Origin of the sequence: Caulobacter sp. UNC358MFTsu5.1, assembly GCF_000712075.1 — a bacterium.
Taxonomy (GTDB): domain Bacteria; phylum Pseudomonadota; class Alphaproteobacteria; order Caulobacterales; family Caulobacteraceae; genus Caulobacter.
The window spans coordinates 163,140-220,810 of sequence record NZ_JONW01000012.1 but is presented as its reverse complement, the minus strand read 5'-3'; the positions used below and the strand labels follow the sequence as shown (position 1 = coordinate 220,810).

General features: G+C 70.1%; 49 protein-coding genes and 1 tRNA gene (2 of these 50 cut by a window edge). 28 read left to right on the top strand and 22 right to left on the bottom strand.

Annotation, left to right across the window (positions count from 1 at the left end; all coding sequences use genetic code 11):
- Positions 1-588, top strand: partial view of a pentapeptide repeat-containing protein gene (locus tag BR39_RS0123665; protein WP_029916834.1) — the end only. It extends 672 nt beyond the left edge of the window; 588 of the gene's 1,260 nt are visible here — the last part of the coding sequence; its start codon lies off the left edge, out of view; the stop codon is at positions 586-588.
- A 141-nt stretch (positions 589-729) separates the two neighbouring features.
- Entirely contained in the window at positions 730-1,992 is a 1,263-nt protein-coding gene (locus BR39_RS0123660; protein ID WP_029916832.1) for a pentapeptide repeat-containing protein, read from the top strand.
- 90 nt (positions 1,993-2,082) lie between these two features.
- On the opposite strand, the gene BR39_RS0123655 is transcribed toward BR39_RS0123660, so the two are convergent.
- Entirely contained in the window at positions 2,083-2,547 is a 465-nt protein-coding gene (locus tag BR39_RS0123655) for an Hsp20 family protein (RefSeq protein ID WP_029916830.1), read from the bottom strand.
- Between the two features lie 242 nt (positions 2,548-2,789).
- On the opposite strand from BR39_RS0123655, the gene BR39_RS0123650 reads away from it, so the two are divergent.
- The 5 genes from BR39_RS0123650 to BR39_RS0123630 all read left to right on the top strand — a co-directional run bounded on the left by BR39_RS0123650 (position 2,790) and on the right by BR39_RS0123630 (position 6,671).
- Positions 2,790-3,632, top strand: a complete 843-nt coding sequence (locus BR39_RS0123650; protein WP_029916828.1) for a class I SAM-dependent methyltransferase — start codon at positions 2,790-2,792, stop codon at positions 3,630-3,632.
- 91 nt (positions 3,633-3,723) lie between these two features.
- Complete coding sequence (locus BR39_RS0123645) at positions 3,724-4,614, top strand: class I SAM-dependent methyltransferase (protein ID WP_029916826.1); 891 nt, start codon at positions 3,724-3,726, stop codon at positions 4,612-4,614.
- The gene (locus BR39_RS0123640) at positions 4,611-5,285 is read left to right on the top strand and encodes a hypothetical protein (RefSeq protein ID WP_029916825.1); all 675 of its coding nucleotides are present in this window, start codon (positions 4,611-4,613) and stop codon (positions 5,283-5,285) included. The genes BR39_RS0123645 and BR39_RS0123640 overlap by 4 nt, the downstream gene beginning before the upstream one ends.
- Positions 5,286-5,375: 90 nt before the next feature.
- Positions 5,376-5,684 (top strand): SCP2 sterol-binding domain-containing protein, encoded by a 309-nt coding sequence (locus BR39_RS0123635; protein WP_029916823.1) that lies wholly within the window; start codon positions 5,376-5,378, stop codon positions 5,682-5,684.
- 3 nt (positions 5,685-5,687) lie between these two features.
- Positions 5,688-6,671 carry an alpha/beta fold hydrolase gene (locus BR39_RS0123630; protein ID WP_029916821.1) on the top strand — a complete coding sequence of 328 codons (984 nt, stop codon included), beginning with the start codon at positions 5,688-5,690 and terminating at the stop codon, positions 6,669-6,671.
- Here BR39_RS0123630 and hisN read toward each other — a convergent pair.
- Both hisN and BR39_RS0123620 read right to left on the bottom strand, forming a co-directional pair.
- Positions 6,646-7,482, bottom strand: a complete 837-nt coding sequence (gene hisN / locus BR39_RS0123625; protein WP_029916820.1) for a histidinol-phosphatase — start codon at positions 7,480-7,482, stop codon at positions 6,646-6,648. The genes BR39_RS0123630 and hisN overlap by 26 nt on opposite strands.
- A gap of 54 nt (positions 7,483-7,536) precedes the next feature.
- Positions 7,537-7,920: a helix-turn-helix domain-containing protein gene (locus BR39_RS0123620; RefSeq protein ID WP_029916818.1), complete on the bottom strand. Its 384-nt coding sequence runs from the start codon at positions 7,918-7,920 to the stop codon at positions 7,537-7,539.
- Between the two features lie 139 nt (positions 7,921-8,059).
- Here BR39_RS0123620 and BR39_RS0123615 point away from each other — a divergent pair, with 139 nt between their 5' ends.
- Entirely contained in the window at positions 8,060-8,986 is a 927-nt protein-coding gene (locus BR39_RS0123615; protein ID WP_029916816.1) for a lysophospholipid acyltransferase family protein, read from the top strand.
- Between the two features lie 44 nt (positions 8,987-9,030).
- On the opposite strand, the gene BR39_RS0123610 is transcribed toward BR39_RS0123615, so the two are convergent.
- The 6 genes from BR39_RS0123610 to BR39_RS0123585 all read right to left on the bottom strand — a co-directional run bounded on the left by BR39_RS0123610 (position 9,031) and on the right by BR39_RS0123585 (position 14,391).
- A complete protein-coding gene (locus BR39_RS0123610) occupies positions 9,031-9,534 on the bottom strand; it encodes a response regulator (RefSeq protein ID WP_029916814.1) in 504 nt (167 codons plus the stop codon).
- A gap of 104 nt (positions 9,535-9,638) precedes the next feature.
- Positions 9,639-10,373 carry a M23 family metallopeptidase gene (locus BR39_RS0123605; RefSeq protein WP_369795678.1) on the bottom strand — a complete coding sequence of 245 codons (735 nt, stop codon included), beginning with the start codon at positions 10,371-10,373 and terminating at the stop codon, positions 9,639-9,641.
- Between the two features lie 134 nt (positions 10,374-10,507).
- Positions 10,508-10,729 (bottom strand): DUF2093 domain-containing protein, encoded by a 222-nt coding sequence (locus tag BR39_RS0123600; RefSeq protein WP_029916810.1) that lies wholly within the window; start codon positions 10,727-10,729, stop codon positions 10,508-10,510.
- A 56-nt stretch (positions 10,730-10,785) separates the two neighbouring features.
- Positions 10,786-12,381, bottom strand: coding sequence for an exodeoxyribonuclease VII large subunit (xseA, locus tag BR39_RS0123595; protein ID WP_029916809.1), 1,596 nt, complete (start codon positions 12,379-12,381; stop codon positions 10,786-10,788).
- Between the two features lie 741 nt (positions 12,382-13,122).
- On the bottom strand, positions 13,123-13,587 hold the full coding sequence (locus BR39_RS0123590; protein ID WP_029916807.1) for a hypothetical protein: 465 nt from the start codon (positions 13,585-13,587) through the stop codon (positions 13,123-13,125).
- Between the two features lie 285 nt (positions 13,588-13,872).
- Positions 13,873-14,391, bottom strand: a complete 519-nt coding sequence (locus tag BR39_RS0123585) for a GcrA family cell cycle regulator (protein WP_029916805.1) — start codon at positions 14,389-14,391, stop codon at positions 13,873-13,875.
- A gap of 272 nt (positions 14,392-14,663) precedes the next feature.
- Here BR39_RS0123585 and BR39_RS0123580 point away from each other — a divergent pair, with 272 nt between their 5' ends.
- Complete coding sequence (locus BR39_RS0123580; RefSeq protein WP_029916804.1) at positions 14,664-15,485, top strand: ABC transporter permease; 822 nt, start codon at positions 14,664-14,666, stop codon at positions 15,483-15,485.
- A gap of 197 nt (positions 15,486-15,682) precedes the next feature.
- Here the strand turns inward: BR39_RS0123580 and BR39_RS0123575 are convergent, their stop codons facing one another.
- Positions 15,683-16,096 carry a YbaY family lipoprotein gene (locus BR39_RS0123575; protein WP_029916802.1) on the bottom strand — a complete coding sequence of 138 codons (414 nt, stop codon included), beginning with the start codon at positions 16,094-16,096 and terminating at the stop codon, positions 15,683-15,685.
- A 243-nt stretch (positions 16,097-16,339) separates the two neighbouring features.
- Between BR39_RS0123575 and BR39_RS0123570 the strand changes: the two genes are divergently transcribed.
- From BR39_RS0123570 to BR39_RS0123550, 5 genes are all read left to right on the top strand, one after another.
- Positions 16,340-17,554 (top strand): aspartate aminotransferase family protein, encoded by a 1,215-nt coding sequence (locus tag BR39_RS0123570; RefSeq protein ID WP_029916800.1) that lies wholly within the window; start codon positions 16,340-16,342, stop codon positions 17,552-17,554.
- Positions 17,555-17,618: 64 nt separating this feature from the next.
- Entirely contained in the window at positions 17,619-18,554 is a 936-nt protein-coding gene (gene argF / locus BR39_RS0123565; RefSeq protein WP_029916798.1) for an ornithine carbamoyltransferase, read from the top strand.
- Between the two features lie 22 nt (positions 18,555-18,576).
- On the top strand, positions 18,577-18,816 hold the full coding sequence (locus BR39_RS0123560; RefSeq protein WP_029916796.1) for a DUF2164 domain-containing protein: 240 nt from the start codon (positions 18,577-18,579) through the stop codon (positions 18,814-18,816).
- A 180-nt stretch (positions 18,817-18,996) separates the two neighbouring features.
- Positions 18,997-21,234 (top strand): SUMF1/EgtB/PvdO family nonheme iron enzyme, encoded by a 2,238-nt coding sequence (locus BR39_RS27185; RefSeq protein WP_231499544.1) that lies wholly within the window; start codon positions 18,997-18,999, stop codon positions 21,232-21,234.
- 70 nt (positions 21,235-21,304) lie between these two features.
- Positions 21,305-22,225, top strand: coding sequence for an Hsp33 family molecular chaperone (locus tag BR39_RS0123550; protein WP_029916791.1), 921 nt, complete (start codon positions 21,305-21,307; stop codon positions 22,223-22,225).
- Positions 22,226-22,238: 13 nt separating this feature from the next.
- Here BR39_RS0123550 and BR39_RS0123545 read toward each other — a convergent pair whose 3' ends face one another.
- From BR39_RS0123545 to metZ, 5 genes are all read right to left on the bottom strand, one after another.
- Positions 22,239-23,084, bottom strand: coding sequence for a hypothetical protein (locus tag BR39_RS0123545; protein WP_156035877.1), 846 nt, complete (start codon positions 23,082-23,084; stop codon positions 22,239-22,241).
- A 31-nt stretch (positions 23,085-23,115) separates the two neighbouring features.
- Positions 23,116-24,726: a hypothetical protein gene (locus tag BR39_RS27180; RefSeq protein WP_029916787.1), complete on the bottom strand. Its 1,611-nt coding sequence runs from the start codon at positions 24,724-24,726 to the stop codon at positions 23,116-23,118.
- Between the two features lie 152 nt (positions 24,727-24,878).
- Entirely contained in the window at positions 24,879-28,439 is a 3,561-nt protein-coding gene (locus BR39_RS0123535; protein ID WP_051696063.1) for a hypothetical protein, read from the bottom strand.
- Positions 28,440-28,788: 349 nt separating this feature from the next.
- Positions 28,789-29,253, bottom strand: coding sequence for a Co2+/Mg2+ efflux protein ApaG (gene apaG / locus BR39_RS0123530; RefSeq protein WP_029916784.1), 465 nt, complete (start codon positions 29,251-29,253; stop codon positions 28,789-28,791).
- Entirely contained in the window at positions 29,234-30,418 is a 1,185-nt protein-coding gene (gene metZ, locus BR39_RS0123525) for an O-succinylhomoserine sulfhydrylase (RefSeq protein WP_029916782.1), read from the bottom strand. Before metZ ends, apaG begins: the two co-directional genes overlap by 20 nt.
- 177 nt (positions 30,419-30,595) lie before the next feature.
- Between metZ and BR39_RS0123520 the strand changes: the two genes are divergently transcribed.
- The 8 genes from BR39_RS0123520 to BR39_RS0123485 all read left to right on the top strand — a co-directional run bounded on the left by BR39_RS0123520 (position 30,596) and on the right by BR39_RS0123485 (position 36,856).
- Positions 30,596-31,624, top strand: a complete 1,029-nt coding sequence (locus tag BR39_RS0123520; RefSeq protein ID WP_029916780.1) for a 2'-deoxycytidine 5'-triphosphate deaminase — start codon at positions 30,596-30,598, stop codon at positions 31,622-31,624.
- Between the two features lie 138 nt (positions 31,625-31,762).
- Positions 31,763-32,590: a TraB/GumN family protein gene (locus tag BR39_RS0123515; RefSeq protein ID WP_051696061.1), complete on the top strand. Its 828-nt coding sequence runs from the start codon at positions 31,763-31,765 to the stop codon at positions 32,588-32,590.
- A gap of 170 nt (positions 32,591-32,760) precedes the next feature.
- The gene (locus BR39_RS0123510) at positions 32,761-33,633 is read left to right on the top strand and encodes a kinase (RefSeq protein WP_029916777.1); all 873 of its coding nucleotides are present in this window, start codon (positions 32,761-32,763) and stop codon (positions 33,631-33,633) included.
- Positions 33,634-33,765: 132 nt separating this feature from the next.
- Complete coding sequence (locus BR39_RS0123505) at positions 33,766-34,032, top strand: hypothetical protein (protein ID WP_029916776.1); 267 nt, start codon at positions 33,766-33,768, stop codon at positions 34,030-34,032.
- 104 nt (positions 34,033-34,136) lie between these two features.
- Positions 34,137-34,718, top strand: a complete 582-nt coding sequence (locus BR39_RS0123500; RefSeq protein ID WP_029916775.1) for a hypothetical protein — start codon at positions 34,137-34,139, stop codon at positions 34,716-34,718.
- Entirely contained in the window at positions 34,715-34,909 is a 195-nt protein-coding gene (locus BR39_RS0123495) for a helix-turn-helix transcriptional regulator (protein WP_029916774.1), read from the top strand. Before BR39_RS0123500 ends, BR39_RS0123495 begins: the two co-directional genes overlap by 4 nt.
- Positions 34,910-35,009: 100 nt before the next feature.
- Positions 35,010-35,918, top strand: coding sequence for an alpha/beta fold hydrolase (locus BR39_RS0123490; protein ID WP_029916773.1), 909 nt, complete (start codon positions 35,010-35,012; stop codon positions 35,916-35,918).
- Between the two features lie 41 nt (positions 35,919-35,959).
- Positions 35,960-36,856, top strand: coding sequence for a TraB/GumN family protein (locus BR39_RS0123485; RefSeq protein ID WP_029916771.1), 897 nt, complete (start codon positions 35,960-35,962; stop codon positions 36,854-36,856).
- Positions 36,857-37,246: 390 nt separating this feature from the next.
- Here the strand turns inward: BR39_RS0123485 and BR39_RS0123480 are convergent, their stop codons facing one another.
- Positions 37,247-37,870 carry an HD domain-containing protein gene (locus tag BR39_RS0123480; RefSeq protein WP_029916769.1) on the bottom strand — a complete coding sequence of 208 codons (624 nt, stop codon included), beginning with the start codon at positions 37,868-37,870 and terminating at the stop codon, positions 37,247-37,249.
- 177 nt (positions 37,871-38,047) lie between these two features.
- Between BR39_RS0123480 and BR39_RS0123475 the strand changes: the two genes are divergently transcribed.
- From BR39_RS0123475 to BR39_RS0123455, 5 genes are all read left to right on the top strand, one after another.
- A tRNA-Gly gene (locus BR39_RS0123475) sits at positions 38,048-38,122 on the top strand.
- 197 nt (positions 38,123-38,319) lie between these two features.
- Positions 38,320-47,448, top strand: coding sequence for an autotransporter outer membrane beta-barrel domain-containing protein (locus tag BR39_RS25535; protein ID WP_035018970.1), 9,129 nt, complete (start codon positions 38,320-38,322; stop codon positions 47,446-47,448).
- A gap of 170 nt (positions 47,449-47,618) precedes the next feature.
- A complete protein-coding gene (locus BR39_RS0123465) occupies positions 47,619-48,368 on the top strand; it encodes a sugar phosphate nucleotidyltransferase (RefSeq protein WP_029916767.1) in 750 nt (249 codons plus the stop codon).
- Positions 48,369-48,640: 272 nt separating this feature from the next.
- Positions 48,641-50,932, top strand: a complete 2,292-nt coding sequence (locus BR39_RS0123460) for a TonB-dependent receptor (protein ID WP_029916765.1) — start codon at positions 48,641-48,643, stop codon at positions 50,930-50,932.
- Positions 50,933-51,195: 263 nt separating this feature from the next.
- A complete protein-coding gene (locus tag BR39_RS0123455) occupies positions 51,196-51,651 on the top strand; it encodes a hypothetical protein (protein ID WP_029916763.1) in 456 nt (151 codons plus the stop codon).
- A gap of 22 nt (positions 51,652-51,673) precedes the next feature.
- Here the strand turns inward: BR39_RS0123455 and BR39_RS0123450 are convergent, their stop codons facing one another.
- From BR39_RS0123450 to BR39_RS0123425, 6 genes are all read right to left on the bottom strand, one after another.
- Positions 51,674-52,438, bottom strand: coding sequence for a nucleotidyltransferase family protein (locus BR39_RS0123450; protein ID WP_029916761.1), 765 nt, complete (start codon positions 52,436-52,438; stop codon positions 51,674-51,676).
- Positions 52,435-53,592, bottom strand: coding sequence for a hypothetical protein (locus BR39_RS0123445; protein ID WP_029916759.1), 1,158 nt, complete (start codon positions 53,590-53,592; stop codon positions 52,435-52,437). Before BR39_RS0123445 ends, BR39_RS0123450 begins: the two co-directional genes overlap by 4 nt.
- Positions 53,593-54,657, bottom strand: a complete 1,065-nt coding sequence (locus BR39_RS0123440; RefSeq protein WP_029916757.1) for an LptF/LptG family permease — start codon at positions 54,655-54,657, stop codon at positions 53,593-53,595. It abuts the gene before it with no gap.
- Positions 54,654-55,883, bottom strand: a complete 1,230-nt coding sequence (locus tag BR39_RS0123435) for an LptF/LptG family permease (protein ID WP_029916755.1) — start codon at positions 55,881-55,883, stop codon at positions 54,654-54,656. The genes BR39_RS0123440 and BR39_RS0123435 overlap by 4 nt, the downstream gene beginning before the upstream one ends.
- The gene (locus BR39_RS0123430; protein ID WP_029916753.1) at positions 55,880-56,317 is read right to left on the bottom strand and encodes an HIT family protein; all 438 of its coding nucleotides are present in this window, start codon (positions 56,315-56,317) and stop codon (positions 55,880-55,882) included. The genes BR39_RS0123435 and BR39_RS0123430 overlap by 4 nt, the downstream gene beginning before the upstream one ends.
- Positions 56,318-56,423: 106 nt before the next feature.
- A complete protein-coding gene (locus BR39_RS0123425) occupies positions 56,424-57,362 on the bottom strand; it encodes a metallophosphoesterase (RefSeq protein WP_029916751.1) in 939 nt (312 codons plus the stop codon).
- A gap of 157 nt (positions 57,363-57,519) precedes the next feature.
- On the opposite strand from BR39_RS0123425, the gene BR39_RS0123420 reads away from it, so the two are divergent.
- Positions 57,520-57,671, top strand: the beginning of a protein-coding gene (locus BR39_RS0123420) for a CDP-alcohol phosphatidyltransferase family protein (RefSeq protein WP_231499543.1). Its footprint extends 907 nt past the window's final position; 152 of the gene's 1,059 nt are visible here — the first part of the coding sequence; its start codon is at positions 57,520-57,522; its stop codon lies off the right edge, out of view.

Below are 57,671 nucleotides of genomic sequence, written 5' to 3'. Positions count from 1 at the left end.
TGGAACATCAACGACACCAACATGGACGGCGCCCTGACCGACAAGGCGTCGGGCAAGGACGTGTCCGAGATGCCCTACGAGCAGATGATCGCCGACCACGCCAAGTGGTGCGAGACCGGCGGCGCCGAGGGCAAGCCCTCGGTGTTCGACAAGGCCGACCTGCGCAATCTGAAGTCCGTGCGCGGCTTCAACCTGACGGCCCTGTCGGCCAAGGGGGCGGTGTTCTACGGCCTGGACATGGAAAGCGTGCAGATGCAGGGCGCGCAGCTGGAGGGCGCCGACCTGCGCTCGTGCAACCTGCGTCGGGCCGATCTGCGCGGGGCGCGGCTGAAGGGCGCCAAGCTGGCCGGCTCGGACCTGCGCGAGGCCCAGCTGGGTCCGCTGCTGATCGGCCGCGACCGCCTGCTGCCCAGCGACCTGACCGGGGCCCTGCTGACCAACGCCGACCTGGCCCGGGCCGACCTGCGCCAGGCCTGCCTGAGCGGCGCCGACCTGTCGCGCGCCAACTTCACGAACGCCCTGCTCAAGGACATCGACGTCACCGGCGCCATCCGCCTCGGGGCGCGCGGCCTGGACGACGTGATCTAGCGCCAAGGTAGCGCTAACGGCGAATTTTCCGAGATTCTTCCGCGAAAGTTGCGGCAAAACGGCGCGGCCTTAACGCTTCGCTCGTCGATCGCCGTTATTCCTCAACAGGATCAAGGGGTTTTCGGGGGACGTGCGTAAGACATGAGCGCGGCGCAGAGCATTGCGGGACGGCGGCGACTGAGCCAGGCCGAGCTCGACATGATCGTGGCGGCGCACGAGAAATTCGTCACGGGCAAGCAGGGCGGCAAGCGGGCTTCGCTGCGCTTCATGAACCTGTCGGGCCTGGACCTGTCTTTCCGCAACCTCGCCGACGCCGACTTCTCGGCCTCCATCCTCGACGGCTGCCGCATGGTCCGCACGCGGCTGGAGCGGGCCAACCTGTTCGGCGCCGACCTGCGCAAGGCCGACCTGCGCCAGGCGGTGCTGGTCCGCGCCGACCTGCGCGGCGCCTGTCTGCGCGGTGCGAACCTGTCGCAGGCCGACCTGACCCAGGCCGATTTCCGGGAAGGGCAGGTGGCCATCCCGCATCCCCGCAAGGGACTTGAGACGGTCCGTCACGAAAGCCGCAATGGCGAGGTCGACGAGGTCAACTTCTCGGGGGCGACCCTGGACGGCTCGCAGTTCACCGGGGTCTCGGCCTTCAAGGCCGACTTCAGCGACTGCTCGCTGCGCGGCGCCAAGCTGTCGGGGGCCAATCTCAAGGAAGCCAATCTGAGCGGGGCCATCCTGGACGGCGCCGACGTCAAGGGCGCGAACCTGGAAGGCGCCAACCTGACCGGCGCGGTGATGGCGGGGGTCGACACCTCCACCGCCCGCACCAGCGGCGCGGCGATGCAGGGCTGCCTGGCGGCCTCCACCGAGCGGGCCCTGTCCCGCGTCGAGGAGATCCACCGCCGCTGCCTGGCCAACCAGGCCTGGTGCAAGACCGGCGGCAAGGAAGGCGAGCCCGCGCGGCTGGACGGCGAGGACCTGCGTCCGCTCGGCGACCGGCTCAAGGGGCTGCGGCTGACGGCGATGAGCGCGGCCGGCGCCTGCATGGTCGGGATCGACCTGTCCGGAACCCAGCTGCAGGGCGCGGACCTGCGCAACGCCGACCTGCGCATGGCCAATCTGCGCGGCGCCGACCTGCGCGGCGCCAAGCTGGCCGGAGCCAACCTGACCAAGGCCGACCTGCGCCAGGCCTTCCTGTCGCCCCTGCCGCTGGGGCCCGAGCGCAAGACCCTGGTCAACCTGAAGGCCGCCCGGCTGCGCTACGCCCTGGTGCAGGCCGCCGACCTCAGCGAGGCGGTGCTCGACGGCGCCGACCTGCGCGGCGCGGATTTCACCGGCGCGCGGCTGAGCAAGACCAGCCTGCGGGACTGCGACCTGGGCCAGGTCCAGGGCCTGGACTTCGCGCCGGCCTGAGCCGGTCCTCGACGGCCAGAAAAAAGGGCGGCGCCGGAGCGCCGCCCTGCAAAGTCTAGAGGGGAGATACGGTAACGCGCGAAGGTGGTGTTAGGCTGCCTTCTCGCCTTCGATCTTGTCGCCCTCGATCAGGGGCGCGCCGGCCTTGATCTCGATCGTGCGGGGCTTGAGCGCCTCGGGCAGCTCGCGCTTCAGCGAGATCGACAGCAGGCCGTCGGAAAGGGCCGCGTCGGTCACGACCACGTAGTCGGCCAGCTGGAAGCGGCGCTCGAAGTTGCGCTCGGCCAGGCCGCGATGGAGATAGCGCTTGGTCTCGTCATTGGCCGGCTTGCGACCGGTGACGGTGAGAAGGTTCTCCTTCACCTCGATGCCGAGCTCTTCCGGCTTGAAGCCAGCGACGGCGATCTCGATGCGGTACGCGTTCTCGGCGGTGCGCTCGATATTGTAGGGGGGATAGCCCGAGGCGGCTTCGTTCGAGGCGGCGTCCAGCAGGGCGGCCAGGCGGTCGAAACCGACGACGGAGCGGTACAGGGGCGACAGGTCGATCGTACGCATGATGACATCCTTCTTTCAAAGCAAGGTTGTTCAATAGGTTCAGACCCTTGGCGACCCGAATTGGCGTCGCCGGCGATCTGGAAGGCCCGGGTTCCCAGCGCCTTCGAAACCAAGGTGGTGAGCCGTTTTTCGACTTCAAGGGGTTGAATGGGCAGCTTGACGGTGAATCGCTTGATCGCCGTTCGCTCACCGTTAAGGTCGGCTCGCCCCGGCCCCTTGGCCCGCCTTGGAGAGCTCCGACGATGACCTGCCGCCGCCATCTCCTCCTGTTCGCCGCCGCGACGCTTTGCCTCTCCGCCACGCCGGTCTTCGCCGCCGACGCGGCGCTGCAGGCGGCCATCGCCTCGCCCGACCGTACGCCGGCCAACGTGGCCCGCGACGGCGCCCGCCATCCCTATGACAGCCTGACCTTCTGGGGGCTGAAGCCCAAGCAGACGGTGATCGAGGTCTCGCCGGGCGGCGGCTACTGGACCGAGATCCTGGCGCCCTACGCCAAGGCCACCGGCGGCGTGTACGTCGCCGGCGTCGCCGACCTGGCCAATCCGAAGATCTCGGACGGGGCCCGCAAGGGCAGGGCGAACTTCGAGATGCGCTTCATGGATCCGGCCAAGTACGGGACCGTGCGGTTCGTGAACTTCGGGCCGGTGGCCGGCCCCCTGGGCGCGGCGGGTTCGGCCGACCTGGTGCTGACGGCGCGCAACGTCCACAACTGGACGGTCCAGCCCGGCGTGGCCGACAAGATCTTCGCCGACTTCTTCGCGGTGCTGAAGCCGGGCGGTATCCTGGCCATCGAGGACCATCGCGCCGATCCCAAGTCGGAGAGCGACAAGGGCGCGGACGGCTACCTGGCGACGGCCACGGTGGTGGCCCTGGCCGAGAAGGCCGGGTTCAAGCTGGACGCCAGCTCCGAGATCAACGCCAACCCCAAGGACACCAAGGACCACCCGTTCGGGGTCTGGACCTTGCCGCCGACCCGGCAGACCGCGCCCAGCGGCCAGCCGGCCGATCCGGCCTTCGATCGGACCAAGTACGACGCCATCGGCGAAAGCGACCGGATGACGCTGCGCTTCCGCAAACCGGGCTGACGGCGGACGAGCGGGACTTTGACCGGCCAGGGCGCCGTTTCGCCAAGGTCGGGTGCATGATCGGGGGCGTGAAGTGATGGCGGGTGGCGGCATGGGTCCGAGAGTTCGATGGTCGCGACGAGGCTTGCTGACGGGCGCGGCGGCGCTGAGCCTGGCGGGATGCGGCCGTAAGGCCGCCAAGCCCGAGGACGCCAAGCCGGCGGCCAAGACCGGGGTCATGACCCTGAAGGACGCGACCCAGGGCGACTGGCGCTCGCCCGCCGACAAGGCCCGGGACGCCTGGCGTCATCCCGTCGAGAGCCTGGAGTTCTGGGGGCTCAAGCCGGGCCAGACCGTGGTCGAGTTCTGGCCGGGCACGGGCTGGTACACCGACATCCTGGCGCCCTATCTGGCCGCGACCGGCGGCAAGCTCTACGCCGCCTCGCTGCAGACCGACCTGCCGGACGACCCCGCCGCCAAGGCGGCGGTCGAGGCCTATCAGCGCAAGCTGGCAGACAAGAAGAAGGTCTATGGCGACGTGACGATCACGGCGTTCGGGCCGACCAGCGGTCCCGTCGCGCCGGCCGGCTCGGCCGACCTGGTGCTGTTCCTGCGCAACCTGCACAACTGGATGGCCGCGGGCTTGGCCGAGAAGGCGTTCCGCGAGGCCCTGACCGCCTTGAAGCCCGGCGGCGTGCTGGGGATCGAGGAGCATCGCGGCGAACCAGGGCGGGTGCAGGACGTGCTGGCCGCCGACGGCTACGTGCAGCAGGCCTATGTGATCGAGATGGCCAAGGAGGCCGGCTTCGTCCTGGCGGGCGAAAGCGAGATCAACGCCAATCCCAAGGACACCAAGGACCATCCGTTCGGCGTCTGGACCCTGCCGCCGACCCGGCTGTCGGCGCCGCGCGGCGAGCCGGCCGAGCCCGGTTTCGACCACGCCAAGTACGACGCCATCGGCGAGAGCGACCGCATGACCCTCAAGTTCGTGAAGCCCAAATGAGCCTGAGCAAGCGCGCCGTCGCCTCGGTTCTCGTCTTCCTGGCCCTGGCGGCCGCGATCCCGTCCGCGGCGTCGGCCCAAGCGGGCAAGGTCGCGCCCGCCGGCAAGGTCTTCTCGTTCCTGGAGGCCTTCCTGAAGGTGCCGGCCGCCGAGCGGTCCAGGATCAGGGTGTCCTACGCCCTGCTGCGCGACGGCAAGCGGGCGAACGGCGTCAAGGCGACCCTGATCGAATCCAACGGCGCGCGCACTCCGCTGCCGATCGACGGGGAAGGGCGCTTCGAGCGCACGCCCACCCTGGCCCAACTGCAGGCCAAGGCCCAGGTCGGCTTCGATGTGCCGGCCGACACCAAGCTGGGCTCCAGCATGCTGCTCGACCCGGTGCTGAAGCCGGCCGCCGAATACGACGCGCGGGAGCTGGTCGCCACGGTTGAGGAGTCCAACAGGACCATCCGCAAGGCCGCCGGCCCCATGGCCCTGATGGCCCCGCAGATGGACGGGCTGACGTTCAAGGCGGTCGATTCCGGGGTGGCGATCTTCCCCAACGGAAGCTCCAAGCCGTTGCCCGCCGGCGCGGGCGGCGTCGTTTTCCAGCCCGACCAGTTCAAGGGCGCGTCCCGCGTCCGTTTGGCCAAAACCCCGGCGGCGGTGGACTATTTTGTCACAAAGAAATAGCCGGCCGCGCGTCTGAACAGTGTTTACTCGCCGCGATCCAGCGGCCAGTGTGCCGCCCAGAATCCACGCGCCACAGAGGGAGACGCGCACATGGCTACGTTGCAGGAAATCACCGATCGTATCAAAGGCGCCGTCGGCGACGACAGCGGCCTGGGCAAGAGCCTGAAGTTCGACCTGAAGGACGCCGGCGTCATCCACATCGATGGCGGTTCGGTGACCAACGAAGACAAGCCCGCCGACCTGACCATGACCCTGTCGATGGACGACCTGCTGGCCATCGGCGCCGGCTCGCTGGACCCGACCATGGCGGTCATGACCGGCAAGCTGAAGCTGTCGGACATGGGCACGGCCATGGCCCTGCAGTCGAAGATGGCGGCTCTCTTCGCGAAGATGCGCTGATCCATGGGGGACGCCGCGTCGCTGGTCTCGATTCCCGAGGCGCCGGTCCCCGATCATGGAAAGGCAGAGTGGTTCAGCGGCGCGGACGGGGCGACCCTCCGCGCCGCCTTGTTTCAGCCCGAGGGTCATCCCCGGGGATCGGTGGTGCTCAGCCCGGGCCGCAGCGAGCCGATCGAGAAGTATTTCGAGGTCGTCGAGGACCTGCTGGCGCGCGGCTTCGTGGTGCTGGTCCATGACTGGCGCGGCCAGGGGCTTTCGGCCCGGGGCTTGCCCGACCGCCTGAAGGGCCACGCCCGGGGCTTCAAGACCTTCCTCGCCGACCACACGGCCCTGCTCGACGTCTTCGAGGCGCGACTGCCCAAGCCCTGGATCGCTCTGGCCCATTCGATGGGCGGCTGCCTGGCCATGCTGGACCTGGCCCACGGCGAGACGCGTTTCTCGGCAGCGGTCCTGTCCGCGCCGATGCTGGGGCTGAACACGGCCGGCGTGCCGCCTTGGGTGGCCGCGCCCCTGTCCTGGACCCTGTCGCGCGTCGGCCTGTCCGGCGCCTATGTGCAGGGCGGGCGCTACGATCCGCTGGCCCAGACCTTCGTCGGCGACGCCCTGACCCACGACGAGGCGCGGTACGACCGTTACGTGGCCCAGCTGCGCGCCGATCCACGCATCGCCCTGGGCGGCATGACCTGGGGCTGGGCGGACTTCGCCATCTCGGCCTGCGCCTGGCTGCGGGGGGCGGGAAGGGTGGAGACCGTCACGATCCCCGTGACGATCGTCGGCGCCGAACTGGACAACCGCGTGCTCAATGTCGACGAGCAACGGATCGCCGCCCGTCTTCCGAACGGGCGCTATGTGGAGGTGCCGGGAGCCTTCCACGAAATCCTGATCGAGACCGATCCGCGCCGGGAGGTCTTCTGGCGGGCCTTCGACGAGACCGTCGACCGGGTCGCGCCGCGCGAGCCGCTTATTTCGCCGAACGTCTCAGACTGACCAGGGCCTCGTCCAGGCAGCGGCGGTCGCCGGAGATCACCATCTGGCCGCCGTCGGGGCCGATGGGCTCGCCGCGCCAGTTGGTGACGACCCCGCCCGCGCCCTCGATCAGCGGAATGGCCGCCTCGACGTCCCACGATTTCAGGCCGGCCTCGATGACCATGTCCATCTTGCCCATGGCGACCATGGCGTAGGCGTAGGCGTCGCAGCCCAGGCGGGCCAGCTTGGCGGCGGCGCGCACCTGCCGCCAGGCGCCCAGCTCGGCGCCGTCGAAACAGGCTTCGGGATCGGTGGTGGCGATGACGGCGTCGGTCAGGTCGGCGCACTCGCGCACCTGGATCGCCCGCTCGCCGCCCCGCGACAGCAGGCGCGAACCGGCGGCCGAGCCGATGAAGATCTCGCCCGTATAGGGCTGGCCGATCGAACCCAGCACGGAGCGGCCCTGATGGCGAAGGCCGATCAGGGTGGTCCAGAGCGGCAGGCCCGAGATGAAGGCGCGCGTGCCGTCGATCGGGTCCAGCACCCAGACGAACTCGGCGTCCGGGCGGTCCTCGCCGTATTCCTCGCCGATCACGCCGTGATCGGGATAGCGCTCGGCGATCAGCTTGCGGATCGCCGCCTCGGCGCCGCGGTCGGCCTCGGTCACCGGGTCGAAGGCGGCGTGGCTGTCGCGCGGCAGGTTCTTGCCCGCGCCCTTGTCCTCCAACCCGTGGTCGGCCCGGAACAGCGGCAGGATCGCCGCGGCCGAAGCGCGATTGAGGTCGACGACGAAGGCGTCGAGTTGAGCGAGGTGATCGGCGGCGAGGGTCATAGGGCGGGATTTAGCCCGCCCTTCGACTCGACGCCACCGTTCACGATCTCGATCCTAGGCTTCGATGGGCTCGCCGCCGTTCAGCGACTTGGCCAGGTCCAGCAGGCGCCGACGCGGACGCTCGCCCAGCAGGTAGTAGGCGCGGACCAGGTCCAGCGTCTCCTTGCGGGCGAACATCTCGCCGCCTTCGGCCTCGGCGGCGGTTTCCTTCATCGCACGGTCCGACAGGCCGTCGTAGAAGTAGCCGACCGGAACCTCCAGCGCCTCGGACAGCTGCCACAGGCGAGCGGCCGAGATGCGGTTGGCGCCGCATTCGTACTTCTGGATCTGCTGGAAGCGCACCCCGACGGTGCCGGCCAGCTGTTGTTGAGTCAGGCCCAGCAGACGGCGCCGACGCCGCAATCGCTTGCCCAGATAAACATCAATGTCGTTGCCCATGATGACGCCCCGATTTCATGTTTCCGTCCCAGAACGGAACGGCCTGGGTTGGCATCCGCAAGTCGCGTGCCGGGCGAACCCCGCGCGCCGACACACGCCGCGAGTCCCACTCGTCCACGAAGCAGGCTACTAAGGGTTCATGTCGGATAAGCGTCGGCCGCTGGGCCAGGATATTCTGTGGCGCGCTGAGGCGCTGGGTTTCGACCTCTTCATCGGCCTGGTGCGCCTGCTCGGCGTTGACGCCGCTTCGGCGTTCGGCGGCTGGCTGGGCCGGACGGTCGGGCCCTTGAGCGGCGCCCACAAGGTGGCGACGCGCAATCTGAAGCTGGCCTTTCCCGACAAGGACGACGCCTGGCGCGCGGCCATGCTCAAGGCGCAATGGGACGGCCTAGGCCGGACGTTCGCCGAGTTCCCGCTGATGGACAAGATCCTCCCGTCCACGGGCCGGGTCGAGGTGGTCAACCAGGAACGCCTGTTCCAGATCGCCGCCGAGAAGGTCCCGGTCGTCTTCGTTTCGGGACACCTGTCGAACTGGGAGGTGATGCCCGCGGCCATCGTGGATTCCGGGGTCGTCTGCGAGATGACCTATCGCGCCGCCAACAATCCGTATGTCGACGAACGCATCAAGGCCAGCCGCTTCCGCTACGGCGTGCGGCTGTTCGCGCCCAAGGGCGGCGACGGCGCGCGCGAGCTGCTCGAGGGCATGAAGCAGGGCAAGTCGGTCGCGCTGATGAACGACCAGAAGTTCAACACCGGGGTCGAGGGCCTGTTCTTCGGCCATCCGGTGCGCACCGCGCCCGGGCCTTCGCGCCTGGCGCTTCGTTTCGGCACGGTGCTGCAGCCGATGTCGGTGCAGCGCACCAAGGGCGCGCGCTTCCGGGCGGTGGTCCACGACCCGATCCACCTGCCCAACACCGGCGACCGCACCGCCGACATCGAGGCGGGGGTCAGGCTGGTCAACGCCTTCATGGAAGAGCGCATCCGCGAACGGCCCGAGGAATGGTTCTGGGTCCACCGCCGCTGGCCGAACGAGGTCTACGCCGAACTGGCGGCGCGGGGCGACTGAGCCCCCCTCCGTCGGCTTTGCCGACACCTCCCCAAGGGGGAGGATCAGAGCTCCAGCATCCGCTCGTTGCCCCGGCGGCGCGGGCCGTCATAGGTGGGGTCATCGCGGCGGCGGCGGCAGGGGCCGAAATAGTCCTCGATGCGGATGAACGGCCGGGGCTTGAAGATCACCGTGTTGATGCGGTCCAGCAGCGAGCGGGCCGTGACCGGCTTGACGACGATCTCGGTCACCCCGGCGTCGCGGGCCTCGAACACGCGGTGCCGCTCGGCGAAGCCGGTCAGCATGATGATCGGCAGGAACGGGTCGGAGCTGTCGGGCGACTGGCGGACCAGCTGGGTGAACTGTACGCCGTCCAGGGGCGACATGCGGAAGTCGACGATGGCGATGTCGATCTGGTGGTCGCGGACCACCTGCAGGGCCTCGGCGCCGTCCATGGCCTCGAAGACGTGCCGCACGCCGACGCCCTTGAGGATCGTCGAGACGATGGTCCGCATGTGATGGTTGTCGTCCACCAGCAGGAAGCGCAGCTGCTCAAGCGTCGCCGACATGCGAGTGAAGCCTCCATCGCGGAAAAAGGGGATGGCGGGGGGATACTGTACAGTTAACGGCCTGTCGATCCCCTGACAGGCGAATTTTGCAATCGGAAGTCTCGTTAAGCGTGTGGTTGCGGCTTGCCAGCCATCAGGCCCACCAGCAGGGACGGGTCCAGGTTCTGGTCGCGCCATTTCATCCGCCAGCAGAGGTGCGGGCCGGTGGCGCGGCCCTCCTGGCCCACGGCGCCGATCCGCTGGCCCTGGGCCACGGCCTGGCCGGCGGCCACGTCGATGCGCGACAGGTGCAGATAGGCGGTGATCAGGCCCTGGCCGTGGTCGATCAGGATCAGCCCGCCCTCGAAGTGCAGGCCCGTCTCGGCGAAGCTGACGACCCCGGCGGCTGGGGCCACGACCGGCGTTCCGACCGGGGCGGCCAGGTCGACGCCGTAGTGCGGACGCTTGGGCTCGCCGTTCAGGATGCGCTGGCCGCCGAAGCTGGACGAGCGCCGCGTGGCCTGGACCGGCCAGATGAAGCCGGTGCGGAAATAGTCGGCGTCGATCCGGCTGGCGAAGCCGACCGCCTTGCGCTGCCCCTCGGCGGCGATGCGGGCCAGCAGGGCCGGATCGCTGGGCGCGACCTGGTCCTGGGCCAGACCGTCGATGCGCTGGATGTCGAAGGTCCCCGGCGCGATCGTCGCCTGGTGGTTGGCCGAGCCGTCCGGGGTCTCGACCGTGATCAGGGCCGGGGGCGGGGCGTCGCGGTCGAAGCCGATCACGAACCAGCCGTCGGCCGAGGCCTGGGTGGCCGGCGCGCCGTTCAGCAGCACCGTGGCGCGGGGCGCGGTATGGCCCACGACCGCGCCGCCCTGCACGAAGCGGCCCGACAGGGTCAGGCCGGGCGCGGCGGCGCGCGCAATCGACGCCAGGGGCGACGCGAGGAGGAGGCCGGTCGCGCCGGCCGTCAGGCGGACGAGCGCGGCGCGGCGGTTCAGCCCCGGCTCTCCTGCCAGCGTTTCAGGGCCTCGGTCGGGCCCGCATAGGCTTCCTGCAGTTCGGGGCTCCAGTAGCGCAGGGCGTCCAGCGACACCCGGGCGCCCGTGACCGCGCACAGCACGAACTGGCCGGGGCTCAGGACGGCGAATTCGCCGTCGCCGTAGTGCAGGGTGGCCGGGCCGCCGGCCTTGCCGAGATTGGGATCGAACGCGTTCATGAGGCTCTTTTACGCCAGTTGGGGTCCGGGGAACAGGGAGGCGGTCCCGCGCGAGGTCAAAACAGGCTGCCCTGATCGGACGACGGCGGCGGGGTCTTCGGCTTGGGCGCCGGACGCGGCGGCGGCGCGGCGACGGGCGCGGGCGGGACGGGCGTCCCGCCTTCGCCGTCGATCACCGCATCGCGGTCGCCGGCCTTGAACTTCAGGTTCACGCGTTCGCCGCTGGTCAGTTCGGCGGCCGAGCGGGCGATCGTGCCGTCGGCCTTGCGGACCAGGGCGAAGCCCAGCTCCAGCGGGCGCTCGGGGTTCAGCGACACTCGCAGCTTGTCCAGGGCGACCAGGCGGTCGGTCTCGCGCTCCAGCCGCCGCTTGGCCACGGCGTTGAGCCGCTCCTGCAGGGCCGGAAGGCGGGCGTGCTGGGCCACGCGCTCGGGAACGCGGGCCGCCGCCAGGTCCAGGCGCCGGCCCAGGTCCTGGACCCGTCGCCCGCAGTCGGCGCGCTGGCGGTGCAGGGTGTCGGGCGAGAGGCGCGCGGTGACCTTCAGGAGGTCGCGGGCGTGGATGTCGGTGTTGCGCTGCAGGGCCGCGTCCAGGCGGGCGGCGACCTCCTTGAAGCGGCGCTCGGCCGGGGCGGTCAGGTCGTCCAGGCGCGGCAGGCCGCGCACGGCCAGGTCCAGGCGCTGCTGGGCCAGGGCCAGCAGGTCGGCGGGACGGGGCAGGCCGCGCGCGGCGCTGATCAGGCGGGTGCGGCGCTCCTCGATCACGCGGCCGCCGCAGGTGTTCAGGCGGCGGTCGTAGTCGCTGACCAGGGCCCGCAGCTCGGCCAGGACGGGCGTGGCCATCTCGGCGGCGGCGGTCGGGGTCGGCGCGCGGCGGTCGGAGACGAAGTCGATCAGGGTGGTGTCGGTCTCGTGGCCGACGGCCGAGATCAGCGGGATCGTCCCCTCGGCCACGGTGCGGGCCAGGCCCTCGTCGTTGAAGGCCCACAGGTCCTCGACCGAGCCGCCGCCCCGGGCGACGATCAGGATGTCGGGACGCGGCACCGGCCCGCCCGGCGCGATGGCGTTGAAGCCGCGGATGGCGGCGCTGACCTGGCCGGCGGCGGCGTCGCCCTGGACCACGCAGGGCCAGACCAGAACCCGGCAGGGCCAGCGGTCGCGGATGCGATGGAGAATGTCACGGATCACCGCCCCGGTCGGGCTGGTGATCACCCCGACCACGGCCGGCATCGAGGGCAGGGGACGCTTGCGGTCCGCCGCGAACAGGCCCTCGGCATGCAGCTTGGCCTTCAGCCGCTCCAGCTGGGCGAGCAGTGCGCCGACCCCGGCGGCCTCCATGGTCTCGATGACGATCTGGTAGCGCGAACCGGCGGGATAGGTGGTGATCTTGCCGGTGACGATGACCTCCAGCCCGTGCTCGGGCCGGATCTGCAGCTGGCGGACATTGCCCTTCCAGACCACGCCGTCGATGGCGGCCTTGTCGTCCTTGATGGTTAGGTAGACGTGGCCGTTGGAGTGGTGGGTGACCTTGGAAAGCTCGCCGCGCAGCCGCACGAAGCTGTAGCGGTCTTCCAGCGTGCGCTTCAGGGCGAAGGCCAGTTCCGAGACGGAATAGGCCTGGGCGTTGGAATCGGGCGCGGCGACGTCGGTCATGGGGGATTAGATAGGACGGTTTGGGGTTGGGTGTGAAATGGGTTGGCTTGGCGCGGTCAGCACTTGCCCCCTACGGACCGCTTCGCGGTCGTCTTCCCCCGGAGGGGGAAGAGCCTCGCGCAGGCGGCTCCGCCCCCTACGGGGGCGGACAGGCGGCGAAGCCGCCAGGTGGGGGCAAGGGGGTGTGATCCCACGCCAATGGCTGTGAGCTGATGGAAAGGGCTGCGGAGCGCCGGACATCGTCCGGAGTTTGAAAAAGAATACCGTTTCGACGAAGCCCGATCGCTCCGCGCGGTCGTTATCCGGAAGCGCGACGGCGCTGAGTTCTATTGGAACCTCGCCGCCTTGAAGCCTCCGGCGGGCGGGCTGGGTCAACGATCCCCGGTCCCGGACCGCGAGCGTCTCATCGCCCGCCTGCTGCTCAACCGGCCCCCATCCAACGCTGTATCCGTGTTCCGAGCCCAGCCGGCACCAGATGGATGGGGTTTGATCCTTTCGGACCGCCGAAGGAGCTTCCCGCTCGATCGCCCCCCGCCGCCGCATCGGTCGCTGGCCATGCGCCCTTTCCCGCGTCGAGGTGGGACGATTATGCGGCCGCCTGGAAACCCTGCGGGGAATAAAGATTTAGCGCAGGGATATCAGCGGCTTGTCCGCCGCAGTGACGGGGACATGCGCTCGCGCGTGTCCCCAACCGCTTGGCTCGGTGCGAAACCTGGGGACACGCCCGAGGGCATGTCCCCGTCAGAACTGGTCTCCGTCGCGGAACCGCCAGCCGACGTCCGGCGAGGCGACGAGGACGGCCTGCCGGCGCGTGACGCAGCGGTTGATCGCCGAGCCCATGTTGATGGTCAGGCCCGACAAGGGGCGGACCTCCACGCCGTCGGGATGGCTGAAGGCCAGGGCGCCGCCGCCGGCCTGGCCCGGCGCCAGGAACGGCGCGTCGATCAGCGCGTCGAAGGCGCGTTCGCCCGGGCGAGGCTTCTCGTCGGGCATCATCTCGGCCGGCCGGGCTTCGCCGATGGCGCAGACCCGGGACCAGGGGCCCGGCTCCAGCCGCATGAGATCGATGGGACCCCCGTGCGCCAGGGCCGCCGAGAAGGCCGCGTCGAAGGCGCGGTCGGCGTCCGACATCGCGATCTCGCCGCAGCTGGCCAGCACGACCGAGGCGACTGACAGAAGGGCCGCACGGGCGACACGGTTGGGCATGGGCGCGCTCCGTCCGGCCAAGCGGTCGCCGGGATCGGTCCAACGTGGGCGAGCGTGGTGCAGACCCGATGCAGGCGTTGTCGATCAATGGCCCAAAAAGCAAAAATCCCGGAGCGGCCCCTCAGCCGTCCGGGATCTTTTCCAGTTCCTCGCCGTGAGGCCGAAATCCCCGCCGCGCTTTCCTCATGAGGACTTGGGCGCGTGGATATCTACCGCCGACTCCGGCATCCCACGTCCGGAAGCCCGAGCTTCCAGGACCGTGGGCGGCCCCACGGAGGTGAGAAACTAGATGTAGCGGCGCAGGGAGCGGGCCAGTTCGGTGGCGCCGGCCTTCTTCTTGGTCTGCTGCGGCTGGTAGGCGATGCGGGCGTGTTCGCCGCAATAGGGGCCTTCCGACGACCGGCGGCCGCAGAAGGTGAAACCGTCGGCCGACGGATCGCCGATCGGCCACTTGCACATGTGGGCGCCCAGGGTCAGCACGGTGGCCGAGCCCGGCTCCTCGGCGCGGAACGCCGGGACCGACGGCTGCTGGGCCACGGCCGGCAGCGGCGCCGGCTCGGCGGCGATCACCCGGCGCGGGGCCGAGGGCATCGTGGTGGCGGCCGGACGCGCCGGACGCGGGGCCTTGAAGGCCGGTCGCGCCGGTTGCGAGGGGGCCGCGCGGCCCGACAGGCCCAGGCGGTGCACCTTGCCGATCACGGCGTTGCGCGTGACGCCGCCCAGCTGTTTGGCGATCTGACTGGCCGAAAGGCCGTCCAGCCAAAGCTTCTTCAGGGTGGTGACGCGTTCGTCAGTCCAGCTCATAGCCCATCTCCGCCTAAAAGGGGCCACGACGGGTTTCCCCGACTCGCCATGGCCTCTATATCTGGTGTACAGACCGCCCCGCCGGCGGCTGACCTACTAGATAGTGTAAAGAATGCGTTAAAACGCACAATAGGCTGTAAGGCGTTCGTCCACAGGAACTATATCTTGATTCTTCCGGAACGCGCCTTGCGCTCCGGCGAGCCCGGGCGCACATGCTGGCCCGTGGCGGCCCCCGCGGACGCCTTCGAGGCGTTCTGGATCCGAGACCCCCCATGAAAGACATGACGTCCGACGTCATCCCGCCGCAGCCGCGCGACTATCACGGCTGGAACTGGAGCGGGTTCTTCACCCTGTACCAGCGCGAGATCCGCCGGTTCTGGAAGGTCGGCACCCAGACGGTCGCCGCCCCGGTTGTGACGACGCTGCTCTACATGCTGGTGTTCGTGGTGGCGGTGGGCGGCAGCCGGCCGGCGGTGGAAGGCGTGACCTTCGGCCACTTCGTGGCGCCGGGCCTGATCATGATGGCGATCCTCAACAACGCCTTCGCCAATTCGTCCTCGTCGCTGATCCAGGCCAAGATGATGGGCCTGACGCCCGACTTCCTGACCCCGCCGCTGACCCCGCTGGAGCAGGTCTCGGCCTTCGGCCTGGGCGCGGCGACGCGCGGCATCGTGGTGGGGGCGGTCACCGCCCTGGTCATCGGCGTGCTGCCGGGCGCGGGCCTGCAGATCAGCCACCTGTGGGCGATTGTCTATTTCTCGGTCGGCGCCTCGATCATCCTGGGCCTGGCCGGCGTGCTGGCGGGCCTGTGGGCCGAGAAGTTCGACCAGCTGGCGGCCGTGACCAACTTCCTGATCATGCCCATGACCTTCCTGTCGGGCACCTTCTACCTGGTCGACAAGCTGCCCGAGCCGTTCCGCTCGGCCAGCCACTTCAACCCGTTCTTCTATCTGATCGACGGCTTCCGCTACGGCTTCATCGGCCATGCCGATGGTTCGGTGGCGGTCGGGGCGGTGGTGACGGCCGTCCTGTCGATCGGCCTGTTCCTGTGGTGCTGGGGCCTGTTCCGGACTGGATACCGGCTGAAGAGCTAGGTCGCAGCCAGAGCGTTTGACGAGACGGCCGCAAGGGGCGGCCGTTTTTGCTTTCCTTGATCCGCTCATCCCGGCGAAAGCCGGGACCCAGATCCTATGGCTTTGAGGTTGGCTGGACGGGCTCTGAGCTCAAGGAACCCACCATACCGCTATTCCATCTGGATCCCGGCATTCGCCGGGATGAGCGGTTCTTGGGTTTAGGGCGCGACTCCCTTCACCAGCACCTCCACCCCCTCGGTCGGTCCGCCGTTGATCACCGGGATGTGGGTGTCGTTGATGAACCGCAGCCGGCCGTCGACCTCGACCCGGGCCGAGACCGCGATGCGGGCCGTGGGCGCGATCTTGGCCGGGTCGTAGCCCAGCGAGAAGGCGACCGGCGGGGTCTGGGCCGGGATCACCGCCTCGGCGATGACCTTGGCGGGGGCGTCGGCCAGGCTGACGTCCTGCAGGCGCACGATCACCTTGGTCTGGGGCGGCAGCATGATCCGTTCGCGCCAGACCACCTGGCCGGTGACCGCCGCGCTGGACGGCCCGGACGGGGCGGTTCCGGAGGCGCCGGCGCATGCGGTCAGGATGGTCAGGGCGAGGAGGGCGGGCGCGAAGGGCTTCATGGACAATCTCCTGAACAGGGCTCCCCCGAGCGCCCAAAGGGGTAAGGCCTGGACGCGCGCGCTTCAACCGGTCGATCCGCCCCGATCCGCCATGTGACCGCGAACAGTGTGGCTTGGCGGTCCCTGACACCCAAAATTCACGGCCGCTTTGTTGACAGCGCCCGGTTACACGCCGACAACGCTTGGCCTTCCGGTCCCCGTGCTTTTGAGCACGGGGGCTTCTTTCCTTTTTGGGAGGCCGTCTTGAGCACGTCGACGTCGTCTAACCCCGCGCAACACCACATCATGGGCGTCTACAACCGCGCCCCGCTGGCGTTCGAGCGAGGCCGAGGCGCGCGACTGACCTCGACCACCGGCGAGGACTACCTGGACTGCGTGGCGGGCATCGCCACCTGCGGCCTGGGCCACGCCCACCCCGTTCTGGTCGACGCGCTGAAGACCCAGGGCGAAAAGCTCTGGCACGTCTCCAACATCTACACGATCCCCGAGCAGGAAGTGCTGGCCGACAAGCTGTGCGCGGCCACCTTCGCCGACGTGGTGTTCTTCACCAATTCGGGCACCGAGGCGATCGAGTGCGCCCTGAAGGCCGTCCGCCGCTACCACGTGGTCAACGGCCAGCCCGAGCGGGTCGACATCATCGGCTTCGACGGCTCGTTCCACGGCCGCTCGTACGCGGCGGTCAACGCCTCGGGCAACGCCGGCTATCTGGACGGCTTCGGCCCGCGCCTGCCGGGCTACATCCAGCTGCCGTTCGGCGACTGGGACGCCCTGAAGGCCGCCATCGGTTCGACCACGGCCGGGGTGATCATCGAGCCCGTCCAGGGCGAGGGCGGGGCCCGCGCCCTGACCGACGCCCAGCTGAACGAGCTGCGCCAGATCACCCGCGACGCCGGCGTCCTGCTGATCCTGGACGAGGTGCAGAGCGGCATGGGCCGGACCGGCAAGCTGTTCGCCCACGAGTGGGCCGACGACGCCGTCCCGGACATCATGTGCGTGGCCAAGGCCCTGGGCGGCGGCTTCCCGGTCGGCGCGTGCCTGGCCACCACCGAGGCGGCCAAGGGCATGCAGCCCGGCACGCACGGCTCGACCTACGGCGGCAACCCGCTGGCCATGGCCGTGGGCACGGCGGCGTTCGACACGATCAACACGCCGGAGATCCTGGACAACGTGAAGACCGTCGCCGGCTTCTTCACCCAGCAGCTGAACGGCCTGAAGGACCGCTTCCCGGACGTCATCGTCGATATCCGCGGCAAGGGCCTGCTGATCGGCGTCAAGGTCGTGCCGAACAATCGCGAGTTCATGGTCCTGGCCCGCGACGAGAAGCTGCTGATCGCCGGCGGCGGCGACAACTGCGTGCGCCTGCTGCCGCCGCTGAACCTGACGGTCGAGGAAGCGTCCGAGGCCATCGCCAAGCTCGAAAAGGCCTGCGAGGCCGCCCGGGCCAAGGCGGCCGCCTAAGGCCGCGACCTTATAAACCGCCCGTTCCGGCCAGGCCGGGGCGGGCGGGCAGGGGGATTTGCTCATGACCGAGCCCAGACACTTCATCGACCTGTGGAAGCTGGACGGCGCCACGCTGCGGCTGATGCTCGAGGACGCCAAGGCCCGCAAGGCCGCCCGCGCCGGCTGGCCCAAGGGCCGCGTCGACGCCGACGCCCCGGCCAAGGACCGCGTCCTGGCGATGATCTTCCAGAAGAACTCGACCCGCACCCGCTTCTCGTTCGACGCGGCGATCCGCCAGCTGGGCGGGTCGGGCATCATCTCGACCGCCGCCGACATGCAGCTGGGCCGCGGCGAGACCATCGAGGACACCGCCAAGGTGCTGTCGCGCATGGTCGACGCGGTGATGATCCGCGCCAACAACCACGCCGACGTCGAGCGCTTCGCCCAGGTCTCGACCGTGCCGGTGATCAACGGCCTGACCGACAAGAGCCACCCGTGCCAGATCATGGCCGACCTGCTGACGATCGAGGAGCATCGCGGCGACGTGGGCGGCAAGACCATCGCCTGGGTCGGCGACGGCAACAACGTGTGCTCCAGCTTCATCCACGCCGCGCCGCTGCTGGGCTTCAAGCTGAACATCGCCTGCCCGGCGGTCTATCACCCGGACTTGGTGGACCTGGCCCGCGCCCAGGAGCGCCAGGGGCAGATCACCCTGACCGACGACCCCAGGGAAGCCGTGCGCGGCGCCGACGTGGTCGTGGCCGACACCTGGGTGTCGATGGGCGACACCGATCATGACGAGCGCCTGGCGGCCCTGGAGCCCTATCAGGTCGACGACGCCCTGATGGACCTGTCCAAGCCGGACGGCGTCTTCCTGCACTGCCTGCCCGCCCACCGCGGCGAGGAGGTCACCGACAGTGTGCTGGACGGCCCGCGCTCGCTGGCCTGGGACGAGGCGGAGAACCGCATCCACGCCCAGAAGTCCGTCCTGGCCTGGTGCTTCGGCGCGATCGGCTAAACGCAAGATCGAGAGGGTCGTCGTGTCCAAGATCGAGTTCAGCAAGGCCGAACGCGACGACCTGATCGACAAGCTGGCGCGCTATCTGGACCGCGAGCTGGACTGCGAGGCCAGCGCCCTGCAACTGGGCTTCCTGCTGGACTTCATCAGCGAGAAGATGGGGCCGCGCTTCTACAATCAGGGCGTCCGCGACGCCCAGACCCTGTTCCAGAGCAAGCTGGAAGACGTGGTCTACGAGATCGAGAAGCCGTTCGTCGACTGACGGCGCGTGCAAGCCCCGTGCGCGCTGGGGCAAGCCGGCGCACGGAAACCGGGCCGGATCGTCCGCGACTGCGCGGCGGCGCGGCGCCCGGCTGAAACCGCCGGCCCGGACGTCCGGGCCGCGCTCCGGCTCCCGGGCGGATGCTATCCCTATCCCCAACGTCAGTGGGGGAGTCGGGTCGTGACCAAGACCAATCGCGCGTCGAAGGGCCGCCGCGCCGCGTCGCTGGCGGCCGGCCTCGCCCTGCTGGCGCTGGCGGGCGGGGCCCGCGCCCAGGACACCCAGTATTCGACCTTCCCCTGGTTCAAGCAGAACATGGTCGTGGGACCGCGCTGCTTTTCCTATCCCGAGCCGTGGGAGGGGCCGTTCAGCCCCTGCACCGAGGCCGACCACCGGGCCTGGCTGGCCGACGTCACCCGCTGGCGGACTGAGCGGCGCATCCGCGTCGGGCTGGACACCAGCCGCTACGACAAGCCCGAACTGGCCTGGACCCAGCGGGCCTTCATGCAGGCCCAGGCCATGATGGAGGACCGCTATCTCTACGACCCTGTGGCGGGCCGCTACACGGTCGACCGCTATCTGGACGACCTGATCGCGCGGTTCGGCGGCATCGACGCGGTGCTGCTGTGGCCGGACTATCCCAATCTGGGCGTCGACGCCCGCAATCAGATCGACATGATCCACGCCCTGCCGGGCGGGATCCCCGGCGTGAAGGGCATGATCGCCGACTTCCACCGCCGGGGCGTCAAGGTGCTGTTCCCCATGATGATGTGGGACCAGGGCACGCGCGATCCCGGCGCGCCGTGGCCCGAGGCCCTGACCAAGCTGATGATCGAGATCGGCGCCGACGGCATGAACGGCGACACCCAGGACGGCGTGCCCCTGGCCTTCTCCCTGGCCGCCGAGGGCCAGGGCAAGGCGCTGGCCTTCCAGCCCGAGGGCGTGGTCCACGACGAGCAGCTGGGCTGGAACGTGATGTCGTGGGGCCAGTACGACTTCGGCTTCGTCCCCAAGGTCGACCGCTACCGGTGGCTGGAGCCGCGCCACATGGTCAACATCTCCGACCGCTGGGCCCGCTCCAAGACCGACGACCTGCAGTACGCCTTCTTCAACGGTGAGGGCTGGGAGAGCTGGGAGAACGTCTGGGGCATCTGGAACGGGATCACCCCGCGCGACGGCGAGGCGACGCGGCGGGTGGCGACGATCGAGCGCGGCGTCGCGCCGTTCCTGACCAGCCCCGACTGGGAGCCGTTCTATCCGATGACCCGGTTCGGCGTGTTCGCCAGCCGGTGGCCCTCGAAGGAGAAGGGCGGCGGCGCTGAGGTCTGGACCATCGTCAACCGCAACGAATACGGCGTCGACGGCCGGCAGATGGCCGTGGCCGACGCGCCGGGCCAGCGCTGGTTCGATCTCTATCACGGCGTCGAGCTGGCGCCGGAGCGTGACGGCGGCAAGGCCTGGCTGTCGTTCGAGGTCGAGGCCAAGGCCTATGGCGCGGTGCTGGCGGTCGACGGCGAGCCCGACGCCGCCCAGCGCGACCTGATGGCCCGCATGAAGGCCATGACCGCCAAGCCCCTGGCGTCCTATTCGGCCGAGTGGAAGCCGCTGCCGCAGGCCATGGTCGCGGTCGCCCCGACCCGCCCCGCCGCGACCGCGCCGCCCGGCATGGTCGAGATCCCGGCCGGGACCTTCCGCTTCCAGGTACGGGGCCTCGAGGTCGAGGGCGGCAACGGGATCGGCGTCGACGTGGCCTATCCGTGGGAGGACTCGCCCCGCCGCTTCCACGACCGCCAGATGGCGATGAAACGCTTCTTCATCGACCGCACGCCGGTGACCAACGCCCAGTTCAAGGCCTTCCTGGACGCCACGCGCTACCGCCCCAAGGATGACTTCAACTTCCTCAAGGACTGGACCTTCCAGCAGGGAGAAGCAGGTGCAACCTATCCGGAGGGGTGGGCGAACAAGCCCGTGACCTGGGTCTCGCTGGAGGACGCCCGCGCCTACGCGGCCTGGGCCGGCAAGCGCCTGCCGCGCGAGTGGGAATGGCAGTACGCGGCCCAGGGGGGCGACGGCCGGGCCTATCCGTGGGGCGACGCCTGGAACCCCGCCGCCGTCCCGACCCCGAACAAGGGCCGGACCCTGGTGCCGCCGGACGCGGTCGACGCCCATCCGGCCGGGGCCAGCCCGTTCGGCGTGCTCGACCTGGTCGGCAACGTCTGGCAGTGGACCGACGAGCACCAGGACGACCACACCCGCGCGGCCGTCCTGCGCGGGGGTTCGTCATACCAGCCGCAGGGCTCGATCTGGTACTTCCCCCAGGCCTATCGCAACGACCAGCACGGCAAGCTGCTGCTGATGGCGCCGGGCAAGGATCGGGCGGGGACGATCGGTTTCCGCTGCGTGGTCGATGCCGGCTGAGGCCGGCTCGGACGGCCGCGCGGTCGCAGGGGGCTCGCATTTTTCGTCCAAGCGATTATCTAGCCTCCCCATGACCGACATCGCCGCCCAAACCCTGCCGGACGCCGCTCCGGACGACCTCGTTTCCGCCTTCCAGATCGAAGGCCTGCCCGTGCGCGGCCGCGTGGTGCGCCTGGGCGCGGCGGTCGACGAGGTGCTGACCCGCCACGACTATCCCGAGCCCGTCGCCAACCTGCTGGGCGAGGCCTGCGCCCTGGCGGCGCTGGTGGGCTCCAGCCTGAAGTTCGAGGGCCGGCTGATCGTCCAGGCCCAGGGCGACGGCCCGGTGCGCTATGTCGTGGTCGACTACGACACCTCCGGCGCCCTGCGCGGCTATTGCCGGTTCGACCCGGAAGAGGTCGCGGCCGTGTCAGAGGGCTTCGCCCGTCCCGGCGCCCGCACCCTGCTGGGCGGCGGCACCTTCGTGATGACCGTCGACCAGGGTCCGGACATGGACCGTTACCAGGGCATCACCCCGATCGAGGGCGAGACCCTGGCCCTGTGCGCCGAGCAGTACTTCGCCCAGTCCGAACAGACCCCGACCCGCGTGCGTCTGGCCGTCGGCCAGGCCGACACGGGCGAAGGTTCCAAGTGGCGCGCGGGCGGCATCCTGATCCAGGCCATCGCCGGCGACGAGAGCCGCGGCGAGACGCAGGAAGCCTGGCAGCACGTCCAGGCCCTGTTCGAGACCACCGGCGAGGACGAGCTGATCGACCCCACCGTGCCGACCACCACCCTGCTGTGGCGGCTGTTCAACGAGGACGGCGTGCGCCTGCTCGAGGAAAAGCCGCTGCGCGCCTTCTGCCGCTGCTCGGAAGACCGCATCGGCGCGGTGCTGGGTTCGTTCACGGCCGAGGAAGTGGCCGAGATGGTCGAGCCCGACGGCAAGATCCACGTGACCTGCGAGTACTGCTCGCGGAAGTACGCGCTGGAGCCGACGCCGGCCGCCTGAGGCGGGCGGCCGACTAGCGGCCCAGCAGGATGGCGCGGAAGTTCGGCCCCACCGGATAGAAACGGTTGGGCTGGGCGTCGTCCCGCACCAGGGCGTCGCCCAGGATCGTGAACGACTTGAACGCGGTCCCGCCGAAGCTGGCGCGCAGGCGGCCGGCGACGACGGCGGCCGGCTGGCCGGGCGGCTGGAACGATCGGTCCCAATGGACCTGACCGGCCAGGGCCATGGCGGACTTGGTCGGGAGGGGCCTACCTCCCAGACCGAAGGCGGCGCAGGCCGTGACCCTCGGGCCCGGAGCTCTGGCTCCGAGGTTCGCGGGCCAGGGCGCGGTCGGCGACGGGATCGGCGCGGGCTGCTGAGCCGGCGTCGCCACTTGCCACGTCGCGCCCTCCTGGAGATAGAAGGTTCCGTCGGGGCGGCAATAGATCACGCCCGTCGACCCGCAGACCGGGGCGTTGATCGCCTTCGCGAGCGTGAAGAGAAGCTGGGCGCCCGTTAAGCCGGCGCCGACCGCGGCGCCGTAGAGGCAGAGCGCTTCGAACCGCCCGCTCAAGGACTGGAAGAGCGGGACCCAGACGGCCTGGTTGTCGATATTGATATGCTGGGCGCTCGTGCCGATCGAGCCGCCGGCCCCGACGCCGAACAATCCCGGCGCGCCATGCCCGATCAGCGAAGCCCTGGTCGGCGACGGCTGCATCGACGCACAAGCCCGCAGGTTGTTGACGGCGACTTGGACGCTGGCGTGGGCGCCGGCGGTCGGGTTCCCCGCACGGGCGTTGTCCAGATAGCTGTCGGGCTTGGTGGCGTCGATCGACACGCATCCAGGCAGGGGCGCGCCCATGAGAGGCTGGAGGAACATGGTGATCTCCGGATGGGTTTGACGCGGCGCGCTAGACGTAGGCGACCGAGAAGCCGCCGTCGGGATGCTGGGTGACGGCCGCGGTGGTCTGCGTCCGACCGGCGAAATCGATCGTGGCGAGGTTCACGTCTTTGGGCGGCTCGATCACCTGGCCAGGCATGTCGGCGCCTTCCGCGACGATCAGGCTGGGCGCGGGCGATCCTTCGCCGTCGGGCTTGTACACCAGGCTGTCCCAGGCGCCGGACGTGACGTTCTCGAAGGTGGCCCAGACATTGGTGTAGACCGGTGTCTGGCCGCCGGGTTCGACGGCGGGCGGCATGAAGATGATGTAGCTCTTGTCGACGCCGCTCTGGTTGTTCACCCGGATCGTATAGGTGGGCGTCGCCGGTCCCACGCCCGGACGGCCCTGACCGTCGCGCGCGCCTGCCGACGAGGCGACCGAGCCTTGCGCGGCCGCCTCGATCGCCATCTCGGTGACCTGGCCGTCGACATCGAGGGTCGCCTTGACCGGGATCGCCTGGCCGGGAAGCAGGCGGTGGACGATGCTGGCCGTCGTGCCCCGCTGACCGCCGACTTCGTGGACCTCGGGCTCGGCGGCGGTCACGGAGCCGCCCTGGGCGTCGACCAGCGTGACCTTCACCGCGTTCGGATCCAATCGCGGCGACCCATGGACGCGGGCGATCAGCAGATGAACCTCGGGACTGTCGTTGGTGAGGTTGCGGCCCAGGCGCGCGCCGATCAGGCGATCGCTGGGTTGGAGCCCCCGGGGCGCGTCCACCATCGCCACCGTGGGCGCCGTGAGCATGCCCGCCACCGTCCAGTTCCGGGTCGCCAGGACGACGTTGGCGGCCGTGTCGACGAGCTGACCCTGGAACTGCAGATCGACGGTGTAGGTGAAGCCGGGCTGGATGTTGCGGAACCCGGGCTGGTCGAACATCGCGTACTGGGAGCCGGTCGACTGGTCCGGGTCCTTGTAGGCGTTCCAGGTCGAGGGCGGACAGGCGCGATAGCCGTAGGCCGTGCAGACGCCGGGCGGGCATCCGTCCTGCTGCCAGACGGCGGGCGACATCACCGTCGGCTCGCAGAGGATGTGTAGAACGACCGAGCCGTTGACGGAAAACTGGCCCCGGACCATCTGGCGATATTCGCCGTTCGCGCAGCTGCTGCCGGCGCTGTTGGTGAAGATGGCGACGACGCTGTAGGCCGCCATGAAATTATCGCCCTGGTCGGTCGGCTCCACGTTGCCGTCGGGCGTGGTGAACACCGAATAGCCGAGCGTCGAGGCGGCGGCGAGCGACAGCGCGCCGTCCAGGCCGTGGAGGATCTTGGTCGGGGCGGTCGGGCTGGCCGCGAAGTCGATCTGGGTCTGGGGCTTGGAGCCGTCGGGATCGACCGTCAGCCGGAACTGGCCGGGCGCGGCCTTGGGCGGCGTGGGGAACAGCAGGGCGCACAGCTTGGCCAGCAGGCCGGGCTTCCCGGGCGCCGGTTCCGCATAGGCCATCTTGGCCGAGCTTCCCGGCGCGATCGTCTGGCTGATCGACCAACCCGCCTGGGCCGGGGCGCCGGGCGGCGGGGCCTGGAACAGGGCGTAGGTTCCCGGCGTGTCGCTGTTGTTGACGACAGTGACGCTGTATTGGGCCACGGCTTTCCCCCCGGTTTGCGCGAGGGTCTCGCAATAGGCGCAGCTTTGCAACCGAAAGGCGACTTTCCGCTGTCGCTAGTTGTAGCGACAGCGGCGGGCCGAATGAAGGGGCGGGCGCGGACGCCGACCCGACGTCCGGCCCGCCGCCTGTCCTAGAAGAAGATCGAGCCCACGCCGCCGGACGAGCCGACCAGGCTGTAGATGTAGTAGTCGACGTCGCCGTGCGAGACCACGCCGTCGAACTCCAGCGTCGAGACCGCGGCGCCGCTGGTGTTGTTGATCGTCACCGAACCGTTGTCCGTGCCGGGAGCGCTGTTGGCAGGCGCGATGAAGTCGAAGACCGATCCCGGGCCGGCCAGGATCAGGTTGTCGTGGTTCGGATCGGCCAGGGCGGTGGTGGTGACCAGAATGTCCTTGGCGCCGAACCGGACGATGTGGTCCGAGCCCCAGTCGAGGGCCAGGTCGGTGTCGAAGAAGAACACGTTGGACTTATGGTCGCCGACGTCGCCGGCCAGGTTGTCGTTCGACAGCTTGCCCTCGATGGCCTTCTTGGGCCGCGTGTCGGCGTCGCCGTAGGCGTACAGACCGTCGGCCGTGACGCCCAGATAGCGCACGCCTTCATGCCCGAGGCCCAGGAAGACCGCGTCGAGGCCGCCCAGGTCCAGCAGGCCGGCATGGGTCGGGACGATGCCGTCGTTGTTGCTGTCGGAGAGCTTGGACTTGGTCAGGATCACGTCGTCGCCGCCGAAGTCGGTGATCAGGTCGACGCCGGTGGAGTGGGCGCCGAACACGAAGGTGTCCGAGCCGCCGCCGCCGACCAGGATGTCGGTGAAGCCCTTGCCCTCGATCACGTCGTTGCCCAGGCCGCCGACCAGGATGTCGAAGCCGGGCGTGCCCACCAGGTGCAGGTTGGCCGGGCCGGAAGAGGCGACCGGGGCGGTCGCCGCGCTGGTGACCGCCTCGGCCGTGCCGTGGCCGTCGACATAGCTGGCCGTCACCCGCACCACGCCGCCGACATCCGCCGCGCCCAGGGTGTAGGTCGACTGGTCGGTCCCGACATTGACGAAGCCCGAACCCGTGTCGCGCTGCCACTGGTAGTGCAGCGTGCCCAGTCCGTCGGCGTCGGCCAGGGTGGAGGTGTTGGCCGTCAGGACCTGGTTCTGGGTCGCCGTGCCGTTGATCGACGCCCCGCCCGTCGGCGCGTCGTTGACGTTGGCGATGGGGGCCGTCGCCGCGCTGGTGACGCTGTCGTTGAAGCCCTGACCGTCGGTGTAGCTGGCGACCACCCGCACGGTCGCCCCGACGTCGGCGTCGCCCAGGGTGTAGGTCGCCTGGTCGGTTCCGACATTGACGAAGCCCGAGCCGCTGTCGCGCTGCCACTGGTAGTGCAGGGCGCCCAGGCCGTCGACGTCGGCGAGGGTGGAGGTGTTGGCCGTCAGGACCTGGTCCTCGGTCGTCGTGCCGGTGATCGACACGCCGCCGGTCGGCGCGTCGTCGATGGCGGCGACGGCGCCCGTCGCCGCGCTGGTCGCGGACTCGATGGCGCCCAGGCCGTCGGTGTAGCTGGCGATCACGCGGACCACCGCCCCGACGTCGGCGTCGCCCAGGGTGTAGGTCGCCTGGTCGGTCCCGACATTGACGAAGCCCGAGCCGCTGTCGCGCTGCCACTGGTAGTGCAGCGTCCCCAGACCGTCGGCGTCGGCCAGGGTCGAGACGGCCGTCAGCACCTGGTCTTCGGTCGACGAGCCGGTGATGCTCACGCCGCCGGTGTGGGGGTCCTGGGTCCCGTTGATGGTGATCGTGTAGCCGTCGGTGTCGGACTGCGCTCCGCCCGAACCGGTGGCGCCGCCGTCGCTGGTGACCACGGTCAGGGTGTCGGTTCCGCTGACATCCGGATCGCCGTGGAACACCAGGCCGTTGGCGGCCGCCAGGGTGGCGTTGATCGCGTTGATCGTGCCGGTGACGGTCACCGTGCCGGCGCCGTTGGCGGCGATGTCGCCCGCCGTCAATCCGCCGGCGACGTCGGTCCGCAGGGTCAGGACGCCATGGGTCACGCTCAGGACGACCGTCATCGTCGCCGAGGCCGGATCGGCGTCGACGTCGCTGATCTGCAGGCCGGTGACGGCGATGTCGGTGTCTTCGTTACCCGAGGCGGTGACGGACGCGCTGTTGACCGGCGCGTCGTTGACCGCGGCGATGTTGAGCGTGGTCGTGCCGCTGTTGACCGACCCGGCCACGACGCCGGGCGTGCCGTCGTTGATCGTCCAGGTGAGGGTGCGGGTGGTGTTGGCGCCGTAGTTCGTCGGGTTGTCGCCCGTGGCCCAGTAGACCAGCCCGGCCAGGGCGGCCTGGTAGTGGGCGAAGGTGTCGTAGCCGCTCAGGGTCAGGGTCTCGGTCGCGGCGTTCCAGCTGACGGTGATGCTGGTGCCGGCGATGGTGCCGGAAATCTGCTTGCCGGCCCCGTAGCCGAGGTGGTCGTCGGCCGTGCTGCTCTCGTTCGAGGAGAACGTGCCGCCGGTGATCTGCACCGTGGCGCCGACCAGATAGGCGCCGTCGGCGTCGACGATCGTCGGCGAGCCGGTGAGCAGGGTGGTCGCCGAGGCCGATTGCTCGGTCGCGGCCGTGGCCGCGCCGTTGACGGTCAGGGCCGCCAGGTCCGTGAAGACCATGCCCTCGACGGTCGCTCCGACGGTCGAGAGGCCGGGGCTGATCGTGCGGATCAGGTTGGCGCTCGTGCCGGCGGCGTCCAGCTGGAAGACGTAGATGACGTCGTCGGTGTCAGTCCCGCTGTTCTCGACCTCCTCGCTCTCGAGATAGATCTGCCGCGTCGACTGATCGAACGTCATATCGCCGCCGTAGTAGTGGCTGCCGACCGGCAGACCGGTCAGGGTCACCTTGACGGCCGTGCCGTTGACGGCGTTGCCGCTGATGTACCAGAGGGCGTTGTCGTTGGCGTCGTAGCTGGCGCTGGGCGACGGATTTTGCGAATGGGTCGTGAAATAGACCAGGTCGGTGGTCTCATCGACCTCGACGTCGACGAAGACGCCGTCGGCGTAGCTGGTGTTGCTGAACTGGCTGTCGTTGACCAGGGTGGTCACCGTGTTCGGATTGGCCAGGTCCAGGCGGAAGAGGCCGGTGGCCAGGCCGCCGATCGTTTCGGTGTAGTACATCCGGCCGCCGGGCACGATCGAGTGGTCGATCGCGAAGTCCCGTGCGTCCAGGATGGAGAAGCCGCTCTCGTTGGGCCGGCTGTCGGTGGCGGCCGTGGTCAGGAAGCCGTTGTCCGTGACGGCGCCCGTCAGGGGATCGTAGCTGTAGACCCGGATGCCGGTGATGGCGCCGCTCGGCGGGAACGAACCGTCCTGATAGCCGGCGTAGATCTTGTGGTTGATCGTGTCGACCTCGATCGTCTCGACGATGATGTTGTCGGGGAAGTCGACCACCGTGGTCGGGGTTCCGGAGCCGTCGATCGCGCCGCGCACCAGCAGGGCGTGGTCGTCGATGGTGTTGCTGAGGACGGCGAAATAGAAGCCCGCCGCGGTGTCCACGCCGAGGCCGGACGTGAACGAGCTGACGAACTGATCGTCGCCCGTGCCCACGCCGCCGTTGCTGACGACGGTCGTGGTGGTGGTGCTGTCATCGTTGACCCGGGCGATGCGGGTGTCGGCGTCGCCGCCTTCGGTGATGTACCAGAGTTGGCCGGAGAACGGCATCGTTCACTCCCTATGCTCAATTCGTTGGATTGAGATCACGCAGGTTCGCTGCGTGGGGGAGCCACAACGGACGCGGGCATTCCGACAATCATCGGTTTTGAAGCCCCCGCGCGCACCCCCGATCCCTGCAACCTTAATAACGTGTCAAGGCGAGCGCAATCCGGAGAGCGGCGTTATGTGGTGGCGACGGCGAATATTCCCGTCCGCGCGGTCCGCGACGCGGCGATCGGGCGTCTTCGAGCCCAGGCGTGCCAGGGGCGCGCGTCCCCGTCGCCGTCTGGCCGCGCTGAAGATCACATGAGGGTGAGGCGTCGGGGCGCCCGACGCATCCGGGCCGCTGGTCGAAGACCTAGTTCACCCGGCGCGCGGCCCCTGGCAGGTGCAGCGAGAACTCCGGGATCTCGGCTTCGAACACCTCGCCGGCCTCGGTCATCATCTGGAAGTGGCCGGTCATGGTCCCCGACGAGGTCGGCAGCGGGCAGTTGGAGACGTAGCGGAACGCCTCGCGCGGCCGCAGCTCCGGCTGTTCGCCGACCACGCCCGAACCCTCGACCTCGGTGGCCCGGTTCATGCCGTCGGTGATCGTCCAGTAGCGCGAGACCAGTTGGACGGTCTCCACGCCGTGGTTCTCGATCTCGACCGTATAGCCCCAAATCCACAGCCCTTCCTCGGGCGCGGAGTCCTCGGGCTGGTAGACGGGCGAGACGCGCACGACGATGTCGCGCGTGCGCGCTTCATAGATGCCCGTGTCGGCGCCGCGCCGGCGGCGGATCCGCTTCAGAGGAGGGGAGGATTCACGCCTGGTCGAGCGCACGGATCACGTCTCGGGTCAGGTCCGACAGGCTTTCGAGGCCAACCGACAGGCGCACGCCGCCCTCGACCACGCCCAGCGAGGGGCGCATCTCTTCCGGCACCGAGCGGTGGGTGGTGGTCGGCGGATGGGTGGCCATCGACTTGGCGTCGCCCAGATTGTTGGAGATGTCGACGATCTCCAGGGCGTTGAGGAACTTGAACGCCGCCTCGCGCGAGCCCAGGTCCAGGGCCAGCACCGTGCCGCCGCCGGTCATCTGCGACTTGGCGATGTTGTGGCCGGGGTGGTCGGCGCGGAAGGGATAGAGCACCTGCTTGACCGCCTTGTGCTCGGCCACCACGTCGGCCAGGGCCGCGGCGGTGTCGTTCTGGCGGCGCACGCGCAGGTCCAGGGTCTCCAGGCCCTTGACCAGGACCCAGGCGTTGAACGGCGACAGCGACGGGCCGGTGTGGCGCAGCGGGTCGCGGTAGAACTCCTCGTTGATCGCCTCGCTGGTCAGGATGGCCCCGCCCAGCACCCGGCCCTGGCCGTCGATGTGCTTGGTGGCCGAATAGACCACGATGTCGGCGCCCAGCTTCAGCGGCTGCTGGAAGATCGGGGTGGCGAAGACGTTGTCGACGATGACCTTGGCGCCGACCGCGTGCGCCAGCTCCGACACCGCGCGGATGTCGGTGATCTCCAGCACCGGGTTGGACGGGGTCTCGATCAGCACCGCCTTGGTGTTGGGGCGGATGGCCGCCTCCCAGGCCTTGGGATCGGTGGCGTCGACGAAGGTGGTCTCGACCCCGAAGCGCGGCAGCCATTCGGCGATCAGCCAGCGGCACGAGCCGAACAGGGCGCGGCCGGCCACCACGTGGTCGCCGGCGCGGACCAGGCCCATCAGCGCCATGTGGATCGAGGCCATGCCGGTGGCCTGGGCGCGGCAGACTTCCGCGCCCTCGAGGAGTGCCAGGCGGTCCTCGAACATCTTCACGGTCGGGTTGTTGAAGCGCGAATAGACGAAGCCCGGGTCCTCGCCGGCGAAGCGGCGGTCGGCGCCCTCGGCGCTGTCGTAGGTGAAGCCCTGGGTCAGGTAGAGGGCCTCGGCCGTCTCCATGTACTGCGAGCGCGCCAGACCGCCACGGATCAGCTTGGTGGCGATATCCCAGTCCCTCGGGTCCTCGGCCATGGCGGTTCCTTCCTTCGACGCTCTACGCGGAAACGGCCGGCATAAGGGGTTTCACGGGCCTCAGGGTCAAGGCGGACAAGTCTGATTTCAACATTAGAATTGTCACACGCGAACAAGCGGTGGGCGGATGGACCGCGAGCCTTGCCTTCAAGGCCCGGTTTAGCGAGTGTCGCCCCGATGACCGACGCCCACGCCGCGGGGATTCTGCCCTGCCAATCCATCGAGGACCTGATCGCGCAAGAGGCGATCACTTCCCAAACCCCGTTCGACGCCGACCAGGTGCAGCCGGCCAGCCTGGACCTGCGCCTGGGCGCGCGGTGCTGGCGGGTGCGCGCCTCGTTCCTGCCAGGCGTGGCCCGCCGCGTGCCCGAGCGTCTGAAGGACGTGGCGATGCACGAGCTGGACCTGACGAAGGGCGCGGTGCTGGAGAAGGGCTGCGTCTACATCGCCGAGATCCAGGAAAGCCTGGCCCTGCCGGGCAACGTGGCCGCGCGCGGCAATCCCAAGAGCTCGACGGGACGGGTCGACGTGTTCGTGCGCCTGCTCAGCGACCACTCCAAGGCCTTCGACGACATCGAGGCCGGCTATGAGGGGCCGCTCTATATCGAGATCGCGCCCCAGACCTTCTCGGTGCTGGTGCGGGCCGGCACCCGGCTGAACCAGCTGCGGCTCAAGCGCGGCGATCCGGCCAAGCTGGCCATCAAGAGCGTGGGCGTGGACCTGACGCCGGGCGAGGGCGGCATCGTCGGCTTCCGCGGCCGCCGCCACGCCGGGGTCGTCGATCTGGACCACGAGGACGGCCACGACCCGCGCGACTTCTGGGAGCCGCTGGAGACCCGCCACGGCGAGCTGCTGCTGGATCCGGGCGAGTTCTACATCCTGGCGTCCAAGGACGACGTCGAGATCCCGGTGCTGGAGGCGGCCGAGATGACCCCGATCGATCCGTCGGTCGGCGAATTCCGGGTGCACTACGCCGGCTTCTTCGACCCGGGCTTCGGCACCGAGGAGGCCGGCGCAGTCGGCTCCAAGGGCGTGCTGGAGGTGCGCAGCCACGAGACGCCGTTCCTGCTGGAGGACGGCCAGATCGTCGCCCGCCTGGTCTACGAGCCCCTGACCGCACGGCCCCGGCGCCTGTACGGCGAGGGCGGGTCGCACTACCAGCGCCAGGGCCTGAAACTGTCCAAGCACTTCAAGGCGTGGCGTTAGGTCGCAACGCGCGGCGCTTCCCCGGTTAACCGGGCTCTTCGTACCCTGGCCGTCTGTTGAGTTCGGACGTCGGGGGACGTTGTGTCGAGTCGGGTCGCGTATCGGAAGCTGTTGGCCGCCGCCTTGGCGCTCTGCGCCATGACGTGCGCCTCGGCCGTGCGCGCCGCCCCGGCCATGTGGGAAGTGCGCGACCGCGACACCACGATCTACCTGTTCGGCGCCATGCACGTGCTGCAGCCGAACGTGAAGTGGCGCACCCGCGCCTTCGACCGCGCCTACGCCCGGGCCGACAAGGTCTGGTTCGAGACCCGGGCCGACGCCGATCCGGCCGAGGTCCAGGCCCTGGTCGACCGCTACGGCGTCGATCCCGAGCGCCCGCTGAGCGAGAAGCTGCCGCCGCGCACCGTGGCCACGCTGAAGGCGGCGCTGGAACGGGACGGCGGCTCGCTGGATCGCGTGGACCGCCTGCGCCCCTGGGCGGCGGCGATGATGCTGTCGGTCCTGCCCATGACCCAGCAGGGCGGCTCGGTCCAGGCGGGCGCCGACGCCACGGTCACGCGCCAGGCGCGGGCGGCCGACAAGCCGATCGCCACCTTCGAGACCCTGGAGCAGCAGATCCAGCTGTTCGCCGCCCTGCCGGAAGCGGTCGAGGTGCAGTACCTGGACGACGTCGCCACCGAGACCCTGACCCCGCCGCGCAACGGCGTGGCCCTGCAGTCGGCCTGGCTGCACGGCGACATGGCCAAGCTGGGACCGCTGGTGGTCGACGTGATGAAGCGCGACCGGCCGGCGCTGTACGACGCCCTGCTCAAGCGCCGCAACGAGGCCTGGGCGGAGGCCCTGGCGGCCGAGATGGACAAGCCCGGCGTCGAGCTGGTGGCGGTCGGGGCCCTGCACATGGCCGGCGTGGACGGCCTGCCGGCCCTGATGGCGGCGCGCGGGTTCCAGGTCCGGCGGGTGCAGTAGTTCTTCGTCCTTCTTCCCTTGCGGGAGAAGGTGGCGCGAAGTGCCGGATCAGGGGTCTCTCAAACCTTTGCATTCGTCCTCTTGCGGCGTCGTCGGACGCCGTGCGACCCCTCATCCGTCAGCTTCGCTGACACCTTCTCCCGCAGGGGGAGAAGGAAAGGGGGCTGTGCATGACCATCGATCCTGACTGGCTGACCGCCTTCCTGCGCGACGAGAACCTGCCCGCCGACTTCGCCGTCGAGATCGAGCGGCTGCACGCGCCCCTGGCCGACCGGATCGCGGCGGTGGCCATGGGGCCGGCCTTCGTGGTCGGGATCTGCGGGCCGCAGGGCTCGGGCAAGTCGACCACCGTCCGTGTCGTGGCGGCGCTGCTGGAGGCCCGGGGGCTGAAGACGGCGACCCTGTCGCTGGACGACCTCTACCTGCCGCTGGCCGACCGCGAGGCCCTGGCCCGCGACGTCCATCCGCTGCTGCGCACGCGCGGCGTCCCGGGGACCCATGACGTCGCCCTGGGGCTGGCGGTGCTGGACGGTCTGGCCGGGGAGGGCGGCACGGCCCTGCCGCGCTTCGACAAGGCCGCCGACGACCGCGCGCCCGTGGAGACCTGGCCGGTGGTCGAAGGCCCCGTCGACGTGGTGCTGCTGGAAGGCTGGTGCGTCGGCGCCCGCCCGGAACCCTCCGAAGCCCTGGCCGCGCCGGTCAACGCCCTGGAGCGCGAGCGCGATCCCGACGCGACCTGGCGCGCCCACGTCAACGCCGCCCTGGCGGGGCCGTATCGCGCCCTGTTCGGCCGCCTCGACCTGCTGGTGCTGTTCGCCGCCCCGGACTTCGCCACGGTGCTGGCCTGGCGCCGGGAGCAGGAGGCCAAGCTGCGCGCGCGTCTGGCGGAGACCGGGCAGGCGGGGCGCGCCATGAGCGACGACGAGGTCGCCGTCTTCGTCCAGCACTACGAGCGCCTGACCCGTCATATCGCCCGCGAGATGCCGCCCCGCGCCGACATCGTGATCGCCCTCGACGCCGACCGCCGTTCGTCGATCGTGTGACCTGCCATTCGGTCGCGCGGCACGGCGTCGCACTAGATGTGGTGTGGCCGCATTTCAGCTTCCACCAGTGCTAGCTTCCCTTTGTCGGCGAAACGACTCACCGAGTCGCCGGCCCAGTGGAGCTTCCGGACCATGAACGCACTCTTCGGCGGGACCTTTTCGACCCACGCCAAGCGCGTCGCCGTCTGGAACCGGGCGGCCCCGATCCCGGGTTGCGACAAGGCGATCTGGCGCTGCGACGACCAGGGCCGGATCATCCGCTGGTCCGACTACGAGGACCGCTTTTCGCGCTACGGCTGGACGATCCTGGGCCAGCGACGGGCCCTCGGGCGGCAAGTCCACCGACCCGTCCATGTCAGCCAGGCCGCCGACGCGGCGCCGCTGCGCAAGGCCGCCTGACCTCGACGCCCTGTCGGCTTTCCTTGATCTTTTGACAAGCTCGCTTGACATTCTTGTGGCGATGAAAGACAAGCATCCTTGTCATTAAGACAGGGAGACCCGACATGGCGTCCGAACGCGGCGAGTGGCTCGCCCTCAAGAAATTCCTGCTGTTCGTCGGCTTCATCGCCGCGATCCTCGTCTGTGTCCGGGTCATCGGCCTGGGCGGCGTCTGGAGCTTTGTCGGCGGCCTGGGCACGGTCGCGGCGTCGCTGGCCTTCGCCCTCGGCTCCAACCGCCTGTTCAAGCGCGAGCCCCTGCGGCCCGCCATGCGGCGCTACATGCTGCGGTTCGGCGTCTCGATGTCGGCGTATGTCTTCCTGCTGATCGGCGCGATCATGCTGCATGGCCAGGGTCTGACCGCCGGGCCGCTGGGCTATGTGATCGCCCTGGCGCCCGCCTTGGCCATTCTGGGTTCGATAGCCGCGATGGGCTTCTACCTGGCCGAGGAAAAGGACGAGTTCGCCCGCGAGATCCTGATCCAAAGCCTGCTGTGGGGCATCGCCGTGACCCTGGGCGCGGCCAGCGTCTGGGGCTTCCTGGAGACTTTCGGCAAGGCGCCGCACGCCCCCGCCTGGGCGGCCGTCCCGATCTTCGCCATGGCCATGGGCCTGTCGCAGCCCCTGATCGCCAGGAGGTATCGGTGAGGAACCGCCTCAAGGTCCTGAGGGCCGAGCGCGACTGGAGCCAGGCGGACCTCGCCGAGCGCCTGGACGTCTCGCGCCAGACCATCAACGCCCTGGAGACGGGCAAGTACGATCCCAGCCTGCCCCTGGCCTTCAAGATCGCCCGCCTGTTCGGCCTGCCGATCGAGACGATCTTCCAGGACGAAGCCTGACCCGACGCGGTCAGGATTTCCGACCCACCCGACCATCGCCTTCCACCCGCCGGCGCGCCGCCGAACCCTGGCGCATGCCCGCAAATCAGGAGTTCCCGCCATGTCCTATCGTCGATCGACCTTCCCCCTGTTCGTCATGGTGATGGCGATACTGGCCGCCCTCGGCGTGTTCAACCCCGCCCACGCCGCCCCGGTCGCGGTCCCCTCGGCCGCCGCGCCGCGCTTCACCGTCGAGGTCACGGGGCAGGGACCCGACGTGATCCTGATCCCCGGCCTGGCCTCGTCCGCCGCGGTCTGGGACGACACGGTCAAGCAGCTGAAGGGCCGCTATCGCCTGCACGTGATCCAGGTGGCCGGGTTCGCCGGCGCCCCGGCCGGGGCCAACGCCGAAGGGCCGGTGATCCAGCCCACGGTCGACGCCCTGGACGGCTACATCAGGTCGGCCGGGCTGAAGTCGCCCGCCGTGATCGGCCACTCGATGGGCGGGCTGATGGGCCTGATGCTGGCCCGCCAGCACCCCGAGGACGTCGGCCGGCTGATGGTGGTCGACAGCCTGCCCTTCTACGCCATGGTGTTCTCGCCCGAGGCCACCGTCGAGACGGCGAGGCCCCAGGCCGCCGCCATGCGCGACCGGACCATCGCCGCCGCGCCCGAGGCCTGGGCGTCCATGGAGACCGCGATGATGACCCGCCTGGTCAAGTCGCCCGAGGGCCTGAAGTCGGCCACCGCCGCCGCCATCGCCTCGGACCGTTCGGTGGTGGCCCGCGCCCTCTACGACGACCTGACCACCGACCTGCGCGGCGAGATCGCCGCGATCAAGGCGCCCGTCACCATGCTCTATCCGTGGGACCCGGCCACCGCGCCCCAGGCGGCGTTCGACCAGCTTTACACCGGCGCGTACGCCCCGATGACCCAGGCCAAGGTCAAGCGGATCGACGGGTCGTACCACTTCATCATGCTGGACCAGCCGGCCGCCTTCGCCTTCGAGGTCGAGGCCTTCCTGAAGTAAGCCGCCTTGCACGGCCCCGCTCGGGCCGGAACAGTGGCGGGATGATGATTCTGCCCGCTTCCGTCCGCCGCTTCGCCCTGGCCCTCGTCGCCCCCGCCGTCATGGTGCTGGCGATGGGGGCCGGCCCCGTCCGCGCCGAACCCTCCCTGTGGGTGATCAAGGACAAGGACTCGACGATCTACCTGTTCGGCACGGTCCACGTGCTGCGGCCGGAAACCCAGTGGCGCACGCCCAAGATCGCCAAGGCCTTCGAGGCCGCCGACGACGTGGTCATGGAGATCGAGCAGCCCGAGAAGCCCGCCGACACCCAGGCCCTGATGCTGAAATACGGCATCGACCGGACCACGCCGCTGTCGGCCAAGCTGAAGCCCGAGACCTACGCCAAGCTGCAGGCGGCGGGGCAGGGCATGGGCTTCCCGCCGCAGGCCCTGGACGTGATGCGCCCCTGGCTGGCCGCCCTGACCGTGTCGCTGACCCCGCTGCTGAAGGCCGGCTACGATCCGGAGAGCGGCGTCGAGAAGCTGCTGGACGCCCAGGCCAAGGCGGCGGGAAAGCCGGTCTCGGCCTTCGAGACCATGGAGCAGCAGGTCCGGTTCTTCGCCGACATGACCCCGGCCCAGGAAACCCAGCTGCTGGAATCCACCCTGGACGAGGTCGACGACGGCCCGGCCAAGATCGACGCCCTGGTCAACGCCTGGGCCAGCGGTGACCAGGCCGAGCTGAAGCGCCAGATGGTCGACGAGATGCAGGGCGAGTATCCCGAGCTCTACAAGCTGCTGCTGGTCGACCGGAACGCCGACTGGGCCCAGCAACTGAAGACCAAGCTGGCCGGCTCGGGCGTCAGCTTCGTGGCCGTGGGCGCGGGACACCTGACGGGCCCGGACAGCGTGCAGGCGCAGCTGGAGAAGCTGGGGGTCAAGACCGAGGCGGTGAAGTAGGGGTTGATTTCCGGGTAGAGATGCGTGACGGCTTTCGACCCAAAGCGGACAGTGGCGGCCCTCCTGCCCCCTCTCTCATAGAGAGAGGGAGGGGCCCATGGCGAAGCCATGGGAGGGTGAGAGGTTACACTCTCACCGAATGAAACGCGGCTGTTCAGATGGTCTTAGGATAGTTGCCCGATCCACGCTGGCGGCCCTGGTGAGCCTCTGTCGGAGTCTCGAAAGCGCGGCTCAGCGGCTCAGCGGCTCTGGATTTACCGGCCAGCGGTGAAACCTCTCACCCTCCCACCGCTTCGCGGCGGGCCCCTCCCTCTCTCTATGAGAGAAGGGTTTGCACGGCGTCCGCCAACCACCCATCTCGGACGTCGAGACCGTCAGCCCCAGCCGCCCCTAAGCCGCCCCGCCGTCCTTGCGCAGGTAGATCGACCGCTTGGGCGCCGACATCACCCGGTGCAGCATCGGCTCGAAGGCCTCCAGCGGCATCGACTTGTAGGCCGGGTCGAAGGCCTCCTGGTCGTAGATGTGGCAGAACTGGGCGGTGTATTCGAAGCTGGGGTGGCCCCGGAACTGGTCGCGCATGTCGCGGTCCAGGCCCAGGTGGTGGAAGAAGTAGTAGCCCTGGAAGACGGCGTGATGAGCCACCATCCAGTGGTTCTCCTCCGAGACGAAGGGCTGCAGGATCGCGGCGGCGATGTCGGCGTGATTGCGCGGGCCCAGGATGTCGCCGATGTCGTGCAGCAGGGCGCAGACAACGTATTCCTCGTCGCGGCCGTCCTGGAAGGCGCGGGTGGCGGTCTGCAGGCTGTGGTCCAGCCGGTCGATGGCGAAGCCGCCGCAGTCGCCCTGCAGCAGCTTCAGGTGCGAGACCAGGCGCTTGGGCAAGTCGCGGCCGAACTCCATCGAGGCGTTGGCGATGATCGCCCAATCCTGCGGCGTGCCGTCGACCATCGCGTGGAATTTCGCCCGTTCTTGGGCCCGTTCATGGTCGTCCGGATGCTGGTGGCCGTCGGCCATGGCGTTCTCCTCCCGAACATCTGTTTGACCTGATCGTGCGCCGCGCGGCGAGCGCCGTCAACGCGGGGCGACGAAGTTCCAAAGACCCCCAGGGACCGCCAAAGAACCCATTGAGAAGCGGAGCCAGACCGGCTAGACGGGCTGGGCGCTTGGACGGCGCGAGTTTCTCCGTCCAATGCGGGCGTAGTTCAGAGGTAGAACGTCAGCTTCCCAAGCTGAATGTCGGGGGTTCGATTCCCCCCGCCCGCTCCAAGCTCCCCCAAAGCTTCACCTGGAAATTGCAGAGCTGACCTCGAACGCCGGAGGTCTGTCTCGTTTCGAACCATGTCCGTTCATTACGGAACGATGTTCGTTCGTTACGGGAAACGCCTCCGGAATTCGTTAAGAACGGTTAAGTTATCGCGCGCGCTCGCGGTCGGACGTGGGGCGCGCTGGATCGGGGGAAGTCCATGGGCAAGTTGTCGGCCGGCGCGGCGAAGGCCGCCGTTGCGGAATCCCCGCGCGTGGAACGTCTGGCGCGCTTCGCCGACGGGCTGGAGCAGTTGGCCGGGCGCTGGGAGCGCGAAGCCCGCGATCCGCGCGTCGCCGCGGCCCTGAGCGAGCGCTTCGGCGCCTCGGCCCCGGAGCTGCTGGCCACCCAGGACGCGGTCGCCCACCTGCTGGCCTCGTCGTTCGGGACGCCCGGCGCCCTGCCGCCCAAGCTGCTGCTGCGCCTGCACGACGCCCTGGCGAGCCTGGCCGTGCTGGCGGCCTACGCGCCGCCGGCCGCCGAAGAGAACGTTTTCCCGATCGTCGACGTGAAGAGCCGCGCCCAGGCGGTCCGGCTGGAAACCGCCACCCGCAAGCTGCTGAAGGGCCTGGGCCGCGCCCTGGCCGTCGGCGCCGCGAGCGCCACGGTCCTGGCCGCCATGCCGGCCGCCGCGCAACAGCATGTGGGCCATGCCGATGGCTCCGCCGTCTCCGACGGCATCGACATGATCGCCCATGGGCTGAACGGCGATTCGGGCAACGACGGCGGGACGATCAATCAGTCCGTCGCCGGAAGCTACAGCAACGTCAACGCCTCTGCGGTCAAGGTCACCGCCAATGGCAGCGACGGCGGCGATGGCGGGGTAGGCTTCCTGTTTCCCCCCGTCGTGGTGTTCGGCATCGGGGGCGACGGCAACGAAGGCGGCGACGGGGGCTCGGCCACCCTGACCCTGGGCGGCAGCGTCGTGACCACCGGCGTCAAGGCGGTGGGCGTCCAGGTCCAGGCCAACGGAGGCGCCGGCGGCGACGGCGGCGAAGGCATCGGCGCGGCCGGCAAGGGTGGCGCGGGTGACCACGGCGGCGCCGGCGGCTCGGCGAACCTGACCAACAACGCTTCAGTCCTGACCTATGGCGATCAGTCCTCGGCTCTGTTCGTGCAGAGCGTCGGCGGCGCCGGCGGCGACGGCGGCGCGGGCGCGGGCCTGGTCGGCGTGGGCGGAACCGGTAGCGGCAGCGGCCCCGGCGGTTCGGTCAGCGTGACCAACAACAATTTCCTGGAAACCTACGGCGCCGGATCGAACGGCGTCCTGGCCCAGAGTGTCGGCGGCCTGTCCGGTTCGGGCGGTTCGGCGGGCGGGATCGGCGCGTTCGCGGGCGGCTCGAACGCCGCGGGCGACGGCGGCTCCGTCGGGGTGACCAACCACGATCGAATTCTCACCCATGGCGATGTGGCCTACGGGATCCTGGCCCAGAGCATCGGCGGCGGCGGCGGCGCGGCCGGCGGCGCGGGCGGTATCGTCGCCTTGGGCGGCGGCGGGTCGGGCGGCGGCTCAGGCGGCGTCGTCAACGTGTTCAACGATGGCGCGATCGAAACCATTGGCGTGTCGTCGATCGGGATGTTCGCCCAGAGCGTGGGCGGCAGCGGCGGGGTCGGCGGCGGGGCCGGCGGCCTGGTCGGGATCGGCGGCGGCGGCGGCTCGTCGGGCGACGGCGGCGCGGTGACGGCCACCAACGAAGGCCGGATCTTCACCCATAACGACGAGGCCACGGGCGTGTTCGCCCAGAGCATCGGCGGCGGCGGCGGCAACGGCGCGGGCGGCGGCGGCCTGGTCGGCATCGGCGGCGACGGCGGCGCGTCGGGCAAGGGCGGCGACGTCACGGTCACCAACGCCGGCGCCGGTGAGATCGAGACCGAGGGCAAGCTGGCCCAGGCCGTGTTCGCCCAGAGCGTGGGCGGCGGCGGCGGCAACGGCGCGGGCGCCGGCGGCCTGGCGGCGATCGGCGGCAAGGGCGGGGCGGGCGGCGACGCCGGCGTCGTCACCGTGATCAACGACGGGAAGCTGACGACCCACGGCTACGATTCCTACGCCATCTTCGCCCAGAGCGTGGGCGGCGGCGGCGGCAACGGCGGCAATGCGGGCGGCCAGTTCGCGATCGGCGGCAAGGGCGCGGGCGGCGGTATCGGCGAGGCCGTCAACGTCACCAACCACGGCCAGATCGTCACCGCCCTCGACGGCTCGGGCGGCGTCTTCGCCCAGAGCGTGGGCGGCGGCGGCGGCAGCGGCGGCGACTCCACCAGCGTCGGCCTGTTCGTCAATCTGTCGATCGGCGGCGACGCCGGCACGGGCAGCAAGGGCGGCGACGTCACGGTGATCAACACCGGCCGGATCGAGACCGGCGGCGACCGCGCCTCGGCCATCTACGCCCAGAGCGTGGGCGGCGGCGGCGGCAACGGCGGCTTCGGGGCCGGCGGGGCGATCGGCGTCTACGGCGCGGTCAGCATCGGCGTCGGCGGCTCGGGCGGCGGCGGCGGCAACGGCGGCATCGTCCATGTCACGGCCGACGGGACCCTGATCACCAAGGGCGACGACTCGCGCGGCGTGTTCGCCCAGAGCGTGGGCGGCGGCGGCGGCGATGGCGGCTACACCGTGTCGGCGGCCTTGGCGGTCGGCGACGTCGGGGCGGCCTCGGGCGCGATCTCGATCGGCGGCACGGGCGGCGCGGCCAGCAACGGCGGCGACGTCACCGTCGACCACGTCACCGGCGTGGACATCGACACCACCGGCGACCGGGCGGTCGGCGTGTTCGCCCAGAGCGTGGGCGGCGGCGGCGGCAATGGCGGCTGGAGCGGCGCGATCGCCGCGGCGGCCTCGGGCGGCGTCAGCGCCTCGATCGGCGTGGCCGTGGGCGGCAGCGGCGGCAACGCCGGCGGCGGCGGCCTTGTCACGGTCGACACCGCCGGCCAGATCCACACCCGCGGCGTCGACGCCTCGGGCATCTACGCCCAGAGCATCGGCGGCGGCGGCGGCACGGGCGGCTTCGCCCTGTCCGGGGCCCTGTCCGGCGGCACGGCGGCCGGCTCGGCCTCGGTGGGCGTCGGCGGCTCGGGGGCCGGGGGCGGCGACGCCCAGAAGGTGACCGTGACCAGCGTCACCGATATCCTCACCGAAGGCGACCGCTCGGCGGGCATCTACGCCCAGGCCGTGGGCGGCGGCGGCGGCAGCGGCGGCTGGAGCGGCGCGGTGGCCGGCGCGGGCGGCCAGGCCGGCGGCGCGGTCGGCGTCTCGATCGGCGGCGACGGCGATCACGGCGGCAAGGGCGGCGAGGTCAAGATCGACAGCACGGGCCGGATCGAGACCCAGGGCGCGGACGCCGCGGGCATCTTCGGCCAGAGCGTGGGCGGCGGCGGCGGCAGCGGCGGCTTCTCGATCGCGGCGGGCGTCGCGGTGGGCGAGGGCGCGCTGGGCGGCTCGGTCGGCGTGGGCGGCGGCGGCGACGGCGGCGGCGACGCCGACATTGTCACCATCGACAGCGTGGGCACGATCCACACCCAGGGCGATCGTTCGCAGGGCGTGTTCGCCCAGAGCATCGGCGGCGGCGGCGGCAACGGCGGCTGGAGCGGCTCGCTGGCCATCGCGGCCGGCCAGACGGCGGGCGCGGTCGGCGTCAGCGTCGGCGGCGCGGGCGCGCTGGGCGGCAAGGGCAAGCAGGTGACCGTCACCAGCACCGGCGGGATCTTCACCGAGGGCCACGACGCCGCGGGCGTCCTGGCCCAGTCGGTCGGCGGCGGCGGCGGCACGGGCGGCTTCTCGCTGGCGGCGGGCGTGGGCGCGGGCCAGACGGCCGGCGCGGCGACCGTCAGCGTCGGCGGCAACGGCGGCGCGGGCAACGACGCCGAGCTGGTCAAGGTGACCAGCACCGGCGTGATCAGCACCCGGGGCGACCGCTCCTACGGCGTCCAGGCCCAGTCGATCGGCGGCGGCGGCGGCAGCGGCGGCTTCACCGGCGCCCTGTCGGTGGGCGCGGGCCAGAGCACGGCGGCCATCGCGGTCGGCGTGGGCGGTTCCGGCGCGGGCGGCGGCAAGGGCGGCGACGTCGAGGTCGACGTCATCGACATGATCCTGACCCTGGGCGACGACGCCACGGCGGTGCTGGCCCAGTCGATCGGCGGCGGCGGCGGCAGCGGCGGCTTCTCGCTGACCGGCAGCGCGGGAATCGGCCAGACCTCGGGCTCCGGCTCGCTCGGCATCGGCGGGTCCGGCGGCGCGGCGGGCGACGCGGGCGACCTGGTCACGGTGACCAGCCACGCGGACATCTCGACCACGGGCGACCGGGCCAACGGCGTCCAGGCCCAGAGCATCGGCGGCGGCGGCGGGGCGGGCGGCTGGACCGGCGCCTTGGCCATCGCCTCGGGCAACACCAGCGGCGCGGTTTCGGTCGGTGTCGGCGGCAATGGAGCCGGCGGCGGCGACGGCAAGGAGGTCAAGGTCGACAGCTTCGGCCAGATCGAGACCCACGGCGACGACGCGGTGGGCATCCTGGCCCAGTCGGTCGGCGGCGGCGGCGGCAGCGGCGGCTTCTCGATCGCGGCGGGCGGCGCGGCCGGCCAGAGCACCGGCGCGGGCAGCTTGAGCATCGGCGGCGGCGGCGGGGTCGGCGGCGACGGCGGCGTGGTGACCGTCCACAGCCGCGAGCTGATCGAGACCCACAACGACCGGGCCTACGGCGTCCAGGCCCAGAGCATCGGCGGCGGCGGCGGCGCGGGCGGCTTCTCGGCGGCGGTGACCGCGGCCCTGTCGTCCGGCGCGCCCAAGGGGATCAGCGCGGCGATCGGCGGCTCGGGCGGCGCGGGCGGCGACGCCGAGACCGTCACCGTGACCAGCGATGTCGGCGCGGTGACCCATGGCGAAGAGGCCCACGGCCTGATCGCCCAGAGCATCGGCGGCGGCGGCGGCAGCGGCGGCTTCTCGATCAGCGGCACGCTTACCCAGGGGACCAGCACGGTCGGCCTTTCGGCCAGCATCGGCGGCGAGGGCGGTTCGGCGGGCGACGCCGGCGAGGTCCATGTGATCACCGACGGCGTGACCACCACCGAGGGCGCGCGGGCCTACGGCGTGTTCGCCCAGAGCGTGGGCGGCGGCGGCGGCGACGGCGGCATGGCGGGCGCCCTGACCGGCGGCCTCTCGTCGACCGACAATATCGCCATCGGCGTGTCGATCGGCGGCTCGGGTGGCTCGGCGGGCGTCGGCCGCCTGGTCGAGGTGACCAACAACGGCAAGGTCGGCACCACCGGCGACGGGGCCACGGCCATCTTCGCCCAGAGCGTGGGCGGCGGCGGCGGCACGGGCGGCATGGCCGTTTCGGCGGCCCTGGGCGGCGCCAAGTCCAAGAACGTCTCGCTGGCGTTCGGCGGCTCGGGCGGCGGCGGCGGCAAGGGCGGCGACGTCAAGGTCACCTCCACCGACCTGGTGGTCACCGAGGGCGACGACGCCACGGCCATCTTCGCCCAGAGCGTGGGCGGCGGCGGCGGGGCCGGCGGCGCGGCCGGGGCCCTGGCGGTGTCGGGCGGCGAGTCGACCAACCTGTCGATGAACATGGGCGGTTCGGGCGCCACGGGCTCGATCGGCGGCGACGTCACGGTGCTCAACAGCGGCACGGTGGTCACCCACGGCGAGCAGTCGCACGGGATCTTCGCCGAGAGCATCGGCGGCGGCGGCGGCCACGGCGGCATGGCCGGCATCGACGAGAACCAGTGGTCCGACTACATGGCCGGCGGCGCCGGCACGGTCAGCCTGGGCTCCAAAAGCAACAACATCTCGGTCGCGCTGGGCGGCGACGGCGGCACGGGCAATGACGGCGGGATCGTCAGGGTCACCAACAGCGGCGTGGTGGCCACGACCGGCGAGTCCCAGGCCAACGCCATCTACGCCCAGAGCATCGGCGGCGGCGGCGGCGACGCGGGCGTGGCCACGGCGGCGTCCGGCAGCTTCGGCCAGGGCCAGAACGGCACCTACGCCGTCGCCCTGGGCGGCACGGGCGGCGCGGCCGGCGACGGCAAGCTGGTCGACGTCAAGAACAGCGGCTCGCTGAGCACGGTCGGCGGCAATTCCAGCGGCATCGTCGCCCAGTCGGTGGGCGGCGGCGGCGGCTCGGGCGGCGACGCCCGCGGCTTCTCGCTGAGCTTCTCCAAGAAGCCGGCCGGCACGAGCAAGGCCACCTCGGTCAACGTCTCGATCGGCGGCCAGGGCGGCGCGGCCGGCGACGGCGGCGAGGTCTGGGTCGACAACAGCGGCCAGATCCTGACGGAGGGCAGCGACTCGCACGGCGTGTTCGCCCAGTCGGTGGGCGGCGGCGGCGGTCGCGGCGGCCTGATCTCGACCCAGGGCGAGGAGGTCGTCACCTTCCTCGACATGGCCAACAAGGGCGAGGCCAAGGGCGGCCAGATCGCCATCGGCGGCTCGGGCGCGGGCGGCGGCGACGGCTTCCTGGTCAAGGTGCTCAACAGCGGCCTGATCTGGACCAAGGGCAACGACTCCCACGGCGTGTTCGCCCAGAGCGTGGGCGGCGGCGGCGGCGACGGCGGCTCGGGTCTGGCCGGCGAGGTCAGCATCGGCGGCCAGGGCGGCGTGGCCGGCGACGGCGGCGAGGTCCGGGTGACCAACAACGGGACCATCGTCACCGAAGGAGCCCTGTCGCGCGGCGTGTTCGCCCAGAGCGTGGGCGGCGGCGGCGGCACGGGCGGCGCCACCGACTACGACGGCGACGACACCTATTCCTACAGCAAGGGCCTGTCGGACACGATGAAGGTGGTCGGCAACCTGACCGCCACCAAGGACCTGATCGACTCGTTCAGCGAGCCGGCCTGGGGGATCAGCATCGGCGGCACGGGCGGTTCGGCCGGCGACGGCGGCCTGGTCACGGTCACCAACAACGGCGCGATCTACACCTCGGGTCGCCTGTCGCACGGCATCATGGCGCAGAGCGTCGGCGGCGGCGGCGGCACGGGCGGCGAGGGGACGATCACGGCCGTCGGCCAGATCGTGTTCTCGGGCCTGGGCGGCACGGCCGGCGACGGCGGCGACGTCGTCGTCACCAACAACGGCCTGATCCAGACCTCGGGCTACGGCGCCTACGGCATCTTCGCCCAGAGCGTGGGCGGCGGCGGCGGCGTGGCCGGCGACACCTCGCTGGGCATCGCCTCGTGGGGCGACTTCGGCCCGTTCGGCGGCGAGGACTACAGCGACTACGGCAAGCTGAGCCTGAACCCGCTGGACGGCTACGGCGGCGACGGCGGCGATGTGAAGGTGGTCAACACCGGCGACATCATCCTGCTCGGCGACGGCGCGGTCGGCATCTTCGCCCAGAGCGTGGGCGGCGGCGGCGGCCTGTTCGGCAGCGGCCTGGGCCTGTCGTTCGCCGGTTCGCTGGGCGGCACGGGCGACGCCGGCACGGTCACCGTGATCCAGAACGGCAACATCTGGGCCGGCGGCAAGAACGGCGTCGGGGCCTTCTTCCAGAGCCAGGCGGGCGACGTCCCGGCGGCCGGTTCGCACAGCCTGTCGGCTTCGGCCGCGGCGACGCCGACCTATACGGCGGCCGACATCAACGCCACCCTGAACGGCGACGTCCACGGCGGCGCGGTCTACGGCAAGGGCGTGTTCGTCGACGGCGGCAAGAACAACGTCATCACCCTGAACGGCGTGGTGTCGGCGGACTCGAACCTGGCCATCCTGGCCACCACCGGCAACGACACGTTCATCAGCAACAAGGGCGTGATCGGCAACATCGACCTGGGCCGCGGCCTGAACGCCTTCAACAACACGGCGACCTCGACCCTGGTGTCGCTGGACTATGTGAAGCTGAACGGCGGCCTGCTGACCAACGACGGAATCTTCACGCCCGGCGGCAACGGTCACGTCCAGACCACCAGCGTCGAGGGCGACTTCAAGCAGACCGCGACCGGCGTGTTCCTGACCGACCTGGACCTGGGCAAGACGGGCAAGGCGGGCGAGATCGACCGCCTGGACCTGACCGGCTCGCTGGACCTGAAGGGCAAGTTCGTCCTGCAGATCGCCGACCCGGGCCACATCCTGCCGGGCGACCACACGGCCACGATCCTGAACGGCTCGGGCACGGTGACTGCCTCGGGCGTGCAACTGGTGGCCCCGACCTCGTCGATCGCCACCTTCGAGCTGAAGACCACCAAGGACGACCTGAACCTGCACTATGTGGTCGACTTCTCGCCGGCCGGGTTCAACGTCAACCGCACCTCGGTGGGCGATCACATCAACAACATCCAGCTGGCCGGCAGCACCGACGCCTTCGCGCCGGTGGCGGCCGAGCTGTTCTGGGAGCCGTCGCAGACGGCCCTGGCCAACTACTACGACAGCTTCAGCGCCGAGACCTACGCCGACCAGGTGGCGGTGACCAACTTCGCCATCGCCGGCTTCACCGACTCGATGATGACCTGTCCGACGACGCCGGGCCGGGACGAGGCTGACGACTGCGTGTGGACCAAGGCCGGCGGGCGCCAGCTGACGCTGGACGCCACGACGCAGGACATGGCCTACCGGGAACGCTCCGCGGGCCTGCAGGGCGGCTTCGAGCGCGCCGCCGGTCCGCACTGGCGGCTGGGCATGGCGCTGTCGGGCGAGAGCCTGCGGACCGGCGTGCCGACCCGCACCCAGGGCGACGGCGACCGCTATCAGCTGGGCGTCGTGGCCAAGGTGATCGACGGTCCGGCCGCGTTCGCCATGGCCTTCACCACGGGCACGAGCTCGGTCGACACCCGCCGCGCGGTCCTGCTGCCGTCGGGCCTGCGGATGGCGCAGGCCAAGCAGGAGCAGACCTTCCAGGCGGTCACCGTCCGGACCGGCTACCGCTTCGGCACCGACAAGGCTTACGCCAAGCCGATCGCCGAGGTGAACTACGCCCGCATCCAGACCGACGCCTTCGCCGAAAAGGGCGCGGGCGCGCTGAACCTGGTCGCGCCCAAGCAGGTGGACCAGTCCACCCGGGCCAGCGTCAAGCTGGAGGTCGGCGCCGAGTTCATGCAGGGCGTCACGGCCATCCGGCCCTATGCCCGCATCGGCGCCAGCCACATGCTGTCGGGCAGCGCCCCGCAGTTCACCACCGCCTTCGAAGGCGCGCCGCCGGTGGCCGGCTCGTACGACGTGGCCTCGCGGCTGGACAAGACCACGGGCGACGCCGAGCTGGGCGTGTCCCTGGTCAACGCCAAGGGCGCCAGCGCCAAGCTCAACTGGTCGGGTCAGTTCGGCGACCGGGTCAGCAACCAGGCCCTGGCCGTGAAGTTCACCCTGCCGTTCTAGGCGGCCCGCTTGAACGAGGGGAGGGGTCGCGCTTGCGCCCCTCCCGCGAAACTTGATACTTCCAACCCTGAAACGACGGGGCGGGCTTGTTGGCCCGTCCCGTCGTCGCTATTTCGCGCTCTCAATTCCCCCATTCTTCACTTTCCCCCAAGACAGACGAGACCACGCCCGTGGCGAAACCGGCCAAAGCCATCATCCTCAGCGCCGGCCAGGGCAAGCGCCTGTCGCCCCTGACCGACACCCGCCCCAAGTGCCTGGTCGAGCTTTCGGGCCGCACCGTGCTGCACTGGCAGCTCAAGCACCTGGCCGAGGCGGGGATCACCGAGGCGGTGGTGGTGACCGGCTTCGCCGCCGACACCGTCGAGAAGGAAGTCGCGGGGCTGGACATCCCGGGCCTGAAGGTCCGCACCCTGTTCAACCCGTTCTACGCCCTGACCGACAACCTGGCGACCTGCTGGCTGGCGCGCGGCGAGATGCGCGGCGACTTCCTGCTGCTGAACGGCGACACCCTGTTCGAGCGCCCGATCGCCGAGGCGCTGATCGCCGCGCCGTCGGCCCCGATCACCGTGACCATCGACCGTAAGGGCGGCTACGACGCCGACGACATGAAGGTGCTGACCGAGGGGCTGTCCCTGCGGGCCATCGGCAAGACCATCGAGCAGTACGACGCCGAGTCGATCGGCTTCCTGCGCTTCGATCCCGAGGGCGCGGCCCTGTTCACCCGCATCGTCGAGCAGGCCCTGCGCACGCCGGAAGGCCTCAAGCGCTGGTACCTCAGCGTGATCAACCAGATCGCCCAGGAGCACGACGTGGTCCGCGTGCAGTCGATCCAGGGCCTGCAATGGGCCGAGATGGACTTCCCCGAGGACGTGCCGAAGAACCGCGAGCTGGCGGCCGCCTGGGTCGCGGCGGGCGAGTAGCCGGCGGGCTCGGCCTTCCGGCCGGGATATTCCGTAAACTGAAGAGTGCTCGCCGGTGTGGCAAAGCCGCATCGCGATGCGCGTTTCCGTGTCTCATCCACAAACAAAGTAAGCTGCTTCTTACTCTGTCATCGACTAGTCACAGGCGACTCCTATAGCCGGTCCGCTCTACCTGGAAACGGTGGCGACGCTTGTGGGGGACAGGGCCGATGTCCGACACCTTCCGGCGTATCGATCGATACAAGGCCTGCACGGCCGGAAATGGGGATCTCATGCGGAAGTTCGGAATTCAGAAAGTCAGCCTGCTGACGGGCGTGGCCCTGTCGGCGCTGTCGTTCGCGACGGCGGCCCTGGCCCAGGAGGCGTCCTCGACCGCCCTGGACGAGATCGTGGTCACGGCCGAGCGCCGCTCGGAGAACCTGCAGAAGGTGCCGGTGTCGGTGGCCGTGGTCGGCGGCGACCAGCTGCGCGCCGTCAACGCCGACGGCAGCGACATCCTGGCCCTGTCGGGCAAGGTCCCCAGCTTCTACGCCGAGACCACCACGGGCCGGATCTTCCCGCGCTTCTACATCCGGGGCCTCGGCAACATCGACTTCTACCTGGGCGCATCCCAGCCCGTGTCGATCATCCATGACGACGTGATCCTGGAGCACGTGGTCCTGAAGTCGAACCCGCTGTTCGACATCAAGCAGGTGGAAGTGCTGCGCGGCCCGCAGGGCTCGCTGTTCGGCCGCAACACCACCGCCGGCATCGTCAAGTTCGACACCAACAAGCCGACCCAGACCTTGGAAGGCCGCGCCAGCGCCTCGTACGGCACCTACGGCACGACCACCTTCGACGGCGGCATCGGCGGCCCGATCGTGGCCGACAAGCTGGCCTTCCGCGTGTCGGCGCTCTACCAGCACCGCGACGACTACGTCGACAACACCTTCGCCGGGACCAGCGCCGACGGCACCGTCACCCCGAAGAAGAACGCCATGGGCGGCTTCGACGAGAAGGACGTCCGGGTCCAGCTGCTGGCCACCCCGACCGACCAGCTGACGGTCCTGGCCTCGGCCCACGCCCGCCAGTACGAGGGCACCTCGACCCTGTTCCTGCGCCAGGCGCTGAAGAAGGGCTCCAACAGCTCGTCGGCCCCGCGCGACAGCGTCGCCTTCGACGAGGCGGCCAACAACCCGCAGGCCTACGACACCCAGGGCGCGTCGCTGAACATCGCCTACGACTTCGGTCCGGTGACCCTGACCTCGATCAGCGCCTACGAGACCACCAACGGCTACAGCCGCGGCGACACCGACGGCGGCGCGGCGGCCAACTTCCCGGTCGCCGGCGCTCCGAACGGCTTCGGCCAGTCGATGGGCCAGGTCCGCGACCTGGACCAGCTGACCCAGGAAATCCGCCTGGCCAGCAACGGCGACGACCGCCTGAAGTGGCAGGTCGGCGCGCTGTACTTCGACTCGCGCGACACGACCGACTTCTATCAGCGCGGCTACTTCCTGCTGCCGACCTCGGCCGGCTACAACCCCAACAACTGGGTGCGGCTGAACAACCTGAACACCTCGTGGGCGGTGTTCGGCCAGGTCAGCTACAAGCTGACCGACGCCCTGACGATCACCGGCGGCCTGCGCGACACCTACGACGCCAAGAAGACCGTGCTGGTCAAGACGTCCAACACCGCCGCCAACGTCTCGACCTACACCGGCCGCCGCTACGTGCGCCTGGCCGACGAGCAGGTCAGCTGGGACCTGTCGGCCAACTATGAGGTCAATCCCGACCTGAACCTCTACGCCCGCGTGGCCAAGGGCTTCCGCGGCCCGACCATCCAGGGCCGCTCGGCCGTGTTCAACAGCGACTTCACCACCGCCAACTCGGAAACGATCCTGTCGTGGGAAGCGGGCCTGAAGAGCACGCTGCTGGACAACACCCTGCGCTTCAACGCCTCGGCCTTCACCTACGAGGTCAAGGACATCCAGCTGAACGGCAACGACTCCAACGGCAACGGCGTGCTGTTCAACGCCGACAAGGCCAAGGCCTACGGCCTGGAAGCCGACGCCGAGTGGCGCCCGATCACCAACCTGACCCTGACGGCGGGCCTCAGCCTGCTGCACAGCGAGATCGACGACAAGCGCGTCTACGCCCAGGTCTGCGCCCTCAACGGCGTGGTGGTCTGCACGGTGAAGAACCCGACGATCAAGGTCGGCGCCAACACCTTCGCCCAGATCGACGGCCAGCCGCTGCCCAACGCGCCGAAGTACAACTTCAGCTTCACCGGCCGCTATGACCTGCCGGTCGGCGCCGACGGCAAGCTGTTCGTCGCCACCGACTGGAACATCCAGGGCTATACGAACTTCGTGCTCTACGACACCGACGAGTTCTACTCGAAGGACAACTTCGAGGGCGGCCTGAAGCTGGGCTACGAGGGCAATAACGGCGGTTATGAAGTGGCCCTGTTCGGCCGCAACATCACCAACGAGAAGAACCTCAAGGGCGTCATCGAGAACTACATGGCGGCCGTCTACAACGAGCCGCGCATCGTCGGGATCTCGGTCAGCGCCAAGCTGAAGTAGCCGGCTTCCGCCTTTCCGGGCCTCCAAGGACCCCGCCGTCGACGCCGCGCCCGCGGTGGTCGGCGGCGGGGTTTTTCGTGTCCGCGCGCGCTTGCCGCTCTACGGTTGCGCTTAAATGCATACTCTCTCGTCGATTGCGTTCGCGGGCGACTTCGGTCACGCTCACGCTGGGGCGTCTCGTGGATGACTCAGTATCGCGTCGGAAAGTCGCGACGTCGGCGCCCAGCTTCGAAGAACCATTTTGAAGAGAAGAGGGAGCATCCATGTCACTGAGAGTTAACGGCCCGCCGCTGGCGCCGGGCGACAATCCGCCTCCGCAGGACACCAACACCGACGGCTGGGCCTCGCGCCTGGCCAAGCTGATCCCCGCCGAGGCGCTGGGGACCTACGCCGCGACCGTGGCCCTGATCCCGGCCTCGGTCACGGGCACGATCAAGCTGGTCTGTCTGATCGTGATCGCGGTGGCCTGTATCGCGATCCTGGTGGTGGTCCGGGTCAAGTCCACCTCGAAAGGCGGGGTCAAACCGCAGGTGCTGGCGATCGTGATCTCGGCGATTTCGTTCGTCATCTGGACCGCGACGCTCGGGCCGATCTCGCCCATTCCGCTGCCGGAGTCCGTGGCGTGGATCCCCACGATCGTCGCGGTGCTCTGGGTCGCCGCCGTCGGGGTGTTCTATCGCGGCGACGAGGGCAACGCGCCCGAGGCCGCGACCTCCTGAGCCAAATCCGGCGCGAAGGGGCTCACCCTTCGACCAGGGACCGCACCAGGTCCAGGTCGGCCGGCTTGTCGACGTCCACCGCCGCCAAGCCGTGCCGCGCCCGGACGGCCGCCGCCCTGACCCCCGCCAGGCGGCCGATCCGCGCCACCATCTCGTCCAGGGTCATCAGGCCCAGCAGGTAGCGCGCCAGCATCACCGGTCCGAACAGGGCCGCGATCTTCCACGGCTGCTTGCGGTGCTTCTCGACCGTGCGCCACAGGTCGATGGCCTTCAGCGAGGCCGGGGTCTTCAGGTAGAACAGGTTGCAGCCCGAATAGCGCCCGTCGCGGAACGCCAGATAGGTGCGCTTGGTCGTGGGCGCGGCGGCCTGCACCAGGTGCTCCTCGCCCAGCAGGATGGCGATGTCGGCGTCGGCCGGCGTGTCGGCCATGAAGTCGGTCACCCATTCCGGCTGGAGCAGGGCGTGGTCGACCGTGGTGACCAGCAGGGGCGTGCCCATGGCCTCCGCGCCCTCGTGGACGCTCTGGCTGGGGCCGGCGGCCGAGGGCAGGCGCGACAGCGTCGCCCGCGTCTTCTCTGCCTCCAGGGCCGCCTGCAGGGCCGCGTCGTTGGTCGAGACGGCGATGCGCTGGGCGCCGGCCTCGTCCAGGGCGGTCAGCACCCGGTTCAGCAGGGTCCGGCCGCCCAGGACGATCAGGCCCTTCTGGCTGACGCCGGCGTAGTCGGCGACGGGATCGACCCCGCCGCGCGAACCGGCCAGCACCAGGGCCTGGAAGGGCTGGGTCACGCCTGCAGCGCCTTCTCGTAGATGCGGTAGGTCTTGTAGATCTCGGCGCCCATGGCCTCGGAGATCCGGCGCATCGGCATGTTGTCCTCGAGGATCCACGAGAACTCGAACTTGTCGTAGCCCAGGGCGATGCCGGCGTCGCGGCCGGCGTTCATCAGGTGGAACGGCACGACTTGGCCGCGCAGGCTGTCGGCGAACTTCTTCTTCAGGCCCATCAGCGGGATGCGGATCGACTTCACCCGCTTGACCTTCAGCCGCCACAGCAGCTTGGCCCAGCCGAAGGGCAGCAGCTTGCCGTTCAGGCCCTCGATGGCCTCGTTGACGTTGGGCAGCAGCACGATGAAGGCGGCGACCTCGCCGTCGATCTCGGCGAACAGCACCAGGCGCGGGTCGAGCACGTCCTTCAGGGCCTTGCCCAGCTGGGCGGTCTCGGCCTCGGTGGTCGGCACGAAGCCCCAGTTCTCCGACCAGGCGTCATTGAGGATCGAGGTCAGGGCTTTGACCTCGTCGTCGTAGCGCTTCATGTCCAGCTGGCGCAGGACCACGCCCTCGGGCAGGCCGCGCTTGACCCGGCGCACCACCACCGGGGGCAGGGCGGCGCGGGGATCACAGACATAGGCGTAGACGTCCTTGGCCTTGGTGTAGCCCTGCTCCTCCACCCGCGCGGCGGCGTAGCGGGGGTCGTGGCCCATCATCACCATCGGCTTGGTGTCGAAGCCGTCGACCAGCAGGCCGACCTCCTCGTTGATCGACAGGTTGAACGGACCCAGGGCCCGGGTGCAGCCGCGGGCCTTCAGCCAGTCCTCGGCGGTGCGGAACAGCACCTTGAAGATCGCCGGGTCGTCCTCGGCGGCGATCATGCCGAAATTGCCGGTCTTGCCCGCGCCGACCTCGGTGGCCAGGTGGTCGATCGTGGCGCTGATCCGGCCCACGTCGCGGCCGCCGCGCACGGCCAGCCACAGCTGGACGTCGGCGTGCTGGAAGAACGGGTTGGTCGCCGGCGTCAGGGCCGCCATGCGCTCGTACATCAGCGGGACCACCCAGTTGGGGTCCTTGGCGTTGAGGCGGTTGGCCAGGTCGATGAACCGCTTCAGTTCGGCCTTCGAGCTGACGGGGATGATCTCCAGACCGGATTCAGTGGTGTCGAACGGCATTCAGCCCTCCAGGACAACGAGCGCGTAGATCGCGAGGGCCGCGAAGATGACCGGGCCGCCCCAGACGGCCAGGATGGGTGAGAGCGATCCGCCTTCGCCGAGCGCCGACAGCATGCCGTTGACGACCAGGAAGATCAGGCCGGCCGCCAGGCCGCCGGTCAGCAGCACGGCGCCTTGGCCGCTGCGGAAATTGGCCAGGGCCACCGGCGCGCTGAGCAGCAGCATCACCAGGGACACCACGGGTCCGGCGAAGGCGGCCAGCAGGCGGGTCTCGTAGAAGGTGGACGGGCGGTCGCCGCCGCCGTTCAGCAGCGCCCGGCGCGCCGTGGCGGCGGTGGGCACAGGGCTGTCGGCGAACAGGGCCTGGACGTCCTGGCGATGCAGGGGCGAGGGCCAGATCATGCTGGCGGCGGGGGTGACGTCGACGTGCTCGCCGTTGAACCGGACGATCACCGGCTTGACCAGGGTCCAGCCCTTGTCGCGGGCGTAGGCGGCCGACGGCGCCTCGATCCGCTCGATCAGCCGGCCGGTCTTGTCGCGGCGATAGATCTTCACCGCGTTCAGGGTGCGGCCGTCGGCCGAGGCGCCGGCGGCGATCACCAGGTCGTCGCCGGCCCGGAAGCTGCGCGGACCCGGGACTTTGCGGTCGGCGACGGGCGTGGTGGCCTGCCACCAGTCGGCCAACACCGGATCGGTGCGCGGGGCGATCACCTGGGCGCAGGTGAAGTCCAGCGCCATCACCAGGAACGCGACGGGCAGGGCCATGGCGACGATGCGATAGGCCGAGATGCCGGTGGCGCGCATGGCGATGATCGCGCTCTCGCGGGCCAGCTGCGAGAAGGCGAACAGGCCGCCGGCCAGGGTGGCGATGGGGGCCACCTGCTCGATCAGGCGCGGCGAGCGCAGGGCGGCGTAGTACAGCACCCCGGCCGTGCCCAGGCCCCGGTCCAGGATGTCGGTGGTCACTTCCAGCAGGTCGAGGATCTGCAGGATGGAGAACAGGATCAGGGCGGCGCCGAGCACCCGCGTGCCGACCGTGCGCAGGACGTACAGCTGGATCTTCATGCGTCGGCCTGCTCGAACTTGTCGCGGAACATGCGCCGGAAGCGCTTGATGCCCACGCCGAACCGGCGGATCAGCTCGGTGACCGGGGTCTGGCCGGGACGCTTGCGGCTGCCGATGAACATCCACAGGCTCAGGCCCGTGAAGATCAGCCACGGGACGCCGATGGCCGCCAGCGGCATGGCCTTGCCCGATTCCGCCAGGCTCTGGCCCAGTTGCAGGCTGTGCTGGAAGGCCAGCAGCAGGACGCCGGCGATGATCAGGCCGGGCGTGCGGTTGCCGCGCTTGGCGGCCAGGCCCAGCGGGAAGGCCAGCAGCGGCAGGAAGGGCAGGAAGGCGGCCCGGGCCAGGCGTCCGTAGAGCTCGGCCAGCAGGGTGGCGCGCGGGACGACCGGGTTGGGGCTGTCGGCCTGGCGGGCCAGCTCGCCCAGGGTCAGCTCGCGCTCGTCGCCGCCCCGGTTGCGCAGCAGGGCCGCCGCGCCGGCCAGGGGCACGTTGGTGGTGAACTGGTCGAAGACCAGGGTGCGGTATTCGCCGCGGGCATCGACGGCGATCCGCTGGCCCTTGCGCAGCAGCATGGTGACGTTCTTGCCGTCGGCGTCGGCCCGCAGGTCGGCGGTGGCGGCGGTGATCACCTCCTCGCGGCCGGCGGCGTCCTGGCGGCGGATGAACACCCGGGTCAGCTGCTGGCCGGCCGGGTCGGCGCCGTCGGCGGTCATCAGCAGCTTGGGCTGGTCGATGAAGGCCCCGCCGTTCAGCTTGCCGTTCCAGCCGGCGTTGATCGCCTCGTGCATGACCGCGCGATACGCGTAGCGGCTGTAGGGCTGCATGTAGCCGAAGACGATCAGGCTGAAGACCATCAGGAACAGGCCGACATAGACGAACGGCGCGGCCACGCGGGTCAGGGACTGGCCGCTGGCCAGCAGGGCGTCGATCTCGGACCCGTCGCTGAGCTTGGTGATGACGATGAACAGCGCCACGAAGAACGCCACGGGCAGGGCCAGGCCCAGATAGTGCGGCACCAGGTTGGCGGCCAGCTGGGTGACGTAGCCGAAGCGGGCGCTGCTCTGCGACAGCACGTCCAGCAGGCGCAGGACGCGTTCCAGCAGCAGGGCGATCACGGTCACGCCCAGGCAGCCGATGATCGGCCAGGTCAGCAGGCGCAGCAGATAGGCGTCGATCAGCCGGAAGCGCGACGTGCCGTGCGGCGTGGGGATGGGCTTCTTCACGCGGCCGACCAGACCTGGGCGAAGCTCTGGGCCAGGCGCTCGGCGGCGTCGGGGTCCAGGTCGACGGTCGAGCCCAGCGCCGGAACGGCGGGCCAGCCGGCGTCGGCGAAGGTGCGGCCCTCATGCTCGCGCGTCCCGGCGTAGCGCGGGATCACGTGGAAATGCACGTCCTTATCGACCATCATCAGCATCAGGTAGTTGATCTTCTCGTACGCCACGACCTTGCCCAGCAGGCGTTCGACGCCCTCGGTCGCCGTCTTGAGGTCGGCGAAGGCGGCGGGACTCAGCTGGGAAAAGGACTCGACCGATTCCTTGCATACCAGCACCAGCGATCCGAAGGTCGGTTGTTTGGGGCGCACCAGGACCAGCCAGCTCTCCGTTTCCGCCACCTTGGTGCGCGGATACCCGAAATTCTCTGCGGTGGGATTGGTCATGTCGGCCTCGCCTCGGGGCGTTCGCCGCCGTCGCATACAATAGGGACGCGGCCTTTTCCATGGAAGTCCGAACGGCGCGGTTCGCTCCGGTTCCGGGCTTTTCGCGCTAGGCGTGTCCGGCGGGCGGCCGGCCGGCCTGCAGCAGGACGTAGCGGCTCAGTTCGGCGGGCCGGCCGGTCTTCGGATCCAGGCCGCGCGCCACGACCCTGACCTCGACCCCGCCGTCGGCCTGGCGGTCGATCTCGACCCCGTGCCAGCGCGCCGCCGGATGGCCGCGCTCGCCCATGGCCGAGGCCGAGGGCACGCCCAGCACGGGGATCATCGCCCCGTCCGGCCCGGGGGCCGTCGCCACCATCGCCTCGTGGGCGTGGCCGTGCAGGACCAGGTCCGCGCCGTGGCGGGCCAGCAGGGCGCGCAGGGCGTCCTGGTCCTCCAGCGCCTTGCGCTTGGCCACCGCCCCCGGGACGGGCGGATGGTGGATCAGCAGCACGCGGAAGAGGTCGCGATAGGCCGGGTCGGCCAGCAGGGTGTCCAGCCGCTCCAGCTGGGCCTTGCCCAGCCGGCCCGTGGCCAGGTGCGGGGCGGTCGGCACGGCCGAGCACAGGTTGAACAGCGCCACCCCGTCGCGCACCCGCACCCGCGGGAAGGCGACGTCGCCGCCTTCGCCCAATCCCTCGTCGCCCAGCCAGGGCGTCCAGGGGGCGAATGGCCGGCCGCCCTTGGTCTCGACCAGGGCGTCGTGGTTGCCGGGGCTGACGGTGACGTCGCGGGCGGGGGCCAGGGCCTCCAGCCAGACCCGGGCCGCCTCGTACTCAGCCGGGGCGGCGTAGTTGGTCAGGTCGCCGGTGATGGCGACATGGTCGGGGGCGTGGGCCTTGAGGTCGGCGACGATCGCCGCCAGCACCTCGGGCCGGTGTTCGCGATGCTTGCGCCGCCATGCGATCCGGCTCAGCAGACGTTTGGACAGCAGGTCCCGCCAGCCGAACGCCCCCTGCGGCGGCGGCAGATGCGGGTCGGAGAGGTGGGCCAAGCGGAATATCGACAAAGTTTGGTTCACGGATTCTGGCGGAAGGGGCCGAAGCTGCTTATCAATCGCCCCAGGTTTCAAGGGGTTGTCTATCGTGAGCGTGGAAAATCGTCCAAATGACGCCGCCGGCCCGTCCGCCGTCACGGTCGGTCAGGCGAAAACGCGCCTCTGGGGGATGACCTCGGCCGAGCGGCTGTCGCGCATCTATCGCCGCCTGGGCCTGGTCGAGGCCGGACACGAGACGGTCTTCGTCAGCGGCGACGTGGTGGTGGTCGACGCCGGCTGGGTGTTCGACGAGTCGCTGATCAAGGCCCTGGCCGGCCGTCC

Coding starts and splice junctions, on each gene's coding strand:
- BR39_RS0123440 (WP_029916757.1), bottom strand. CDS start 54,657: ATGAAGATCCAGCTGTACGTCCTGCGCACGGTCGGCACGCGGGTGCTC.
- BR39_RS0123520 (WP_029916780.1), top strand. CDS start 30,596: ATGACCGACGCCCACGCCGCGGGGATTCTGCCCTGCCAATCCATCGAG.
- BR39_RS0123580 (WP_029916804.1), top strand. CDS start 14,664: ATGAAAGACATGACGTCCGACGTCATCCCGCCGCAGCCGCGCGACTAT.
- hisN (WP_029916820.1), bottom strand. CDS start 7,482: ATGACCCTCGCCGCCGATCACCTCGCTCAACTCGACGCCTTCGTCGTC.
- BR39_RS0123600 (WP_029916810.1), bottom strand. CDS start 10,729: ATGAACGCGTTCGATCCCAATCTCGGCAAGGCCGGCGGCCCGGCCACC.
- BR39_RS0123445 (WP_029916759.1), bottom strand. CDS start 53,592: ATGCCGTTCGACACCACTGAATCCGGTCTGGAGATCATCCCCGTCAGC.
- BR39_RS0123660 (WP_029916832.1), top strand. CDS start 730: ATGAGCGCGGCGCAGAGCATTGCGGGACGGCGGCGACTGAGCCAGGCC.
- xseA (WP_029916809.1), bottom strand. CDS start 12,381: ATGACCGACGTCGCCGCGCCCGATTCCAACGCCCAGGCCTATTCCGTC.
- BR39_RS0123590 (WP_029916807.1), bottom strand. CDS start 13,587: ATGCCCAACCGTGTCGCCCGTGCGGCCCTTCTGTCAGTCGCCTCGGTC.
- BR39_RS25535 (WP_035018970.1), top strand. CDS start 38,320: ATGGGCAAGTTGTCGGCCGGCGCGGCGAAGGCCGCCGTTGCGGAATCC.
- BR39_RS0123460 (WP_029916765.1), top strand. CDS start 48,641: ATGCGGAAGTTCGGAATTCAGAAAGTCAGCCTGCTGACGGGCGTGGCC.
- BR39_RS0123485 (WP_029916771.1), top strand. CDS start 35,960: ATGATGATTCTGCCCGCTTCCGTCCGCCGCTTCGCCCTGGCCCTCGTC.
- BR39_RS0123620 (WP_029916818.1), bottom strand. CDS start 7,920: ATGGGCAACGACATTGATGTTTATCTGGGCAAGCGATTGCGGCGTCGG.
- BR39_RS0123535 (WP_051696063.1), bottom strand. CDS start 28,439: ATGCCGTTCTCCGGCCAACTCTGGTACATCACCGAAGGCGGCGACGCC.
- metZ (WP_029916782.1), bottom strand. CDS start 30,418: ATGGCCGAGGACCCGAGGGACTGGGATATCGCCACCAAGCTGATCCGT.
- BR39_RS0123615 (WP_029916816.1), top strand. CDS start 8,060: ATGTCGGATAAGCGTCGGCCGCTGGGCCAGGATATTCTGTGGCGCGCT.
- BR39_RS0123490 (WP_029916773.1), top strand. CDS start 35,010: ATGTCCTATCGTCGATCGACCTTCCCCCTGTTCGTCATGGTGATGGCG.
- BR39_RS0123630 (WP_029916821.1), top strand. CDS start 5,688: ATGGGGGACGCCGCGTCGCTGGTCTCGATTCCCGAGGCGCCGGTCCCC.
- BR39_RS0123585 (WP_029916805.1), bottom strand. CDS start 14,391: ATGAGCTGGACTGACGAACGCGTCACCACCCTGAAGAAGCTTTGGCTG.
- BR39_RS0123510 (WP_029916777.1), top strand. CDS start 32,761: ATGACCATCGATCCTGACTGGCTGACCGCCTTCCTGCGCGACGAGAAC.
- BR39_RS0123545 (WP_156035877.1), bottom strand. CDS start 23,084: ATGTTCCTCCAGCCTCTCATGGGCGCGCCCCTGCCTGGATGCGTGTCG.
- BR39_RS0123430 (WP_029916753.1), bottom strand. CDS start 56,317: ATGACCAATCCCACCGCAGAGAATTTCGGGTATCCGCGCACCAAGGTG.
- BR39_RS0123635 (WP_029916823.1), top strand. CDS start 5,376: ATGGCTACGTTGCAGGAAATCACCGATCGTATCAAAGGCGCCGTCGGC.
- BR39_RS0123550 (WP_029916791.1), top strand. CDS start 21,305: ATGACCGACATCGCCGCCCAAACCCTGCCGGACGCCGCTCCGGACGAC.
- BR39_RS0123575 (WP_029916802.1), bottom strand. CDS start 16,096: ATGAAGCCCTTCGCGCCCGCCCTCCTCGCCCTGACCATCCTGACCGCA.
- BR39_RS0123515 (WP_051696061.1), top strand. CDS start 31,763: ATGACGTGCGCCTCGGCCGTGCGCGCCGCCCCGGCCATGTGGGAAGTG.
- BR39_RS0123505 (WP_029916776.1), top strand. CDS start 33,766: ATGAACGCACTCTTCGGCGGGACCTTTTCGACCCACGCCAAGCGCGTC.
- BR39_RS0123645 (WP_029916826.1), top strand. CDS start 3,724: ATGGGTCCGAGAGTTCGATGGTCGCGACGAGGCTTGCTGACGGGCGCG.
- argF (WP_029916798.1), top strand. CDS start 17,619: ATGACCGAGCCCAGACACTTCATCGACCTGTGGAAGCTGGACGGCGCC.
- BR39_RS0123500 (WP_029916775.1), top strand. CDS start 34,137: ATGGCGTCCGAACGCGGCGAGTGGCTCGCCCTCAAGAAATTCCTGCTG.
- BR39_RS0123455 (WP_029916763.1), top strand. CDS start 51,196: ATGTCACTGAGAGTTAACGGCCCGCCGCTGGCGCCGGGCGACAATCCG.
- BR39_RS0123650 (WP_029916828.1), top strand. CDS start 2,790: ATGACCTGCCGCCGCCATCTCCTCCTGTTCGCCGCCGCGACGCTTTGC.
- BR39_RS0123640 (WP_029916825.1), top strand. CDS start 4,611: ATGAGCCTGAGCAAGCGCGCCGTCGCCTCGGTTCTCGTCTTCCTGGCC.
- BR39_RS0123655 (WP_029916830.1), bottom strand. CDS start 2,547: ATGCGTACGATCGACCTGTCGCCCCTGTACCGCTCCGTCGTCGGTTTC.
- BR39_RS0123610 (WP_029916814.1), bottom strand. CDS start 9,534: ATGTCGGCGACGCTTGAGCAGCTGCGCTTCCTGCTGGTGGACGACAAC.
- BR39_RS0123480 (WP_029916769.1), bottom strand. CDS start 37,870: ATGGCCGACGGCCACCAGCATCCGGACGACCATGAACGGGCCCAAGAA.